At 46.3% G+C, this 57,671-nt stretch carries 47 protein-coding genes (2 of these 47 cut by a window edge); 29 read left to right on the top strand and 18 right to left on the bottom strand.

The window, feature by feature from the left end; translation table 11 throughout:
* The 3 genes from QUB39_RS16560 to QUB39_RS16570 all read left to right on the top strand — a co-directional run.
* On the top strand, nt 1-280 hold the 3' portion of the coding sequence (locus tag QUB39_RS16560) for a NirD/YgiW/YdeI family stress tolerance protein (protein ID WP_333209654.1). It extends 107 nt beyond the left edge of the window; only the last 280 of its 387 coding nucleotides appear in the window; the start codon falls outside the window, past its left edge; it ends in the stop codon at nt 278-280.
* Between the two features lie 109 nt (nt 281-389).
* Nucleotides 390-1,712: a CO2 hydration protein gene (locus QUB39_RS16565; RefSeq protein WP_333209656.1), complete on the top strand. Its 1,323-nt coding sequence runs from the start codon at nt 390-392 to the stop codon at nt 1,710-1,712.
* 252 nt (nt 1,713-1,964) lie between these two features.
* Nucleotides 1,965-2,171: a hypothetical protein gene (locus QUB39_RS16570; RefSeq protein WP_333055353.1), complete on the top strand. Its 207-nt coding sequence runs from the start codon at nt 1,965-1,967 to the stop codon at nt 2,169-2,171.
* Nucleotides 2,172-2,212: 41 nt separating this feature from the next.
* Here QUB39_RS16570 and QUB39_RS16575 read toward each other — a convergent pair whose 3' ends face one another.
* Nucleotides 2,213-2,683, bottom strand: a complete 471-nt coding sequence (locus QUB39_RS16575) for a hypothetical protein (RefSeq protein WP_333055354.1) — start codon at nt 2,681-2,683, stop codon at nt 2,213-2,215.
* Between the two features lie 181 nt (nt 2,684-2,864).
* Between QUB39_RS16575 and QUB39_RS16580 the strand changes: the two genes are divergently transcribed.
* From QUB39_RS16580 to QUB39_RS16600, 5 genes are all read left to right on the top strand, one after another.
* On the top strand, nt 2,865-3,077 hold the full coding sequence (locus tag QUB39_RS16580) for a helix-turn-helix domain-containing protein (protein ID WP_006631307.1): 213 nt from the start codon (nt 2,865-2,867) through the stop codon (nt 3,075-3,077).
* Between the two features lie 87 nt (nt 3,078-3,164).
* A complete protein-coding gene (locus QUB39_RS16585; protein ID WP_333209659.1) occupies nt 3,165-3,377 on the top strand; it encodes a helix-turn-helix transcriptional regulator in 213 nt (70 codons plus the stop codon).
* 75 nt (nt 3,378-3,452) lie between these two features.
* Complete coding sequence (locus QUB39_RS16590; RefSeq protein WP_242717445.1) at nt 3,453-3,665, top strand: helix-turn-helix domain-containing protein; 213 nt, start codon at nt 3,453-3,455, stop codon at nt 3,663-3,665.
* An 87-nt stretch (nt 3,666-3,752) separates the two neighbouring features.
* On the top strand, nt 3,753-3,965 hold the full coding sequence (locus tag QUB39_RS16595; protein WP_006631308.1) for a helix-turn-helix domain-containing protein: 213 nt from the start codon (nt 3,753-3,755) through the stop codon (nt 3,963-3,965).
* 158 nt (nt 3,966-4,123) lie between these two features.
* Nucleotides 4,124-4,318: a hypothetical protein gene (locus QUB39_RS16600; RefSeq protein WP_333055357.1), complete on the top strand. Its 195-nt coding sequence runs from the start codon at nt 4,124-4,126 to the stop codon at nt 4,316-4,318.
* Between the two features lie 38 nt (nt 4,319-4,356).
* On the opposite strand, the gene QUB39_RS30640 is transcribed toward QUB39_RS16600, so the two are convergent.
* From QUB39_RS30640 to psaA, 5 genes are all read right to left on the bottom strand, one after another.
* On the bottom strand, nt 4,357-4,482 hold the full coding sequence (locus QUB39_RS30640; RefSeq protein ID WP_445243099.1) for a DUF6939 family protein: 126 nt from the start codon (nt 4,480-4,482) through the stop codon (nt 4,357-4,359).
* A gap of 111 nt (nt 4,483-4,593) precedes the next feature.
* Nucleotides 4,594-5,133, bottom strand: a complete 540-nt coding sequence (locus tag QUB39_RS16605) for a cold shock domain-containing protein (protein WP_333259958.1) — start codon at nt 5,131-5,133, stop codon at nt 4,594-4,596.
* A gap of 137 nt (nt 5,134-5,270) precedes the next feature.
* A complete protein-coding gene (locus QUB39_RS16610; RefSeq protein WP_333211114.1) occupies nt 5,271-6,356 on the bottom strand; it encodes a DMT family transporter in 1,086 nt (361 codons plus the stop codon).
* 86 nt (nt 6,357-6,442) lie between these two features.
* Nucleotides 6,443-8,671: a photosystem I core protein PsaB gene (gene psaB / locus QUB39_RS16615; RefSeq protein WP_333057331.1), complete on the bottom strand. Its 2,229-nt coding sequence runs from the start codon at nt 8,669-8,671 to the stop codon at nt 6,443-6,445.
* 110 nt (nt 8,672-8,781) lie between these two features.
* A complete protein-coding gene (gene psaA / locus QUB39_RS16620; protein WP_333057330.1) occupies nt 8,782-11,076 on the bottom strand; it encodes a photosystem I core protein PsaA in 2,295 nt (764 codons plus the stop codon).
* Nucleotides 11,077-11,721: 645 nt separating this feature from the next.
* Here psaA and QUB39_RS16625 point away from each other — a divergent pair.
* The 10 genes from QUB39_RS16625 to QUB39_RS16670 all read left to right on the top strand — a co-directional run bounded on the left by QUB39_RS16625 (nt 11,722) and on the right by QUB39_RS16670 (nt 25,596).
* Nucleotides 11,722-13,350 carry a hypothetical protein gene (locus tag QUB39_RS16625; protein WP_333057328.1) on the top strand — a complete coding sequence of 543 codons (1,629 nt, stop codon included), beginning with the start codon at nt 11,722-11,724 and terminating at the stop codon, nt 13,348-13,350.
* Between the two features lie 148 nt (nt 13,351-13,498).
* Nucleotides 13,499-14,467, top strand: coding sequence for an arsenosugar biosynthesis arsenite methyltransferase ArsM (gene arsM / locus QUB39_RS16630; RefSeq protein ID WP_333057327.1), 969 nt, complete (start codon nt 13,499-13,501; stop codon nt 14,465-14,467).
* 391 nt (nt 14,468-14,858) lie between these two features.
* The gene (locus QUB39_RS16635; protein WP_333485105.1) at nt 14,859-15,518 is read left to right on the top strand and encodes a hypothetical protein; all 660 of its coding nucleotides are present in this window, start codon (nt 14,859-14,861) and stop codon (nt 15,516-15,518) included.
* A 106-nt stretch (nt 15,519-15,624) separates the two neighbouring features.
* Entirely contained in the window at nt 15,625-18,762 is a 3,138-nt protein-coding gene (locus QUB39_RS16640; RefSeq protein ID WP_333485106.1) for an efflux RND transporter permease subunit, read from the top strand.
* 241 nt (nt 18,763-19,003) lie between these two features.
* Entirely contained in the window at nt 19,004-19,717 is a 714-nt protein-coding gene (gene rppA, locus QUB39_RS16645; protein WP_333211107.1) for a two-component system response regulator RppA, read from the top strand.
* A 1-nt stretch (nt 19,718) separates the two neighbouring features.
* A complete protein-coding gene (gene rppB, locus QUB39_RS16650; RefSeq protein ID WP_333211105.1) occupies nt 19,719-21,050 on the top strand; it encodes a two-component system sensor histidine kinase RppB in 1,332 nt (443 codons plus the stop codon).
* A gap of 28 nt (nt 21,051-21,078) precedes the next feature.
* On the top strand, nt 21,079-21,240 hold the full coding sequence (locus QUB39_RS16655) for a hypothetical protein (protein WP_333211103.1): 162 nt from the start codon (nt 21,079-21,081) through the stop codon (nt 21,238-21,240).
* 119 nt (nt 21,241-21,359) lie between these two features.
* Complete coding sequence (locus QUB39_RS16660) at nt 21,360-22,796, top strand: site-specific DNA-methyltransferase (protein ID WP_333211101.1); 1,437 nt, start codon at nt 21,360-21,362, stop codon at nt 22,794-22,796.
* Entirely contained in the window at nt 22,777-23,775 is a 999-nt protein-coding gene (locus QUB39_RS16665; RefSeq protein WP_333057319.1) for a type II restriction endonuclease, read from the top strand. Before QUB39_RS16660 ends, QUB39_RS16665 begins: the two co-directional genes overlap by 20 nt.
* A 180-nt stretch (nt 23,776-23,955) precedes the next feature.
* Nucleotides 23,956-25,596 (top strand): thioredoxin-like domain-containing protein, encoded by a 1,641-nt coding sequence (locus tag QUB39_RS16670; protein ID WP_333485107.1) that lies wholly within the window; start codon nt 23,956-23,958, stop codon nt 25,594-25,596.
* A gap of 289 nt (nt 25,597-25,885) precedes the next feature.
* On the opposite strand, the gene QUB39_RS16675 is transcribed toward QUB39_RS16670, so the two are convergent.
* Nucleotides 25,886-26,686, bottom strand: a complete 801-nt coding sequence (locus QUB39_RS16675) for a circadian clock KaiB family protein (RefSeq protein ID WP_333057317.1) — start codon at nt 26,684-26,686, stop codon at nt 25,886-25,888.
* Nucleotides 26,687-26,761: 75 nt separating this feature from the next.
* A complete protein-coding gene (locus QUB39_RS16680; protein WP_333057316.1) occupies nt 26,762-27,796 on the bottom strand; it encodes a type IV pilus twitching motility protein PilT in 1,035 nt (344 codons plus the stop codon).
* Between QUB39_RS16680 and QUB39_RS16685 the strand changes: the two genes are divergently transcribed.
* Both QUB39_RS16685 and QUB39_RS16690 read left to right on the top strand, forming a co-directional pair.
* Nucleotides 27,795-28,058, top strand: coding sequence for a hypothetical protein (locus QUB39_RS16685; protein ID WP_333057315.1), 264 nt, complete (start codon nt 27,795-27,797; stop codon nt 28,056-28,058). The two genes, QUB39_RS16680 and QUB39_RS16685, sit on opposite strands and share 2 nt — an antisense overlap.
* Before the next feature lie 283 nt (nt 28,059-28,341).
* Nucleotides 28,342-29,739 carry an amidase gene (locus QUB39_RS16690; protein ID WP_333391561.1) on the top strand — a complete coding sequence of 466 codons (1,398 nt, stop codon included), beginning with the start codon at nt 28,342-28,344 and terminating at the stop codon, nt 29,737-29,739.
* Nucleotides 29,740-29,794: 55 nt separating this feature from the next.
* Here QUB39_RS16690 and QUB39_RS16695 read toward each other — a convergent pair whose 3' ends face one another.
* Complete coding sequence (locus tag QUB39_RS16695; protein ID WP_333211099.1) at nt 29,795-29,995, bottom strand: hypothetical protein; 201 nt, start codon at nt 29,993-29,995, stop codon at nt 29,795-29,797.
* Nucleotides 29,996-30,054: 59 nt separating this feature from the next.
* On the opposite strand from QUB39_RS16695, the gene QUB39_RS16700 reads away from it, so the two are divergent.
* The 4 genes from QUB39_RS16700 to QUB39_RS16715 all read left to right on the top strand — a co-directional run bounded on the left by QUB39_RS16700 (nt 30,055) and on the right by QUB39_RS16715 (nt 39,515).
* A complete protein-coding gene (locus tag QUB39_RS16700; RefSeq protein ID WP_333057313.1) occupies nt 30,055-31,554 on the top strand; it encodes a hypothetical protein in 1,500 nt (499 codons plus the stop codon).
* Between the two features lie 460 nt (nt 31,555-32,014).
* Nucleotides 32,015-34,771 carry an NHL repeat-containing protein gene (locus QUB39_RS16705; protein WP_333057312.1) on the top strand — a complete coding sequence of 919 codons (2,757 nt, stop codon included), beginning with the start codon at nt 32,015-32,017 and terminating at the stop codon, nt 34,769-34,771.
* Nucleotides 34,772-35,340: 569 nt separating this feature from the next.
* Entirely contained in the window at nt 35,341-37,341 is a 2,001-nt protein-coding gene (locus QUB39_RS16710) for a cation:proton antiporter domain-containing protein (RefSeq protein ID WP_333057311.1), read from the top strand.
* 515 nt (nt 37,342-37,856) lie between these two features.
* The gene (locus QUB39_RS16715; RefSeq protein ID WP_333057310.1) at nt 37,857-39,515 is read left to right on the top strand and encodes an alpha/beta hydrolase; all 1,659 of its coding nucleotides are present in this window, start codon (nt 37,857-37,859) and stop codon (nt 39,513-39,515) included.
* Between the two features lie 994 nt (nt 39,516-40,509).
* Here QUB39_RS16715 and ilvC read toward each other — a convergent pair.
* Nucleotides 40,510-41,559, bottom strand: coding sequence for a ketol-acid reductoisomerase (ilvC, locus tag QUB39_RS16720; protein WP_333057309.1), 1,050 nt, complete (start codon nt 41,557-41,559; stop codon nt 40,510-40,512).
* A 299-nt stretch (nt 41,560-41,858) separates the two neighbouring features.
* On the opposite strand from ilvC, the gene gloA2 reads away from it, so the two are divergent.
* Both gloA2 and QUB39_RS16730 read left to right on the top strand, forming a co-directional pair.
* Nucleotides 41,859-42,245 (top strand): SMU1112c/YaeR family gloxylase I-like metalloprotein, encoded by a 387-nt coding sequence (gene gloA2, locus QUB39_RS16725; protein ID WP_333057308.1) that lies wholly within the window; start codon nt 41,859-41,861, stop codon nt 42,243-42,245.
* Between the two features lie 339 nt (nt 42,246-42,584).
* Nucleotides 42,585-42,779: a hypothetical protein gene (locus QUB39_RS16730; RefSeq protein ID WP_333211094.1), complete on the top strand. Its 195-nt coding sequence runs from the start codon at nt 42,585-42,587 to the stop codon at nt 42,777-42,779.
* Nucleotides 42,780-42,785: 6 nt separating this feature from the next.
* Here the strand turns inward: QUB39_RS16730 and QUB39_RS16735 are convergent, their stop codons facing one another.
* The 5 genes from QUB39_RS16735 to QUB39_RS16755 form a co-directional block, all read right to left on the bottom strand.
* Nucleotides 42,786-43,076, bottom strand: a complete 291-nt coding sequence (locus QUB39_RS16735; protein ID WP_333259943.1) for a hypothetical protein — start codon at nt 43,074-43,076, stop codon at nt 42,786-42,788.
* Nucleotides 43,077-43,130: 54 nt separating this feature from the next.
* Complete coding sequence (locus QUB39_RS16740) at nt 43,131-44,801, bottom strand: dynamin family protein (RefSeq protein ID WP_333057303.1); 1,671 nt, start codon at nt 44,799-44,801, stop codon at nt 43,131-43,133.
* Nucleotides 44,802-44,815: 14 nt separating this feature from the next.
* Nucleotides 44,816-46,891 (bottom strand): dynamin family protein, encoded by a 2,076-nt coding sequence (locus QUB39_RS16745; RefSeq protein ID WP_333259939.1) that lies wholly within the window; start codon nt 46,889-46,891, stop codon nt 44,816-44,818.
* Nucleotides 46,892-46,924: 33 nt separating this feature from the next.
* The gene (locus QUB39_RS16750; RefSeq protein ID WP_333057300.1) at nt 46,925-47,257 is read right to left on the bottom strand and encodes a hypothetical protein; all 333 of its coding nucleotides are present in this window, start codon (nt 47,255-47,257) and stop codon (nt 46,925-46,927) included.
* A gap of 314 nt (nt 47,258-47,571) precedes the next feature.
* The gene (locus tag QUB39_RS16755; RefSeq protein WP_333057299.1) at nt 47,572-48,093 is read right to left on the bottom strand and encodes a pentapeptide repeat-containing protein; all 522 of its coding nucleotides are present in this window, start codon (nt 48,091-48,093) and stop codon (nt 47,572-47,574) included.
* A 227-nt stretch (nt 48,094-48,320) separates the two neighbouring features.
* Here QUB39_RS16755 and QUB39_RS16760 point away from each other — a divergent pair, with 227 nt between their 5' ends.
* Nucleotides 48,321-49,859 (top strand): SagB/ThcOx family dehydrogenase, encoded by a 1,539-nt coding sequence (locus QUB39_RS16760; protein ID WP_333057298.1) that lies wholly within the window; start codon nt 48,321-48,323, stop codon nt 49,857-49,859.
* 198 nt (nt 49,860-50,057) lie between these two features.
* Here QUB39_RS16760 and mnmE read toward each other — a convergent pair whose 3' ends face one another.
* Both mnmE and QUB39_RS16770 read right to left on the bottom strand, forming a co-directional pair.
* Nucleotides 50,058-51,443 carry a tRNA uridine-5-carboxymethylaminomethyl(34) synthesis GTPase MnmE gene (mnmE, locus tag QUB39_RS16765; RefSeq protein WP_333375086.1) on the bottom strand — a complete coding sequence of 462 codons (1,386 nt, stop codon included), beginning with the start codon at nt 51,441-51,443 and terminating at the stop codon, nt 50,058-50,060.
* 50 nt (nt 51,444-51,493) lie between these two features.
* Nucleotides 51,494-51,703, bottom strand: a complete 210-nt coding sequence (locus tag QUB39_RS16770; protein ID WP_333057296.1) for a hypothetical protein — start codon at nt 51,701-51,703, stop codon at nt 51,494-51,496.
* Nucleotides 51,704-52,205: 502 nt separating this feature from the next.
* Here QUB39_RS16770 and QUB39_RS16775 point away from each other — a divergent pair.
* The gene (locus QUB39_RS16775) at nt 52,206-54,404 is read left to right on the top strand and encodes a tetratricopeptide repeat protein (protein ID WP_333485108.1); all 2,199 of its coding nucleotides are present in this window, start codon (nt 52,206-52,208) and stop codon (nt 54,402-54,404) included.
* Between the two features lie 153 nt (nt 54,405-54,557).
* Nucleotides 54,558-56,747, top strand: a complete 2,190-nt coding sequence (locus QUB39_RS16780; RefSeq protein ID WP_333057293.1) for a tetratricopeptide repeat protein — start codon at nt 54,558-54,560, stop codon at nt 56,745-56,747.
* 499 nt (nt 56,748-57,246) lie between these two features.
* On the opposite strand, the gene QUB39_RS16785 is transcribed toward QUB39_RS16780, so the two are convergent.
* Nucleotides 57,247-57,671: the 3' end of a protein adenylyltransferase SelO family protein gene (locus QUB39_RS16785; protein WP_333211079.1), read on the bottom strand. It continues 1,009 nt past the right edge of the window; only the last 425 of its 1,434 coding nucleotides appear in the window; its start codon lies off the right edge, out of view — the gene reads right to left on this strand; its stop codon occupies nt 57,247-57,249.

The raw sequence follows: 57,671 nt of genomic DNA on the forward strand, positions 1-57,671 counted from the left end.
ATCGAAAACAGGAATTACCATCTCTGGCCGAGTAGTCGGTTTTGGAGAAGCTGATGAAAATGAGTGGATTTTAAATGACGGCAGCGGTCAAGTTAAAGTCGATGCCGGCCCGCGCAGGTGGCGCAATATTAATCTATCAGAAGGGGAAACAATTACCGTTGTTGGCGAAATGGATGACGGCGAATTTGATGCTTTTTCGATAACTCTGTCGAACGGATCAATTATCAACATCCGCTCTCCACAAGGCCCGCCTCCTTGGGCTGGAAAAGAGGAAAAATAACTGTAAAAAGCAGCGCTATCTTTCCGAAAAGCATGAGATTTGGGAGAACCTAATTCCCGAATAGAGCAATTTATAAATAGTAAAATTCAGTCAAACAAAGGAAGAAACAATGGTACAAACCCCTAATAAACCAGCAACTAAACTACCCCCTTCAAAACACGAATTTGCCGAAATAATTCACAGACTGGAAGCGGGCGGCGCTATGATTCCAGATACGCCGGAAAATCTGATGCAAATCATCGCTATCTGGAAAGCTTACGCGGTGCCGATGGACTTCTACTGGCGGGATTTGCTTTACATCGCCGAACGAGTATTTTTACACCCGCTTCCTTTCTTTAAATACTTTTTACCGCAAGAGTATTTAGATTTACAAAATCACTATGCAGGCGACGGTGCAGATTTGCGGATTTGGCGCGGTACTGGAAGTGTCCACCCAGAACTTTTGGAGTTCATGGAGAAGGGTGAAACTGGTAAACTCCCGCGACTGTTCCATCATTTGTGGCACGATCGCATTAACATGGAATTTGCCGAAGAGTGCATGAGGTCAATGCTTTGGCACCGGGGCTTGTACGTCCCAACCAATCAATTCGATCCTTATTTGGACAGTGACGAATATAAAGCTAATGCCGATCGCGCAATTAAAGCTTACTTCAAAAAAGACCCGTTCATGCTGGCAATTCACAAAGCATTTCCCGAAATGTTTTTAGAACAGTGCCGCCAAATGTCTTATTACAGCAATCTCGGTTTATTCTGGGAAGTAATGGCACCGGTGTTTTTTGAAGTTTCCGACTTGTACGACGAAGGGAAAATTACCACAGTCCCGCAAGCGATGGATTTCCTAGTAAATGGGATATTTGCGATCGCCGGAAGACCCATTTACCACCATGTCCAAATCGACGGTGAAACCTACGAAATCATCCCCAAATCTAAAGGTTTCACTTGGCTTTACGAAGCAGCGTTACCTTACGTGGAAGCTGTATTTTATCGCACTTCGCCATTCCGAGGCACCAAATCTTACAACGCTCAAGCTAGAGAAGTTCCTGACGACCAAAAAGACTTCCACTACGGAGTTTTGTATGCAGACAAATTCCCGGTAGGTACGGCGGGGATTCCGCCGACTTTGCTAGCACAAGATATGCTGCATTTCCTGCCACCTTATTTGATGGATTTCTACAAACAGCGCTGTCGCGGTGAAGATGATATCCTAAATCAAATTGGGGTGACATTCCAGCGATCGATGTACTGCGTAACTTCGGCGGTGATTCAAGCGTTACGGACTGCTCTTTTGTATCCTTTAGATGACCCGAATCCAAAGCATTTGAAGGCAAATCGGGCTTTCTTTGAGTCTCAGATCGATCGCTTCTGTCGCCCGGAATACGGCATGAAATATGCTGCGAAGCTCAAGAATATTCAGACTTCGGATTATAGGTAAAAGATGTTTGCGGGAGGCATATTAGCTTCCAAGTCCGCCAATCCGTTAGTCCGCCAGGGGTTTCAACCCCTGGCTCAAAGCTCAAGTCGGTTGAAACCGACTGGGAAAAATCAGAGCTTTTTAAGCCGTTTCAAAAGTCCTATAATATTAGATTAGTTGGTCTCAGAATTATTCATCTCTCTCTTCTCTTCCTCTGCGTTCTCTGCGTTCTCTGCGGTTTAATCATTCCGATATAAAAAATAATCAATAACTATGGACAGCAAACAGCTAGCCAAATATATCGAAGCAACCGATGGGATTTCCAAACCTTGGCTGTTGGTGCAACTGCGGCTGAAAAAATTGCAAGAAAGGCGATCGGAGATTTCTGCTGAAGAGTATATGACAGAACTTACCGATATCCACAAAGATTTAATGAATCTGGGGGAATGGTGGCTGGGAATCGAAGATGAAGTGTTTTAAAATTTAATTGAAAGTTCAAGTAGGATTAAGTCGAGCGCACTTTAAAATTTATCCATCAAATCTTTTTCTTGGGCATAGACATCTCGTAGCTGTTGCAGCGCGGGCCCAGAAATGACCGATTTAACAGTAGCTACCAATTGGCCCCACTCTAGCAAGCTGTCAACGGAAACAGCTTTTTTGAACTTGTACGTGTAGAATTTAGTCCAAAATGCTGGTGCTTGCTTGCTTTTCCAGCGTTTGTACCATCTGCCAAAATCTTGAAGTGCGATCGGCTGTACTTGTAAAATAGGAGGAAAATCGGCGTAGCTAACAAAGCGGCTGATGCCTTTGGCGTGAACGTACACCATGTAACGACAGCATTCGATGCGGTAAATCTCGTCTGCTGTGATATTGAACAGGAGTGCAACTGTTTCTTCGGTAACGAATCTCGCCAGCGGATGCAGGATTGGCGATTTGTGAATTATTCTGGATTCTGCGATCGTCCGCGATTTTGCCGGAGTTTCTGATATCATGGCTAGTACACCTCTGGATATGGTTAGTAGACTTCTGGATATGGCAAATGCACTTTTTGATAGAAAGAAATAATCTGTCCAGATTAGGTTTTACAGACGATCGCCCTTTAGTTTTCCAGGCCGGGGGGCGATCGCTCTTTACATATAAAATTGTACGACGCAATTGCATCAACTGTCAAGCATGGGTTTAGTCAGGCTAAAAATTCGGGAACTAGCGGCGGAGAAGGGCTGGACGCTTAAGGAAGTATCCGATCGTTCCGGGGTAATTTATAGCACTGTCAGAAGCTATGCTCGTCGTCCTGAAATGGCAATGGTTGACTTTACTTGCCTGCGGAAGTTAGCTCGGACTTTTGATGTGATGATTGAGGATCTGGTTGAGGTTTTGGAGGAATAGGTCGATCGACCTTAAGTTGTCTAGACCGGGGGCGATCGCTTTTTTAGATGCAATTATCTTAAAACGCAACTGCATTATTTGTCAAGCATGGGTTTAGTCAGAGTTAAAGTGCGAGAGCTAGCGGCCGAGAGAGGCTGGACATTCAAGGAGGTGGCTGAGCGATCGGGCGTTGGTTACAGCACCATCAGAAACTACGCCCAATGTCAAGGCATGACAACCGTTAATTTTGCCTACTTGCACAGGTTGGCTCGCACGTTTGACGTAATGATTGAGGATTTGGTGGAGATTTTGGAGGAATAGGTCGATCGCCCACGATATTGACGGATTTTCTGATATCATGGTGAGCCAACCTAAGAATTGCATCCACTCTCAAGCATGGGTTTAGTAAGAATTAAAGTCAGAGAACTAGCTGCTGAGAAAGGTTGGACATTCAAGGAAGTTTCAGAACGTTCTGGGGTAATGTACAACACTGTCAAGCATTATGCTCGTTGTCCAGGGCTGACAACGGTTGACTTTACTTTGCTGCGGAAGTTAGCTCGGACTTTTGATGTGATGATTGAGGATTTGGTTGAGGTTTTGGAGGAATAGGTTGATCGGCCTTAAGTTGTCTAGACCGGGGGCGATCGCTTTTTCAGATGCAATTATCTTAAAACGCAACTGCATTATTTGTCAAGCATGGGTTTAGTCAGAGTTAAAGTGCGAGAGCTAGCGGCCGAGAGAGGCTGGACATTCAAGGAGGTGGCTGAGCGATCGGGCGTGATCTATAGCACCATAACCAGCTATGCTCGTCGTTCAGAAATATCAATGGTTGACTTTACCGCCCTGTACAAGTTAGCGCGGGCCTTTGATGTGATGATTGAGGACTTGGTGGAGATTATTGAGGAATAGGTCGATCGCCCTTAAGTTGTCTACACCGGGGGCGATCGCTTTTTTTTATTTTTTCCACTATAGCAGGATTAACTGTACTTACTCAAACATTATTGTACTTAATCGGATTGAGGATGGTAACATCAAGGAAAGTTGTTATTAATAGTTGATTATTCTTCGTGGCTAAAACTAATACTGCGATCGCGGTCAGTTCCGTGATCAAGGAAGTCATTCAAAAACAAGCGCTAGCGACCAGACTAACTCAGAAAGAAGTAGTGTATTTGGGAATGCTGGCAATTGATGCACTCGATAAGGAAAGCCGCCAAGAGTTGGCCGATAAGGTGCATCAAATGCAGGTGAATGGAGAGATTTGAAGCGGAGGAAAACCAGGTCAACAGTTTAATCTTTACGGCTAAAATGGACTCAACTTTATCCAAGGTCGATCAGCTTTCGATGTAATATCAACAATCTCGGCTTGAGAATATGGGCCGCGTATCACGTCAATTTTCTTTCTTTTGCTTTCGACGTAGAGTTGCATAGTCAAGTGGGGGCTCAAGTAAATCCACCATAGCAAAAACGGCGATATCAACTTCTGGCTTCTTCCTTGAGCAATCCGTTCCGGTGCAGCACGGCTGTTGGGATGCTGGGGCTACCTCGGTGCTTTACGCCAACCATTGGCGATCGCCTCTGACTCTGTGCAAAACCATCTCTCACCGCTAGCTGGATCGATAACTGTTGATTCGTAATCTTCCATGCCTGGAAGGTGATAAATCTTATTGCCTGTATCGATCGAGATGTTGCCTTTGATAGTACATCCTGGTTTTGCGATCGATGTAATTGGAGAAGGTGAACGACTAGGACTAAACTCGATTGTAATAACCACAATGACAGCCAGAATCCCAATACCAAAAACTGTTTTGAGTACACCGCGTTTCTGTGGTTTCTGCTTTGTTGGCTGATGTCGAGGTGCAACACCTTGAATTGATGCTCTAGTTGCACGTACTTTCCCGTCTGTTTCAGCAACTTCCTGGTACAAAATCGTATCTCCAACTTTTGGGCGACGACTTGCTTCCTTCAGCGCACTGATATGCAAGAAAACTTCTTTACTGCCATCATCCGGTTTAAGGAAGCCAAACCCCCGATCGTCTTTCCAGGTTGTCAGTTGCCCTTTATTCAGAACAGGTTTCATAAAATTGAACTTTTATTCGTGCTTAACAGACTCAGCCAACCGCTTCGCCTTCTGGCGCCGACGAACATTAATCGGACTATTGCGAATATCAACTTCTAGGGTTACTTATTGTAACTAAGAATCTGTAGTATTAACCATTAAATCCCTTTGAATCCCACCTCCATATCCATCTCTTTTGCCGGACTTACAGGAGGTTGAGGCGCGGGTTGGGTTTGCTTGCGAAAAACGCCAATTTGATTGAGAACGATCCCGATTAAAATGATGCTGCCCCCGATGTATTGAGCTCTTGTTGGCGTTTCCGATAAAATCAAATAGGCGGCTAAAATCCCCGCGATCGGACTAAACGAACTGGCGAGGGATACATCTGCAGCGCCCGTCGTTTTTAGTCCGGTAAACCAGCACAGTTGTCCGCCCACAACAATAATCCCACCGTAGAGGAGCATCCACTGCCAGAGGAAGGGCGAAAAAATATCGATACAGTGGGTGGGAGTATATAAGATTAAAACAGCCATAAAGAAAACAACTGTTCCCAGTGTTGTTCTGATAATAGAGAACAATCCTAACGGAATTTGTTTGAGCGTGACTTTACTAATAATCGTCGAAATGGCTAACGCGATCGCCCCGGATGCTGCCATGAATTCGCCTCTGCCGATCGTCAATCCGCCCATGTCCATCATATCGGTAGTCGGTGCTTGCAATACAATAGTCAGTGCAACACCCACAAACGAAACCATCGCCCCCGCAATCACCCAAAGATTGACGCGATCGCCCAAAATTAGAATGGACAGCGCTAAAATCAGAGGCGGCTCAATGCGTCCAATCAGTACCACATTATTGACAGCGGTTAAATCCAACGCCATAAAAGTTAAGGCTGGAGCCAATGCCCCAGATAGCAAAGAAATTCCCATCAACCCCCACCATGTTTTACTGGGAATCGATCGGAAATTTTGCACTGTACATTGCTGGCGATAAACCAGGAATAAAACTGCTAACGCGCAGAGATTCCCTACAAATAAAACATTACAAAGTGAAATCAAATTTCTGCCGTTTATCGGGTTCTGCGCTCCTAAATCGGTCAGTTTGCGAATGACAGAGTTAGAGGCAGCAAAAATGAGGATTGCTAGTAATAAATAGGTTCGTCCAGGGATGCGGTTGAATAATTGAGACACGATAATATCAACATGAATATATAATGCCATATCTTCTTTATACCACTGTTGCATAGGCGGTAATTGACACATATACAAAAAAATCCCCCGCCAGAAGGCAGGGGATTTGATTTAATTACCTACAAAACCAGACTTCGGAATTATCCGAATTTCCCGGCTGTCGAGGCAATTACAAAGGCCGCGTAAGTGAGGACGTTGCCCACAGTAAAGTGAACTAAGCCAACCAAACGACCTTGGACGATCGACAAAGCAACAGGCTTGTCTTTCCAGCGAACCAAGTTAGCCAAAGGAGTGCGCTCGTGAGCCCAAACCAAAGTCTCGATCAACTCTTGCCAGTAACCTCTCCAAGAGATCAGGAACATGAAACCAGTTGCCCAAACAAGGTGTCCGAATAAGAACATCCAAGCCCAGACTGACAAGTTGTTAGTACCATACGGGTTGTAACCGTTGATCAACTGAGAAGAATACAGCCAGAGGTAATCGCGGAACCAGCCCATCAGGTAGGTAGAAGACTCATTGAACTGAGCCACGTTACCTTGCCAGATGCCCAAGTGCTTCCAGTGCCAGTAGAACGTTACCCAAGCTAGGGTGTTCAACATCCAGAATACAGACAGGTACATCGCGTCCCAAGCAGAGATGTCGCAAGTACCGCCACGGCCGGGGCCGTCGCAAGGGAAAGCGTAACCGAAGTCTTTTTTGTCCGGCATCAGCTTAGAACCGCGTGCATCCAGAGCGCCCTTGACCAAGATCAAGGTGGTGGTGTGCAAGCCTAGTGCGATCGCGTGGTGAACCAAGAAATCGCCAGGTCCGATCGCCAAGAACAGAGAATTAGTACCGCTGTTAATCGCATCCAACCAGCCTGGGAGCCATACGTTGCCGTAGTTGGGCCAAGCGGTAGAAGCAATGCTGTCAGGGTTAGACAACAGCACGTCCATGCCGTAGAGAGCTTTTCCGTGAGCAGCTTGGATGAACTGTGCGAACACTGGTTCAATCAAGATTTGCTTTTCAGGAGTTCCGAAAGCAACTACAACGTCATTGTGAACGTACAAGCCGAGAGTGTGGAAGCCCAAGAACAGCGACACCCAGCTCAAGTGAGAGATAATCGCTTCTTTGTGCTGCAACACGCGATCGAGCACGTTGCCTTTGTTTGCTTCAGGATCGTAGTCCCGCACCAAGAAGATAGCTCCGTGGGCGAAAGCGCCGACCATGATAAATCCAGCAATGTACTGGTGGTGAGTGTAAAGCGCAGCCTGAGTCGTGAAGTCCTTACCTATAAAAGCGTAGGGAGGCATCGCGTACATATGCTGTGCTACCAAGGAGGTAATTACACCCAAAGCAGCGAGGTGAAATGCCAGTTGGAAGTGCAGCGAGTTGTTGTAGGTTTCATACAAGCCTTGGTGAGGCAAGTTGAACTGTCCTTCACTCTTGCCGCCGACCAAACCAGCCTTAGAATCCAACATCTCTTTGATGCTGTGACCGATACCGAAGTTAGTCCGGTACATATGACCGGCAACGATAAACAGAACTGCGATCGCCAAGTGGTGGTGAGCGATGTCTGTCAGCCACAGGGATTCTGTTTGAGGGTGGAAGCCACCCAAGAAAGTCAGAATTGCGGTTCCAGCGCCTTCGGAAGTACCGAAGACATGGTTCGCTGCATCTGGATTCTCGGCGTATACGCCCCAGTTACCACTGAAGAACGGAGCCAAACCGGCCGGGTGAGGTGGGGTAGACAAGAAGTTGTCCCAACCTACGTGCTGTCCGCGAGATTCGGGGATAGCAACGTGAACCATGTGACCAGTCCAAGCCAAAGAGCTGACACCGAACAAACCAGCCAAGTGGTGGTTGAGGCGAGATTCAGCATTTTTGAACCAAGACAAGCTGGGGCGGTACTTGGGCTGGAGGTGCAACCAACCTGCGAACAGGAAGACAGCCGCCAGTAGTAGCAAGAAGATAGCTCCTTGATACAGGTCGGCGTTTGTCCGAATCCCTTGGGTGAACCACCAATGGTAGACACCAGAGTAAGAGATATCCACCGGGTTAGAAGCGCCCCCTTGAGTGAAAGCTTCTACTGCAGGAGCGCCGAATTGCGGGTCCCAAATCGCGTGAGCGATCGGGCGGACGTTTAGAGGGTCTTTAATCCACTGTTCAAAGTTACCTTGCCATGCTACGTGGAACAGGCTGCCCGATGTCCACAAGAAAATGATTGCTAGGTGGCCGAAGTGAGAAGCAAAAATCTTTTGGTAAAGATTTTCTTCGGTCATGCCATCGTGGCTTTCAAAGTCGTGTGCTGTGGCAATCCCGTACCAGATCCGCCGTGTGGTCGGGTCTTGGGCAAGGTCTTGGCTAAATTTTGGAAATTTCGTTGCCATAAGCCTTGATTAATCCTGAATCCTGAACAAAATTGAAGGGATTCGGTTCGGAGTTTGGATTCTCGATTTGAGATTCCTCCCAAATCGAGAATCCAAAACCTAGGGGTAGTTTACCCTACCGAAATGATTCGCGCTAGGAAAAATGCCCACGTAGTGACAATTCCTCCTAGGAGGTAGTGAGCTACACCCACAGCCCGACCCTGAATAATGCTCAGAGCGCGAGGCTGAATCGACGGAGCTACCTTGAGCTTGTTGTGAGCCCAAACAATCGACTCAATCAGTTCTTGCCAGTAGCCGCGGCCGCTGAACAGGAACATCAAGCTGAAGGCGAAGACGAAGTGTCCAGCTAGGAACATCAGACCGTAGGCCGACAGTGCCGAACCGTAGGACTGAATCACCTGAGAAGCTTGCGCCCAAAGGAAGTCCCGCAGCCAGCCGTTAATCGTGATTGCACTTTGTGCGAAGTTGCCACCGGTAATGTGAGAAATTGTGCCGTCTGGCGATACTGTTCCCCACACGTCCGACTGCATTTTCCAGCTAAAGTGGAAAATCACGATCGAGATGCAGTTGTACATCCAGAACAAGCCTAGGAACACGTGATCCCAACCAGAAACTTGGCAGGTGCCGCCACGGCCGGGGCCGTCGCAAGGGAACCGGAAGCCCAAGTTGCCTTTGTCAGGAACCAAGCGAGAACTGCGTGCAAACAACACGCCTTTCAAAAGAATCAGGACTGTAACGTGAATGGTGAAAGCGTGGATGTGGTGGATCATGAAATCCGCCGTACCCAACTCGATCGGCATCATCGCTACTTTGCCGGCGACTACTACTGCACCGCCGCCAAAAGCATGGCTAACGATTTCCGTAGCATTAGGCGCTGTTGTGCCCGGAGCCAAAGCGTGGATGTTTTGCACCCACTGGGCAAATATCGGACGCAACTGAATCCCGGTATCCGAGAACAAATCTTGAGGACGACCGAAAGCGCGCATCGTGTCGTTGTGAACGTACAAACCGAAGCTGTGGAAGCCCAAGAATATACAAACCCAGTTCAGGTGGGAAATGATCGCATCTCTATGACGGATCACGCGATCCAACAAGTTGTTGACATTTCCAGCGGGATCGTAATCCCGAACCATGAAGATTGCTCCGTGAGCGGCTGCTCCAACAATCAGGAATCCGCCAATCCACATGTGGTGGGTGAACAGGGATAGCTGAGTCGGGTAGTCGGTCGCGATGTACGGATACGGAGGCATCGCGTACATATGTTGGGCGACGATGATGCTCAAAGAGCCCATCAGTGCCAAGTTAATCGACAGTTGCGCGTGCCAAGAATTAGTCAGGATTTCGTAGAGACCTTTGTGACCTTCACCAGTGAAGGGGCCTTTGTGGTTCTCTAGGATTTCTTTCATGCTGTGGCCGATGCCCCAGTTCGTCCGGTACATATGACCAGCGACGATGAATAGCACTGCCAAAGCTAAGTGGTGGTGTGCTGTATCAGTCAGCCACAAACCGCCTGTGGTGGGGTTCAGACCGCCTTTGAAGGTCAGGAAGTCTGTATATGCGCCCCAGTTGAGGGTGAAGAAGGGGGTTAAACCTTTAGCGAAACTCGGGTAGATGTCAGCCATCAAGCCCGGTGTCAAAATCCACTCGTGCGGCAGGGGGATGTCGGCAACTGTTTTGATCAGCTTACCGCCGACTGTCAGCGGTGCACCTGCATCGATCGCGTCCATGCAAGCATTGATCGGCAGAGCCACGTGAATTTGTTGTCCTGCGAAGCCCAAGCACCCGCAGCCTAACAAAACTGCCAAGTGGTGGTTCATCATCGATTCCACGTTCTGGAACCATTCCAGTTTCGGAGCGCGGACGTGATAGTGGAACCAACCGGCAAACAGCATCAAAGCTGCCATTACCAGGGCGCCGATCGCAGTGCAATATAGCTGGTATGAGTTAGTGATGCCGTTGGCGCGCCACAGTTGGAATAGACCAGAGGTGATCTGAATCCCGTGAAAGCCGCCGCCTACATCTGCATTTAAAATTTCTTGACCAAAAATCGGCCAGACCACTTGAGCGCTGGGCTTGATGGCTGTAGGATTTGTCAGCCAAGCTTCGTAATTGGAAAATTTAGCGCCGTGGAAATATGCGCCGCTCAACCATACGAAGATTACTGCCAAGTGGCCGAAGTGAGCGCTAAAGATTTTGCGCGAAACGTCTTCTAAGTCACTTGTATGACTGTCAAAGTCGTGAGCGTTAGCGTGGAGGTTCCAAATCCAAGTGGTGGTTTTTGGCCCCTTAGCTAGAGTGCGATCAAAATGACCGGGTTTTGACCACTTCTCGAAAGAAGTTGGAACCGGATTTTTATCGACTACTACCCTAGCTTTTACCTCTCGCTCTGGAGGACTAATGGTCATGAAGACTCTCCTCTCGGTAAGACAAGGAACGAGAACTGAACACTGTACCGGACACTCCCCACGCTTGATTAGGCGGGGGATTCTCGAAAAAGCCGACACTTCACTGCACTTTACTCTTTGCAGAGCTAGACGCAGGTGCATCGTCTCCCCAAGCATTTTGCTTCTGTGAAGAAGCCAGTTTCCCAGTGTCGCTAACAATGTGACTGGGTACTGCCAACTCTTCTCGCTATCTGGAGCCGCCGATCGCCTCCTTGATTCAGACTTGATACGGCTGCTCCTTTTGAGGGAGTTTTATGAATTATAAGCTTGCTAGAGGAGTATTAATCGCTTGTTAACAATACTTAAAAAAGCCTCTATTCTTGATGTAATAACGCCTTTAAATCCCACAGTCGCTCTAAAAAGTCAAGGGGTACTGCCATTAACTTTACAAAACTCAAAGATAAGGTAATTTAGGAATACTCATTTGTAGATATATGTTTGGGAAAAAGGCTACAGCAATTAAAAGTAGGAGACGATGGGTTGCCCGCTGCTGCCTCAATCCGGGTTCCTACGCGGCTTGGGAATTCCAAAGCCGGCAATTCCCCAATACTAAATTCATTTTTGGGCTATAGTTCCCTATGAGAAGGCTTCTAGGAGTATGGTTGCGTGATTGGGATCAATTGGCACAGAACGGTTGCGGGCAGGCTGCTGGCATTGTTCGCAGTAGCAGTATTAATTTTGGGTTTAGCAAGTTGTGGCGCGGGCCATCCCGAATTGCCCAAACCAGGGAACAAGAGCGGCTCAGCTACCGCCCCAGTAAACAGAATCTCAGAGGTTTCTCCCCCAGAAGCCATTCAACAACTGCGTCAGGCTCTAGAAATCTACCAGCCTCAAATTAGTATTTTGAATCCAAAACCTGACGAAGTGCTTCAGGATATAAATGTATCTGTTGAGTTCCAAGTGAAGGACTTGCCCATTTTCAAAGATGCAAACTTGGGTTTGGGCCCCCATCTGCAAGTTTTATTAGACAACCAACCTTATGCAGCAGTTTACGACATCAACCAACCTTTAACGCTTTCCGACTTAGATCCGGGAACCCATACCCTGCAGGTGTTCGCCGCCCGCCCTTGGGAAGAAAGCTTTAAAAACGAAGGTGCGGTGGCTCAAACCACCTTTCACGTTTTTACCAAAACAGACGACAATAATCCCGATCGAAAATTGCCCCTATTAACGTACAACAGCCCCCAAGGCAGCTACGGGGCAGAACCCATCCTGCTCGACTTTTACTTGACAAATGCCCCCCCGCACGAAGTGGCGCAAGAAAATTTCCAAGATGAAATACTCGATTGGAAAATTCGAGCCACAGTCAACGGCCAAAGCTTTGCGATCGACCAGTGGCAACCTATATATCTTAAAGGATTCAAACCAGGGAAAAACTGGGTACAGCTAGAATTAATTGACGAACGGGGAAATATCGTCAAAAACGCCTTTAATAATACAGTCAGACTGATAAATTTCCAACCGCTCGGCCAAGAGCCTCTTTCAAAATTAGTGCGGGGCGAACTAACAGCAGCAGAAACTCGCGGTATAGTCGATCGTACCTACCAAGCCCCCGCTCCCACACCAACCCCAACCCCCGAACCGACACCGACACCTGCATTAGAAAAAACACCAGTTGTCCAACCCTCACCCACGCTTCCAGAAACCCCTGTTACCCAACCGAACTTAGAGCCCACAGTCGCTCCCGAAGTTGCTCCCATTCAAGCAATAGAACCGACACCAACAGCAACTCCACAGTTAGAAGCGCCGAAAATTGTAGAACCAATTCCAGTAATAGAACCGACACCAACAGCAACTCCACAGTTAGAAGCGCCGAAAATTGTAGAACCAATTCCAGTAATAGAACCGACACCGACAGCAACTCCACAGTTAGAAACCCCTAAAATTTTAGAACCAGTTCAAATAATAGAACCGACCCCAACAGAATCTCCCCAAACAAAAAAACAGGAATATAAAGGATACTACAATCGGTTCCGCAACTTCCTGCATCAAGAACCCCAACCTGCTAATCATTCAGAGCCACCAGCCCTGCCAGAAATAACAGAAAAAGCTCCAGTACCAAAAGTAGTCGCTCCCGCGATACCAGAACAGTCTCCCAATCTTGTACCGCCAACGCCACCAGTTGCCGCTGAAACTGCTAGCCAGCCAACCAGCGAATTAGCCCCTCCCGAACCAACAGTTTCCGAACCCAAAAATCAGCCAAAATCCGAACAAAAAGTCGAATTTGCCACCTAACAAAAACTTTCTGGGCTTCGTGGCATGGGCGTCCCGCCCGCGATCCAGTCGAATTTGCCACCTAACAAAAACTTTCTGGGCTTCGTGGCATGGGCGTCCCGCCCGCGATCAATCTGCGGTCAAAAATCAAAAATTAGGACACTAAAAAATGACCTACCTCGAAACAGCAGCCAAATTCTACAGCGATGTTGCCGAAACCCCCCAAATCGGACTTTGCTGCGTCCAAAGCAGCCCCTTGCAATTGCCAGGATTAAAAATTCCCGAACAAATGCAAGAAATGAATTACGGCTGCGGCACAACCGTTCACGCCGCCGAACTTGTAGGCAATCCCTTCGTGCTTTATGTAGGCGTCGGCGGCGGCTTAGAAGCACTACAATTTGCGTATTTTTCTAGACACAAAGGAGCGGTTATTGCCGTCGATCCAGTTCCAGCAATGCGAGATGCGGCTGCACGAAACTTGCAAATAGCCGCCCACGAAAATGATTGGTTCGATCCGAGTTTTGTGGAAATTTGTGAAGGCGATGCTTTTGCCTTGCCGGTGCCGGATGCTTCTGTAGATGTTGTCGCCCAAAACTGCTTGTTTAATATCTTTGAACCAGCGGATTTAGCTAAAGCATTAAAAGAGACTTATCGGGTATTAAAACCCGGTGGCAGATTGTTGATGAGCGATCCGATCGCAACTCGCCCCATTCCGCAGCATTTGAAGGAAGACCAACGCTTGCGAGCCCTGTGTTTGTCCGGCGCTTTGACATACGCAGAATACGTTCAACACCTTGTAGACGTTGGTTTTGGGCAAGTCGAAGTGCGGGCGCGCCGTCCTTACCGATTGCTGGACAAACACAATTATCAATTGGATGCGGATTTGCTGTTAGAAAGCCTGGATTCGGTGTCTTTCAAAGTGGATGTACCGGATGACGGAGCTTGCATTTTTACTGGCAAGACGGCGATTTATACGGGGTCTGAAGAGCTGTTTGATGACGGGGCAGGTCACGTTTTGCAGCGGGGAGTTCCGGCGGCTGTCTGCGATAAAACTGCTGGGAAGTTGGGGGGATTGATGCCGGATAAGGTGTTAATTACTGATTCGACTTGGCATTATAACGGTGGCGGTTGCTGTTAGATTTATTTCGGAATAATGTGGCTGTAATCTTTGGGGAATAGAGCATTTCTCAAAGAAGTGAGGTGTGGGCGCTTCCTATGCCCTCTTTTCACCTCATGTTAGTGAGCAATGGTATAAGCTGTCGCGCATTTGAATTGTATATTCAGGGCGGGCGGGACGCCCAACCCTACTCCCCACAAGACTTTGATTTTTTTTGACATACAATTTAAAGGCCGCAACAGCTTAGAGGTCTCTAATTTTAGACTTCGCCTCAAATTTTCATCAAATTTTTATTTCCCCCTGACATCCTAGCGGGAGAAGGTTCACAACTCTGAAGTAAGGAATAGATTGCTCTTGAGAGGAGTGGCTGTCTTCATCACCCCCGTTCGCTAAATGTGAGGAGGAAATTTCCATGCTATCGAAATATTTAAATTCAAGTTCATTATCGATCGCCCGTTACGGATCTAGTTTTGTTTTGGGATTAGTGTTGTGCACGGCTTCGGCCCCGGTGCTGGCGCACGTTGGGCATGACAACGAGTTTGCAGGTGGCGATGCGGCGAAGATTATGCAGCCGATCGAAGTTGATGCCAGTAAAGCAACCGCATTGGGAATTAAGACAGAGGCAATTGCCCCTACAACCGATGGAGGTATTGTCAAAGTTCCCAGCACCAGCTTAGTTGATGCCAATGGGCAAAAGCTCGTCTACATCCAGGAAGGAACAACCTACAAACCAATCTCAGTTCAGATTGGTAGCGACTCTGGAGATGTGGTGGAAATTAAAGAAGGCAATTTAGTTCCGGGAAATCAGATTGTGATGCAGGGGGCAACGTTTTTGTACTCGGAGGCATTGCGAGGTAAACCGCAGGCCCAAACCCCGGCATCACCCGCTACATCGCAGCCAGAAACGCAGGCATCACCCGCTACATCGCCAGCAGAAACGCAAGCATCGGCCGCTACATTGCCAGCAGAAACGCAGCCTGCTCAAGGATCGTCACCCTTGATGTGGGTAGCAGGCGCAGGAGTTTTACTGGTGGGTGGATTCGCCGTCTTTGGGTTAAAAGGCAAGGACTAATAGACATTCAAAAACCAAGATTTTTGGTAACAGTCGATCGCGACGGAGTAAATCTCTTTACTCCGTCTCCTAAAAGCTTGCCTAATGCTATCCAAATTTCATTTTTATGTTAAACGTCATCCCCAAATGGTCTATTGCTCAACGATGGTTAGTGGTGATCGGGGCGGTCGCCCTAACCATCTGGAGTACACATACTGTAAGTCGAATGCCCCTCGATGTCTTGCCCAACTTTGCGCCCCCTCAAGTAGAAGTACAGACCGAAGCCCCCGGTCTTGCGCCAGAAGCGGTGGAATCGTTGGTGACGTTACCGCTAGAAAGTGCAGTCAACGGGACACCTGGAGTTGAAGTCGTCCGCACCTCCTCAGCCGTAGGAATTTCGGTATTGCGCGTGGTGTTTAAGTGGGGAACTGACCCCTATCAAGCTCGTCAACTCGTCGCAGAGCGATTGCAGGACGCACAAGACAGACTACCGGAAGGGGTTGGTACCCCGCAGATATCGCCCTTAGCTCCCCCCATCGGGACGGTGATTCAATATGCGTTCACGTCTGACACTACATCGATCATGGAAGTGCGACGTTTGGTGGATGGCAAAGTCAACAATCGCTTGTTGGCAGTTCCAGGCGTATCGCAAGTGCTGGTTTACGGCGGAGATTTGCAGCAGTTTCAGGTGATTGCGAATCCTGAAAAACTCCAAGCGTTGAAGGTTTCCCTTCAGGAAGTCGTCAAGGCGGCAAACGAGGCAAATGCCAAAACCGCCGGTGGATTGTTGATTGACCCCGATCGCGAATTGGTGATTCGGGGACAGGGACAAATCCAGACGATCGAAGATTTGCAAAAAGCTGTGGTCAAGGTGCAGGAAGGAAAACCCATTCTACTGCGGGATGTGGCAGAGGTGAAGATTGGGGCTGCACGACCGCGAGGCGATGCCAGTTGGAATACTAAACGGGCTGTGGTGGTGATGGTCAACAAGCAACCTTTGGTGGATAGTCCCACCGTCACGCAAGCGATCATCGAGGCGATGGAGGAAATTAAACCGGGCTTACCCAAAGATGTGAAGGCGAATGTCACTTTCCGGCAAGATGCCTACATTGATGCCTCAGTTGGTAATGTGCGATCGGCTTTGATCGAAGGCAGTTTGATTGTCGCAGCCATTCTGATTCCCTTTCTGATGAACTGGCGCACCCTTACCATATGTTTGCTGGATTTCTTTCTCACGCTACTGTTCTCGCTGTTAGTGTGTTCCTGGATCGGGCTGGAACTCAACACCATGACTCTCGGCGGATTGGTAGTGGCGATCGGGACAGCAGTGGATGATGCGATCGTCTACTGCGAAAATACCGATCGCCGCTTACGGGAAAATCGCCTCTCGCCCAATCCCCAGCCACCACTGGAGATTATTTTTGAGGGTTCTCAGGAAGTGCGCGAGTCGCTGATTGGGGCGACGTTAATTGGCATTATTGTCTTTTCACCGATTTTCACACTCTCTGGGGTAGAGGGGCGGATCTTCACCCCAATGGGCATTGCCTATCTGGTGGTGGTAATCATCTCCAGCCTGGAATCCCTAGTAATCTCCCCTGCATTGTGTGCCATTCTGCTGCCCCACAGCCGGATGCAGACGACAGAACCCTTCCTAGCCCGGTGGTCTAAACAACTATACGATCCGTTGCTGCGAATGGCGATGCGTCGCTCTAGCTTAATTTTAGGAATGGCAACAGCCTCAATGGTAGCGGCCATGCTGATTGTGCCGACGTTAGGACGGGATTTTCTGCCAACATTCCAGGAACGATCGCTGATGAATGCGATCGCCCTTTATCCGGGTTCCTCACTCGAAGCAACCAATCGCGTTGGCTTAGCGATTCAAAATGCCCTTAAGGATGACCCCCGATTTGAATCAGTACAACTGCGATCGGGGCGTGCTCCGGGCGACCCGGATGCGGCATCGGTGAACTTGGCACACTTAGACGTGGAACTGAGTGAAGCTGCGATGCAAAACCGTCCTGCCTCGATTGAAGCCTTGCGGGAGGCATTGGGTCAGTTTCCGGGAGTTGCTACCAATATCGGTGGATTTATCAGTCACAGGATGGATGAAGTGTTGTCGGGGGTCAGGAGTGCGATCGCGATCAAAGTATTCGGCAACGATTTACAAGAACTACGCCGCATTGGAGAACAAATCGAAACGACAATGAAAGGCGTGAAGGGATTGGTAGACCTTCAGCTTGAGCCCCAAATACCGATCCGTCAAGTACAAATTCAATTTAACCGAGATGCAGCCGCTCGCTACGGATTGACGATCGCCCAATTGTCCGATTTCACGGAAACAGCCCTGAATGGTCGCGTGGTTGCTCAAGTGCCCGATGGTCAACAGTTGGTCGATGTGTTGGTTTGGGTCAACGAATCAGCCCGTCGCAATCTCAACACGATTCGCAACCTTCAAATTAATGCCCCAACAGGTCAAATCATCCCGCTTTCGCAAGTGGCAAAGGTTGAGTTTGGCAATGGGCCCAATACGATTAACCGGGAAAACGTCTCGCGTTTAATTGTAGTGTCAGCCAACGTACAGGGACGCGATGTTGCTTCGGTCGTCGATGACATTCGCTCCAAGGTTAAGCAATCAGTGCAACTGCCCCAAGGCTACTATATTCAGTACGGCGGACAGTATGAGTCGGAACAACGGGCTGCTCAAAACTTCCTAATTTTCGGAATATTAGCAGTGCTAGCGATCGCCGTATTGATGTACTTCACGGTGAAATCCGTTCCTGCCATGCTGATGGTGATGATCAACTTACCATTGGCACTGGTAGGGGGTGTTATATCAGTCCTGCTGACGGGCGGCGTTATCTCAGTTCCGTCAATGGTGGGCTTTGTGACGCTGTTTGGCGTAGCGACGCGCAATGGATTGCTGCTCGTAGACAACTACAACACCAAACTGGCACAAGGAATGCCGCTTCCCAAAGTCATTGTCGAAGGCTCGATGGAACGGTTGCTGGCGATTCTGATGACAGCACTCACCTCGGCATTGGGGATGATTCCCCTGGTTTTAAGCGGTGGCGCTGGTAAGGAATTGTTGCAGCCTTTGGCGATCGTTGTCCTCGGCGGACTCTTTACCTCAACTGCTCTCACCCTAGTGGTTCTACCTGCATTGTATGCTCGATTTGGGAAGTATCTGATGCCTAAACGGGTGATGAAAGTGCCCGATCTGAGAAACTATGGCATTGAGCAGACACCAACCAAAGAAGTAGGCTAATAACAATTAACAATTAACAGTTAACAGTTAACAGTTAACTGTTAACTGTTTAAACAATACCGATGCAACCGGAAACAATATGATATCAAATCCGGTAACATCGTCCTGTATTCATCTCTCTATTCTCTCTGTGTTCTCTGCGCTCTCTGCGGTTAAATCATTCCGATCCAAAATGTTGGATAAATTTCGAGAATTCGTATATGTTTGTTAGCAAAAAAGTATCGGACTAGGTAGCGATAAAATGAGAATTCTGCTGGCGGAAGACGAACCCGATTTGGGTGCGATCGTGCAACGCACCTTGAGCCGAGAAAAGTACCTGGTGGATTGGGTGCAAGATGGCACAACTGCTTGGAACTATCTGGAAGACCAATGGATCGAGTACACGGTTGCCATTTTTGACTGGTTGCTACCGGAAATCTCTGGCGTCGAACTATGCCAACGCTTGCGCCAGCAGAATAATCCTTTACCCGTTTTGATGTTGACGGCAAAAGATCGCACGGAAGATATGGTGGCAGGGCTAGATGCGGGTGCTGATGACTATCTGATGAAACCGTTTATTAAAGCAGAATTGTTAGCCCGGTTGCGGGCTCTTCAGCGACGGGGACGGAGTTTGTCGCCAGAAAACTCACCCCATTTCAATCCTGCCCAACTTGAGGTGGGGCGATTGCTGCTTGACTATACTAAATCCATCATCTGCACTACGGATGACGAAGGACAGCTAAGGGTGATTCCTCTGACGGCTAATGAGTTTCGGTTACTGGAATATTTCATGCAGCATCCGAATCAAATCCTCACGCGCGATCGACTTTTGACTCGGCTGTGGGATGTTGATACTGACCCGATGAGCAATGTAGTTGCTGCTAGAATTCGTCTGTTGCGCCGCAAGCTGGCAGATTATGGCTGCGACGGGATGATTGAAACGGTTCATGGATTCGGGTATCGCTTGAGCAAGTAATATGCACTCCAACAAGCTATTTAACCGCACGCGCTGGCAACTTGCGGGTTGGTATGCGATCGTCCTGGGGTTGTTGTTAGGTATATGCGGTGTTGCAGTCTATCAGGTTGTGTTTCACACGCAGCGATACATTCTCCAGCAAAAACTACAGTCCTTAGCCGGAACGCTGCATGACACTATCGAACCACAATTACAACAACCGGGACAGCTTTCATCCAGCTTGAAAACTATTTTGCCCGGTTTGTGTCTGTGGAATGAAAACTGTTACTCTTCAGGCAATGACGGGGCGCGACATACTGCTAGGGTGTTTCAGCAGGAGGGATATTATCTCCGCTTTTTAGACCAATCTGGGCGAATATTAGGGAAGGTTGGAGAGCAGGCGGATGTATTAGAAAACTTTGCACCAAAAGAGTTTTGGCAAATTCTGCATCTTTCTAATGGCGATCGCTTTTATCAAATTTCTCTATTACTCAGAACAAACAGCGGTTTGCCTTGGGGTTATATGCAAATTGGACGATCGCTCAAAGAATGGGATGCCTATCTTAACACCTTGCGATTGTTGCTCTTTTTAGGCTTACCCTTGGTCATGCTGCTAGTGGGAGGAGCTAGTTGGTGGTTATCTGGATTAGCGATGCGACCAATTTATCAGTCCTATCGCCAGATGCAACAATTCACCTCCGATGCCGCTCATGAATTGCGAACGCCTCTGGCTGTCATTCAGGCTACTGTTGAGGATACTCGTCTGGCTGAAGATTTACCGGAGGTTAGTCAAAACCTCGATATTATCGAACGACAAAACATCCGCCTTTCTAGGTTAGTGAAAGATTTATTGTTTATTTGTAGACTTGAGCAACAACAGATTCCGACTCAATTGCAGCATTGCTGTTTCAACTATCTGATCGGCGATTTAGTAGAAGAACTTGCAGGTTTAGCCATGGTGGCTTCGGTGGAATTGAAGTTAGAAATTCGTGCTTCGCGAGCCGTTGTAATTCTTGGGGATGAAGCCCAACTTTACGGGATGGTGACGAACTTAATTACCAACGCTATTAACTACACTCCCCCAGGAGGGCTAATCCTTGCCATCCTCGATTGCACCGACAAGGAAGCCATAATTCAAGTTCAAGATACAGGTGTTGGTATCAACCCAGCCGAGCAAACGCGAATTTTCGATCGTTTCTACCGAGTGCAGAGCGATCGTTCTAGAGCCACGGGTGGTGCTGGATTAGGGCTATCGATTGCAAGTGCGATCGCAGTGGCTCATCAAGGCACCATTCAAGTCCAGAGTGAGTTAGGAAAAGGCAGTACATTTACAATCCGTCTACCACTCAAATGAGAACAATATTACTGCGATCGCGTCAAGATTGCCTTTGCAAGGGGAACTGCCGAATATCAAGCTGTGGGTTAACTCGATCGCAAGTGCGATCGAGCAGAATAAAATTAACGGTGTATTGGTGATGCTGGAAAATAACAGCCGGGAAAACCAAGGAGAAAATTGGGGTTCAGCCAGAGGGGATAATTTCTGAAGCGGTTAATTCTCTGGTTCGTCAGAGAGAATTTACAAGGGTAGCGACCTCTGCCCGTTCTTTGATTGGAGATACTGGTATACTACGATCGACAGTTAGTTATTTAATAATTTGTAGTCATGGTAAATATGTCAAGCATCTCCAACATCGCCTCTGAAGTGGAAAGTGACTTTCTGGGAGAGATTGATAACCTTGACAGGCAATTACACGATCGCTTTCAAGACAAGTTTGTAGTCCAGCCCTCGCTTACCCGACTTTTGGTTAGTTTTCAGGCTAACAAAACTAGACCCATTTATAGGTGGTACAAGTATAAGGAAGCTTTCTCCGCTTCTCTGGTAGAGTTCTTATTCCAACAATATCAAGTCATTCAAGGCAAGATTTTAGATCCTTTTACAGGTAGTGGAACTGCTTTATTTGCTGCTAGCGACTTGGGAATAGATGGTGAGGGCATTGAATTATTACCTATTGGTCAACATATAATTAATACCAAAATTATTTTAGACACTGCCTTCACTATTGATGATTTTCAGCGGCTAAAGACATGGTTTAATTTGCAAACATGGAAAAAATTTGAAACCCCTGTCACTCTGCCAGAATTGAGAATTACTAAAGGGGCTTACTCCGAAGAAACTAAAATAGAAATTGAGCAATATCTTGGAGCTTGTTATCAAGAAAATACCAAGGTTCAATCAGTTTTAGTCTTGACTTTACTGTGTGTTTTAGAATCCGTAAGCTATACACGCAAAGATGGACAGTATCTTCGTTGGGATTACCGTTCGGGTCATGGCACGTCAAAGAAGTCCTTCAATAAAGGTGAGGTTCTGGAGTTCAGTCAAGCTATTACCAAAAAATTTAATGAACTTGTTAACGACTTAGAACCTCCTACACAACAACTTGAACTTTTTCAAACTCAGAATAATCAACAAGGCAAAATTAATTTGCATCAAGGTTCTTGTCTGAAGATAATGCCCGATTTGCCGGACTCTACCTACGATGCAATCATCACATCTCCACCCTACTGCAATCGATATGACTATACTCGCACCTATGCACTAGAGCTGGCTTTACTAGGAATTTCTGAAAAGGAATTAATTAATCTGCGTCAGGAAATGCTAAGTTGTACGGTTGAGAATCACCCCAAAGATTTATTGGCTATCAATCCGGCTTGGGAAGTAGCTTTAAGTATTGCTAATTCGCAAACTCTCTTGCAGGCTATCTTAAGATATTTGGACAGCCAAAAGTCACAGGGTATATTGAACAACAATGGTATACCAAGAATGGTAAGAGGATATTTCTATGAAATGGCTTGCGTAATACAAGAAAGCTTTCGTATCCTTAAACCAGGGGCATTTTTGTTTATGGTTAATGACAATGTGCGCTACGCAGGTATAAGTATTTCAGTGGACCTGATTCTTTCTGATTTCGCTGAAAAACTCGGCTTTATTACGGAAAATATTCTCGTTTTACCAGGTGATAAGGGGAATAGTAGTCAACAGATGGGAAACTATGGACGCGCTCCTTTGAGGAAGTGCGTTTATGTATGGAAAAAACAATAACTGGATACCTATGTGTGCTTATCGTAACCACCTTCAATCCAGTGACGATCTTGTCACAACCTATGAAGACACTCGTGCTGGTTTTGTGGCACTGGCCCTTGAAAAAAATCGACGCGCTACCCCTTATGTCGCCCAAGCAAGAGCACTTCAAGAAGCTGCGGGTCAAGCTGAGAGTCCTGCTGATTTGTTAAATGTTAAGGGCATTGAAATGGGATTGTTGACTGCCGCAGGATTATCTGACAAGTCTCTTGCTCATTTGATGCCAAAGGATAAAAGTGAAGCTATCAATGGTCTAATCAGGAATTTTCTTGAGCCAGCAGGCACAAATTTTGTGGAGGAATTGGTGTTTAGATTTCTACTGACTCGTGGTGACACGCTTGGTGGCTCAATGCGTAATGTTGGCGGAGTATTGGCACAAAGAAAACTAACTCGTGCTATCCTCTCGACTCTCACAATTGCTAGTAAGAGATATTATTGGCAAGACTCAAAGACAAAAAAGTGGATAGCCATGACAAATGATGACACAGAAATTGAGTTGTCTTTACGTGGGATAAGTTGGGAGAGCGAGTTAGGTAATCGCACATTGATTTATAACCTAACTGTTCCACTCGTCAAGAGCAATGTGGATTTGTGTTTATTTAATCTTGCCCCGACGGAGTTGGTAGCTAATAAATCCAGCGCAATTGAGCCATCTATCGTGGCACCCTATGTTATTGCATTGGGCGAACTTAAAGGTGGAATCGATCCTGCCGGTGCAGATGAGCATTGGAAAACGGCACAAGCGGCCCTAAATCGCATACGCGAAGCATTTTCCACAGTTGGACACTCACCTCTGACTTTCTTTGTGGGCTCGGCAGTTGCAAGAAGGATGGCGGGTGAAATCTGGCATCAACTGGAAAACGGGACTCTCAGTAATGCTGCAAATCTGAATCAGGAGAATCAACTTGCATCTATTTCTCGTTGGTTATGTAATTTATAAAAGCAACAACCGTTTTGACTGCGTGTCGGTTTTACCATCCTCCCTCGCCCCCCTCTGGTGGCACAGCCATCTTGGCTGTCTCCAAAAGCCCTCGTTTAATCAGCTTTCTTCCCATCCTGCCAAACTTCCCGCTAAATTAAAGAAGTAAAAAAATCATTCACATCCTACCCAGGAGATGCCATGCCCCGCGTCAGAGCACCAGAATTCCCCGGAAACTACCCCTGGCTGAACACCGAAAAACCTTTATCCATTGAATCCTTAAAAGGGCGCGTCGTCCTCCTTGACTTCTGGACGTACTGCTGCATCAACTGCTTGCACGTCCTCCCCGACTTAAAATACCTCGAACAAAAATATAAAGATTCCCTCACGGTTATCGGCGTTCACTCGGCTAAATTTGAAAACGAAAAAGAAGTAGAAAACATCCGCCAAGCTATCCTCCGCTACGATATCGAACATCCCGTAATCGTTGACAGCGGCATGAAAGTTTGGCAAAGCTACGCGGTTCGCGCTTGGCCGACTTTAATGGTGATCGATCCTGAAAGTTATGTCGTTGGCTTTGTTTCCGGCGAAGGCAATAGAGAAGCACTTGACGAGTTAGTTGGCAAGTTAATTGCTGAATACAAAGATAAAAATGCGCTTAATTTTAAAGAACTGCGTTTTACCTTAGAAAAACAGCGCAAACCTGTATCAACACCGCTGGCTTTTCCCGGTAAAGTGCTGGCATTTGCGATCGGTGCAACGGAGGCAAAACATCTTCACCAACAGGTTGCGCTTTTGGGCGAAATGAGTCAGGAAAATGAATCTGTAGATGAAACTGTATTGCCAGGGCCGGCTAATTCAGTCATACAAAACTTAGTGGGTTCTTGCTTATTTATTGCCGATTCCGGCCACAATAGGATTGTTGTCAGCACCCTCGAAGGTGAGGTGCTGCACGTTATCGGTAGCGGTAAACCGGGTTTAACTGATGGGGAGTTTGAAGAGGCTGAGTTTTTTGCACCTCAAGGTATGGCTTTTGATGCAGAAAGTCAGATTCTATATGTTGCTGATACGGAAAATCATGCTGTCAGAAAGATTGATTTTACGACTCAACGGGTGGAAACTGTTGCTGGTACGGGCGAACAAAGTCACGAAATTTCACCCCGCAGCGGCAAGGGTTTAGAAACGCAATTGAATTCGCCTTGGGATTTAGAAAGAGTTGGAAATAGACTTTTTATTGCAATGGCGGGTTCCCACCAAATTTGGGAAATGCAGTTAGATACTGGCACGATCGCCACTTATGCGGGTATTGGCCGAGAATCCTGTGTAGACGGGAATCTTGCAGAATCTGCTTTTTCTCAGCCCAGTGGCCTGTCTACGGATCGATCGGAGTTGTTTGTTGCTGACAGCGAAATTAGTTCGATTCGCGCTGTGGGTATTGATGAAGACCCGAAGGTGCGTACAGTCTGCGGTAGCGGTGAATTGTTTGGTTTTGGGGATAAAGATGGTCGCGCTGAGGAGGTAAGGTTGCAGCACTGTTTGGGTGTTGAATACGCTCAAAATTACCTCTGGGTGGCTGATACTTACAATCACAAAATTAAGCGGATCGACCACCGGGGCGGTACGTGCAGAACAATGATTGGAGATGGTAAAGCAGGTTTGGTTGATGCTAAAGGTCTCAAGGCTCGATTTTTTGAACCTTCAGGGTTGAGTGCGATCGGGCCTCATTTGTTTGTTGCTGATACGAACAATCATGTAATTCGGAGAGTTGAGTTGGATACGCTGGAAGTCACAACTTTGGATTTCCCCAGTTTGTGCGCCCCGGATGTTTGTCTTCCTGATTAAGTCGATCGACCTTTTTTACTTCAGGCAGGGTTCTCAATTCTCGTGATTGCCAGATTGATTGTGTTAAAGTAGGGTGCTATTCGGCGCACCTTACCACAATTTTCAAGCCAAGTAAGTTAACCTAGCACGCAGAAACCGGTTTTTTTACCGAATCTGCGGCCTACAACAGGTCTTTTCGTAAAAAAACCCGGTTTCTAAACAATCGTGCATAAGTCTTATGTGGTTAATTCAATGGTGAGTTAACCCGCGATCGCCCGTATTAAATAATCGCAAAAATCCTCGCCCCAATCTAAAATTCCGAATAGCTCAGCAGCCGCACTATTTTTTCATTATCGTTCAATTCGCCGACAATCCGTCGCACGGGTTTCGGCCAGATTTTAATCAAAGTAGGAGTTGCTGAAATCTGATCTGCCTCAGCTTGGTCTGGATGTTTCAAAACATCAATTACTTTTAAAGTGTAGGGACGATCGAGGCATTTCTCTAAGAACTGGTGTAAAGTTTCGAGAGTGCGTTCGGTGCTGGGGTTGCTGCCGGAAACAAACAGACGCAAAACGTACCCTTGAGTTTGTGGCGGTGGGGTGAGTGCTGTTGGTTTGGGAAGCCGAGTCTGCTGCGATTGCGGAAAGCCCAAGGGAGTTACTATGGAATTGCTCCAGTCCGATCGAGCTTCGGGGCTGGCATACTGTACAACTAAGTCGTGATTTTCCCAAAGTTCGGGGAATTGTTCGTGATAAGTAGCGATTGCCATCGGTTCGCACATTTCTTCGCTGCGGGGATGCCACACTAAGTCGCCAGTCCCAAAAATGGCGTTCAGCAGCGTTTGATGTCGCAGCACGGGGGGGTAAGCCTCGGCAGCAACCCGCACCTGCCGATCGCCTGGATCGAGCCAGCAGTCAATGGTTGCCGTGTAGCAAGGTATCAGAAAATGCGGCGGTTCCGACAAACCGAGGATCTCCTGTAGAGCTACGCACAACTGCAAATGCCACCGAGTTTGCTTGTGGGGGTCTATGCAATAGATTAAGTCTCCCCCTGGTGTAAACAGCGCAATGCCTTTGAAAAATTCTGGCAAAATAGGGCGATCGACTTTCAATTCAGTACACCAATAAAAGTTAACAGTTAACAGTTAACTGTTAACTGTTAACTGTTAACTGTTAACACTCGACCTTTAGACTCGACCTCGCAGCATCTGAGCCATTTCGTTCGGGAACGGCGAGTTCTCTACACAAAGTTCTTCAGTAATCCGACCTTCTTGATAAAGACCGTAGAGCGACTTATTCATCGTCGTCATGCCTTCATAAGTATCTTTGATCATGATTTGATTGATTTCCTCATTCTGCCCCTTCATAATGTATTCCTTAACCACGTCGGTATTGATCATCACGTCGTGGAAAGCAGCCCGCTTGCCGTCTGTGGTTTTGCACAGCAGTTGAGCAATAATCGCCACTAGGGATTCGGAAATTGAAACCCGTATGGCATCCTGTTCTTCCGCCCCGAACATATCAAGAATCCGGTTCAGGGTTTTAACCGCACTGTTGGTGTGCAGGGTTCCTGCAACTAAGTGACCGGTTTGAGAGGCTTTGAGGGCGATTTCCACCGTCTCTCTGTCCCGAATTTCTCCTACTAGCAGCATATCGGGGTCTTGTCGCAGAGCGCCTTTGAGAGCGCTCATAAACTTGAGGGTGTGCCTGCCGACTTCCCGGTGCTTAATCAATGATTTTTTGCTTTCGTGTACGAATTCTACCGGGTCTTCGATCGTGATGATGTTGTAGGCTTTATTCTTATTGATGTAGTCGATCATCGCGGCCAAGGTGGTAGACTTACCCGAACCTGTCGGCCCTGTCACCAAAATCAGCCCTTTGTGGTAGCCACATATTTTCCTAAATACCTCCGGCAGTTTCAATTCCTCCATTGTCAAGATTTTGGCAGGAATTAGCCGCAGCACCATTGCCGGGCCGGCCAAGGAGTCCATGCAACTGATCCGAATGCGGACGAACCCGAAGTCGAAAGCGCCGTCAAAGTCTAGGGTTTTTTGGAAAATTTCAATTTCTTCATCGCTCATGCACTCCCGCAACCAGCCAAAAAACGTATCTAAATCCGTCGGTGGATAGCCGATGTCGGCAATCTCGCCCCGCGTGCGGAAGCGGGGAACTTCGTTTACTCCGAGGTGAAGGTCGGATACTCCTTCTTCTTTGGCTCGCATGACTAGCTCTTTCAAAGTCGGAGATCCGCCGCTGCTAGAACTCTGGCTTTTAGGTGTGGCGAAGGATTGCGAGGCTGGTGCTGGTGCCGGTGGCGCTGCTGGTGCTGGTGCCGGTGGCGGTGCTGGTGGCATTCCTGCTGCTCTGGGGGGCATTCCGGGAGCAGGAGGGCGGGGCATTCCGGGTGGTGGGGGGGCTCCGGGTACGGGCGGGCGAGGAGCGGGCGGATGCTGTTGTGTCATATGCGCTACCTTAAGTTGGTGAGAAGGCTGACTCGAACAGATGATTTGTGGGAGTTGAACAATGCCGATCGCCATTGTGCGCGTCTTGCACAAAAGCTTAACTGTTGTTCTCAGTCTATCCCAAGAGGGGGTCGTAGTGCTGCACTACTAAGGAACTATTGTGCCAATTGGAGGATGTCATCACTCTCGATATATGATCAAATATGGATTTTTGACTTTTTTGGATAAATTTCTTAATCAAAAGACTTTGCCACAATTTAAAAGTATTAAATTATACTTTGCCCAACTATTAAGGACTTAAACGGATGAATTCTGTCGATCGGGCTTTTACTCCAGCTTTGGAGTTGGCGGAGTCGATCCGCACGCTGGAAGTGTCGCCTTTAGAAATTGTCAATCTGTACTTGGAACGCATTGAGCGATTAAACCCTGAGCTGGGCAGTTATTTTACTGTAACGGCCGATCGGGCGATCGCCCTAGCTAAATCTCAAACCGAACAACTAGCTGGGTTAAACAAGCCACAGGAATTGCCACCTTTTTTCGGAGTGCCGATCGCCATTAAAGACTTGACACCCGTTACCGGCGTTCCGTGTACCTACGGCACTCAGGCTTTGCAGGGTAACATCTCTGCCTACGACGAGTCAGTAGTATGGCGGATCAAAGCAGCGGGATTTAACATTCTGGGCAAAACAGCCACCTCTCAAATTGGCTCATTACCTTACACCGAACCAGAAGGTTTCCCGCCCGCGCGCAATCCCTGGAATTTAGACTATACGCCCGGAGGTTCCAGCGGAGGCTCAGCGGCGGCTGTAGCAGCGGGTTTGTGCGCGATCGCCCAAGGTTCAGACGGCGGCGGTTCGATTCGAGGTCCAGCTTCCTGCTGCGGTTTAGTAGGCATTAAACCGTCGCGGGGGCGAGTTTCCTGGGCACCTGTCGGAGATTACCTCAGCGGCATTTCTGCCAACGGCCCACTGGCGCGCACTGTAGCTGACGCCGCCGCACTTTTGGATGTGATGTCAGGCTACACAACAGGCGATCCGTACTGGCTACCCGATTCAAATCCGACGTTTTTAGAGGCTTCCACTCAAGAGTTAGGCAAGCTACGAATTGCTTTTTCTACCAGTATTTCCCCTGTGGGCGAGGCTGCGCCTATCTGTCAGCAAGCGGTACTCGAAACAGTAAAATTATTGACAGATTTGGGTCATGATGTCGAACCTGGATGCCCGGATTTTACGGGTTTAATCGAACCGTTTATCGCAATTTGGCAGTCTGGGGCGGCGGCAAGTGGCATTCCCGGCCCTGCTTTGGAACCGATGAATCGCTGGCTGTTAGAAAGAACTATTTCCGCTGGGGAATATTTGCGGGCGGTGAATCAAATGCAGGTGATTTCACGGCGGATTGTGGGATTCTTTGAAAAATTTGATGTGTTAGTTTTGCCGACTTATATGCACTCGCCAATCCGGGTTGGGGAGTGGGCGGATTTGAGTTTTGAAGAAACTTTGCAGCACATTATTAATTGGGTAGCTCCTTGTCCGCCGTTTAATGCTAGCGGTTTGCCTGCGATCGCACTTCCTGCTATTTTAGATAACAACGGTTTGCCCGTGGGAATTCAAATTATCGGGCGGCCGGCGGCGGAAGCAACTTTAATTGCTTTAGCGGCGCAGATGGAAGCGGCGAAACCTTTCCCCGTTTTAGATTTTAAATAGGGAATAGTAAGGGATAAAATCACATTTCCCTTTTTTAGGGGTTAGAAGCTGTTCGCTAATTTCTGGACAGAACTACCCATTGCTTTCCGTTTGTCCATCTATTAACCGATCGACATATTCTCGCTTGCCGTTCCTGCCAGTTGGGGACTGCTTTCAATTTGTCTTTGATTCCTGGTTTCACCTTGAAACACACAGGATCTTTATCTAGTGGCTCATCACTGGTAAAACCAAATTTATTGTCTTTATGGAATGGCATTGTTGTTTTTTGCCGTAGTTGATATACTGACACGTAACATACATTGAGAGGTCGAATCAATGCCTTCCCTAACTTACATCAAAGGTCTTCCAACGCCAGCAAACGAACTAAATGCTTTAGGATTCACGGATTTTGAGATGTTCCTAGAGGCATTTGCGCCCATCTTTCGAGATGCCGCAATTGAAACAGTCAACCACCTAAAGAACGGCACTGAATTCAACAAATCAATGTGGAACACCCATTTGCAGAAGACCTATCAAATTAGCAAGCGTCATGCAAATGGTGTCATTGCCTATGCAAAAGGTAAAGTAGACGGCTCAAAAGAACATCAAGCTTTGCATATTAAAACATTGTTCGGGAAGGCGAAATCAATCAAAGCTTGGATTAAGAAGGCAGAGCGCAAGCTGAAACTTGCTCGAAAGTTCTACGCAAAAAAGAATTGGGAGAATTCAAAAACAGGTTGCAATTTCCCTCTGTCCTGTTCGTTGAACCATAAAGATACGAATTGGCAAAATTTGAAGTTTCAACTTCATGGAAAAAAACGCAAACTGTACCTGATTCAAGCCAAGATCGAATTCTTGAAACATAAACCCATTAAGGTGTCCGTCCCGCACGGTCAAGTTTTTATTGTTGGGGCCGCAGACGAAAGTTTTGGGAATCAGGTCGCACAGTGGGACGGTAAAACTATTAAATTCCGTGTCCCTGCCTGTCTAGAAACTCGGTTTGGGAAGTCCGTAGTTTCTGAAGTTGGCAACTTCGATCGCAACATTAACCGTTTACCTGAAACAGGCTCTAAGACCTGGCATCTCTTCAAAAAAGATGGCAAGTGGAATATTGCGGTACAGTTTACAGCTTCTGAGGTGAAGCGCCAATCCAAAGATCGTGCCTATGGCTGTATTGGAATTGACATGAATCCCGGTTCGATTGGTTGGAGCTATGTTGACACTGAAGGCAACCTGAAAGCTCATGGTAAAATTCCCCTAGAAATCGGACTCCCATCCGGTAAGCAGCAGGCTCAAATCGTTGATGCCTGTCTGTCTCTGGCTAACCTTGCAATTTGCTTTTCTTGCCCGGTCGTGTGCGAAGAACTTGATTTTGCGCACAAGAAAGAGTGCTTAGGTGAGCAAAGCAAGAAATACGCCAGAATGATGTCTTCATGGGCTTACAGCGAGTTTTTCAAACAACTGAACGCAATCTTATCAAACCGTGGCATTGAGCTAATTACGGTCAATCCTGCATACAGTTCAATTATTGGTTTAGTGAAGTACATGAAAATGTACGGACTAGCCAGTGATGAAGCGGCTGCATTGGTTATTGCCAGACGCGGAATGCGGCTGAGTGAAAGACTGCCATCAACCATAACCGCCTATGTTGAGGTGAACTCAGCAAAGCACGTATGGTCGATGTGGAACCAACTGAATAAACAGATCGAGCGTTCCGGTAAGGTTAATCGCAGACACGATTACTTTACCGTTTCTAACTGGAGTTTCCTAGCCAACCTCGAAAATGAGGAAGATTTATCACTAGGAAAGAACGCTTTCACTTACACCGTGGAGTGAGGTGCGGACAAATTATCTAGCATTGGGTAGTTTTGTCCACACATTTAGAAGCGGTATGCCAAATCAGGATTTGTGTGCGGGGAACTAGAAATCCGGTTTTTCGCATAAATTTCTATTGACTGTTGACCCCCTCGCATCCAGGATACCCGCCACGTGATTCATCCGTCCAGAAATAAAAAACCTCTATCCGATAAAGGAGCCCCCGAATTGATCCGTGGGGTCAATTCTAAAATCTAAAATCTAAAATCTAAAATCTAAAATCTAAAATCGATTGACTGTTTGACATTTGAACAATACCGATGCCACGGGAAACGAGAGGATTGAGAAAGGGGACAAATTTCAGGTTTAATTATGGCAAGGAAATATAAAATACTTCTTAAGATACTTGACATATTTGGAAAAAAGGCTATAATCTCTTCAAATTAATTCCCGATGGCGGGTGTATCTAAAAAAATAGCTTATGTTTAACACAGCAGGACGGTTTCCAGAAAATCCGATTCGGGGAAATGTTGCGGGTGTTTCAGCGGAAATACTAGACTTATTCAGTAAGTTCGATCGCTTAAATCAGATCGGGACAATTGCCGTAGGCGATACCAATATTTTATTTGATACCAGCTACGATTTGACTGAAAAACGCGATGGGGCGGCGGCTGCGACTGGTAGTGCGATCCTCTACGAGGGCTTCGCTAACGGCCTTTTTGGGCCATCCACCGACTTCGGTCTCCCATCGTCAGGAAGCGACAATCTTAAATTTGATAGTAGTCTAAAATCCCCGACCGCTACCTCCACTCAAGGTGAGATAGACGAACTGACAGGGATGGCTTTACCTGTTGGTGAACTCTCCCTATCCCAAACTTCTTCCCTATTTCCTGATGAAAACTGGGCTTTCAATTTTAAAAATTACACCATCGATCACCAAGGTTTAAACACCCTCAACCTTAAAGTTGGTTACGGGTTAAAACCGGGAATTACCCCAAACGAATATCCAGATTTTGTGCCCATTTACCAAAGCATTGATAATTTCCTAGTTAACTACCCGAACGAAACAGATTTCTGGGAAATTCTCAACAAAAATTTGACGGAAAAGGTGCTTACTGAAAATCCGGTACTGACAGATGTTACGATTCAACTGGAAGTTTTGCCAACGGAGGTATTGCCCTACGATCGCGCCAGTACAGTTTTCCGCAGTCAATCGGGCAAAATCACAGAAGATTGGAATTTTTCACTCAAAGACTACGCAATCAATCACCAAGGATTGAACAAGCTCAATCTCGATATAGATTACCAGTACAAACCGGAAATCGCTCCCAATGAATATCCCGATTTTGTGCCAATCTACAATAGCATTGATAACTTTTTAACCACATATCCGAACGAAACAGATTTTTGGGAAGTTGTCAATAAAAACTTGACTCAAAATATCCTCAACGAAAATCCTGCATTGGCGGCAATTAAGATAGACTTCAACGTTCTGCCAAGCCAAAGCTTGCCCTACAACCGCACCAGCAAAGTTACTCGCACTCAACCCAGCAATCCTCAAGGAACTTTCCTAGTTGGCAATAGCCGGGGAAATAATGTACTTCGGTTTGACGGCAATACCGGCAATTTTCTAGGCGAATTTATTCCACCGGGAAGCGGCGGTTTGTCCAATCCAGATACGATCGTTTTTGGGCCCGATGGCAATGGCGATGATCAGTCGGACATTTACGTTACTAGCGGCGACAAGCCCGGAAATTCGGGAGAACCGACAGCATCGGCGGTATTGCGGTATGACGGAATTACTGGCGCATTTATTGACAAGTTTGTCGCCGATAATCCGAACACGGCGGCCGATGAAACTGGCGGATTGTTTCGCCCTTACGGTTTAGCTTTTGGCCCTGACGGTAATTTTTATGTCAGCAGTTTTTTGAGTGACCAAATTCTGCGATATAACGGCCAAACAGGACAGTTTATTGATGTATTTGCTTCGGGAAATCAGCAAGCGGGAGGATTGAATGGCCCGAACGGTTTACTGTTTGCTCCTGACGGCAATTTGTACGTGACAACGCAGGGGAGTGTGGCGACCAACGGTCAACCAGATTTTAGCGCAGGTTTCCCCAGTCAGGTGCTGCGTTACAACCCGCAAACCGGGCAGTCAAGTATCTTTGCTTCGCCCGATCCTTCGCCTCGGAGTCAGGGATTTGCAAGTCTTTTGGGACTGGCAATCGGGCCCGCTGACGGCGACCTTTATGTCAGCGATTTTGCTAACGATATCAGGCGCTACAATTTAAGAAGTGGGGAATTGGTCAAGGTTTTATCTACGAATTATACTGATACTTCGCCCAGTAGCAATTATGTAGGTAGTTTGGCTTTTTCGCCGATCGGCAATTTGTTTGCAGTTGGCTTTGACAACCGCGCTAATGCTAACGGTGCCGGCGCTGTTTTGCGGTATAATGGCAAGACTGACGAACCGCTGCCAATATCGGGAAATCCTGGATCGAGTAACAGTTCTATTTTTGTCCCTCCCGACAGCAAGCTACAGCGTCCAATAGGAATTTCTTTCTTTCCGTCCGATGCTCAACTGACGGAGAAATGGAATTTTACATTGGCAAATTACCCCATTAATCATCAAGGGTTAAACAACCTGAATATTGATGTAAATTATAAGTACAAAGACGGGATTCAAAATTCTGAGTATCCTGATTTTGTGCCGATTTACAAGAGCATTGACAACCTTTTAGTTAACTACCCGAACGAAACAGATTTTTGGGAAATTGTCAACAAGAATCTGACCGAAAAAGTGCTTGCTGACAATCCGGCACTTTCGTCGGTGACGGTTAATTTGGATGTTTTACCGACGAACCGATTGCCTTACGAGCGCAGCAGTACCGTTACTCGCACTCAAGATGGTAAATTAGGCGAAGCATGGGATTTCAAAATTCCTAATTACTCGATCGATCACCAGGGTTTGAATAACCTCAATATGGATGTCAAATATCAGTACAAACCAGGAATTACGCAGGATGAGTATCCAGACTTTGTGCCGATTTACCAAAGCATCGACACTTTCTTGACTAATTATCCCAATGAAACGGATTTCTGGGAAATTCTTAATAAGAGTTTGACGCAAAAGCTGCTAGCCGAAAATCCGGCTTTGGATGCGTTGCAAATTAATCTGGAGGTTTTGCCGACTAACAGATTGCCTTACGAGCGAGCTAGCATTGTGTCGATCGCTTAGCCTATCATTGGAAATTAGATGGAAAAATCTTGACAAGAAATACATACTTAGCTACCGTAAGGGTAAGGTTAAGTACGTTGCGTAGAAACCAGGTTGTTTCGCGTCCAAGACAAACCCATTTAAATTGTCTGTTGTGCTGTGGTGAAAAACCCGGTTTTTAAAAGAAACCGGGTTTCTGAATTAGACCGAGTTTACCAAATTCCATTTTGGGATATATGTCTGTGTCCCGCTGCATTTGATACCTAAATAGTGGTGGACGCAAATAGGATAAAAAACCAGGTTTTGGCGTTAAAGTCGATCGCTGACAACCTGTTATTTTGACTCTTAACCTGGTTCTTGTGCTTCCAGGACTGAAAAATATAGTTTTTTTTATCGGAGTTCGTGCTGCGCCCAATTTCTAGTCATCCAACCCATATTTTACCAATAAACCCAGTTGCTCCCGCCCAGTCCTACTTATTACCAATTACGCTGTAAAATATTGAGAATACCTCTTTAGATTGATAGACATTTTGATTATTTCCTTTTAAATATGGTAGCAGTTCGCTGCCAATATGTAGGGTAAAAAATTTATGTTAACTTCCGGGCCAATTACCGCCCCCGTTCCCGTTTTCCTGGTTCTTTTAGCAATCATGCTACTCGCGCCGCTGGTATTTGAGCGCTTGCGACTACCGGGAATAGTGGGTTTAATTATTGCTGGCGTAATTGTCGGGCCCAACGGTCTCAATTTGCTGCAACGAGACGCTACTATTGTTTTGCTAGGTACTGTAGGATTGCTGTTTTTGATGTTCCTAGCGGGACTGGAAACTAGCCTTGACGATCTCAAACTGAATGCGGACAAAGCTGTCATATTTGGGCTAGCTACTTTTGCGCTACCGATGATATTGGGGACAGGGGCGATGCTGCTGTTGGGATATAGCTGGCTGGCTGCAATTTTAGTCGCTTCTTGTTTTGCTACGCACACACTTTTAGCGCTGCCAATTCTCACCAAATTGGGATTGATGCGAACTCAGACTATTACTACGACTTTGGGCGGGACTTTAATTACCAATGTGTTGGGACTGTTGGTGCTGGCTATTGTTGTTAAAGCTTACAAAGGAAATCTCACTCTCGAATTTTGGCTGTTTCTCATTCCATCTCTTGCTATCTACACTTTTGCTACTTTGTGGGGCGTTCCCAAAATCGGTCGCTGGTTTTTCAAGAAATTCGGACACGACGAAAATGCCGAATTTATATTTGTATTAGCAACCCTATTTCTAGTTTCTTACGCAGCAGAACTAATTGAAATTGAGGCAATTATTGGTGCATTTTTATCGGGGATTGCCATTACTCAAATTATTCCCAAAATGAGTCCCCTGATGAATCGGATTGAGTTTATTGGCAATACGCTGTTTGTGCCGTTTTTTCTGATTTCTGTGGGGATGTTAATTGACCCGCTAATTTTGGTAAAGCAGCCGCAGTCTTTGTTGGTGGCGGCGGTGATGATTTTAGCAGAGGTGGTGAGCAAGTTTTTGGCAGCTTGGCTACCGGGGAAATTATTTGGCTTTGAGTTTCCGAACATTATGGTAATGTTCGGCCTTTCTGTTGCTCAAGCTGCTTCTACTTTGGCGGCGATTACGGTTGCTTTTGAGATTAAATTGGTCGATCGCGTAACGGTGAACGGCATCATTGCCATGATTTTAGTAACTTGTGTCGCTTCTCCTTGGATTGTATCTCGGTGGGGTCAAGAAATGCAGCCGCCGGGGTCGAGTTTGCCGGTTCCTACTGCGGGAAAGCATTCATGGGGAGAGCGAGTTTTAGTGCCTGTTGCTAATCCGAATACGGAAGATAATTTGCTGCGTTTGGCTTTGATTTTAGCAAAAACATCTCAGGGAACTTTGTTGCCGCTGCATATTTTGTCCGATCGCGGGGAAGCAATTTCGCCCGCAGAGAAAATGCAGCAAACTCAACTTTTGACTGCTGCGGAAACTGTCGCCCATGCGGCTGCTTGTGCGGTTGAACCGATCGCGAGGATAGATGATGCGATCGATCGCGGAATTCTGCGGAGTGCAACCGAACGCGAGGCTAGTTTAATAGTTTGCGGTTGGAAGGGATTTTCCACGACTCGCGACAATTTTTTTGGCAGCATCATTGATACTGTGATCGGGCGATCGCCCGTACCCGTACTGATTGCTCGATTTCCCGATCCTCTCCAGAATACAGCCAGAGTTCTTTTGGCGGTAACTGACAGCGAGTTGACTCGGTTTGGATTTCAGGAAACCGTGGATATTGCTAAGAGTTTGGCCGAGGAACTCAAGGCGAGTTTGCAAGTGTTGTTGGTGGCGACAAAACGGGAACAAAGCAACAAAAGTGGGGCGGAGGTGGAAATTCTTTCTGAGATACCAGTAAATCGGGTGCGGGGAAATTTTATCAGGCTAGTTTCGCAGAATTTGTTAGAACACGATTTGCTGATTTTAACCACAATTTCTCACCAGAATTTGTGGGAAAAACCGGGCACTCTCAAAGAACCGGAAGCGATCGCCCGGGTTCACGCAGATATCTCGATGCTTGTTGTTTATTTTCCTGTATCTTGAGGAATATTTTGGGAGCATCTCAATGAAAGCAGGCAAGCTAGAAATTGGAGTTAGGAGTCAGGAGTAAGGAGTCAGGAGAAAAGAGTCAGAAGGAAGAAGTCAGGAGCCAGAAGAAGTGTTTTTACAAATATGAGATGCTCCCAATATTTTAACCGCAGATGATGTTATGAATCTGCATTGATCTGCTGTTAAGATTTAATCCTACTCCATCCGATGCAACCGTCCATGAGATAACTAACTTCCGAAGTTTGTACTTTTCGGGCTGCAGGTTAATATCAAATCCGTGGGTACCGACACTATTCCTATCTCTCTTCTCTTCCTCTGCGCCCTCTGCGCCCTCTGCGGTTTAATCATTCAAAAAGAACCCGCCTAAAGCCCGGACGATCGCACTTTTCCAAACTAATTTCGATCGCACTCCGATGGAGACAATTTCTCGGCATCTAGGACAATTTCTCGGTATCTGGGAGAATTTTGAGAATATGGTGATATATCTCCTCTAGTTCAATAACGTAAAAATGAGCATCAGACCAAATTTCAGATGGTTTTCTTCAGTGGCGAGTGTTTTGGGTTCGATTTCGATCGGCACTTTCAGCGACGCGACATCCTCTGTAAAAGCGGCAGAAACGGTTGTTATCCGCAAAGGTATTTTAGAAACGTCAATATCGGTTGCGGATTTGCGCGAACTCGCAGAAACAGGAAAAGTCCCCGCCAAACTGCAAGCTTATGCCAATCTCTTGTCTGACGAACAGCGGAGTAAAATTTTTCGGGCGCTGCAAGCGAAAATTCCCCTCAATGTAGTCGGCCTGAGCAACTTGCTAAATACGGGCATTGGCACTGGCATCCTGACGGATTTGACTACTGTCATACCCAGGCGCGACGGTGGGGGTGTGGAAGCGCTGCGAGCCGCTCTGGTGCAGGGAGCAAAAGCGCCGGAAGGCTTATCTATATTGAGTTTCATTGAATCTTATCCGAGCTCGCGGGTCGTGGTGGATCTAGATCGAGCTTTCGCTGTTTTGGGAAATATGAACGTAAGTTTTTGGCAAACTCAGCGCTTTATGGCGGCGATCGCACCTCAGTTAGCACCAGTTAAACCCGCGTTTAAGCTGCCTTTCGATCCAACCCAGCCGGGCCCTAATGTCGTGCAGGTACGGGCGCTAGATTTGAACGATAGCGCCCGCAATCGGCGTATTCCAGTTGATGTGTACTGGTCAAGAGCTGCGACAGCCGACAAACCGACGATCGTCTTTTCTCACGGTTTGGGTTCCGTCCGCACGGATTTGCGCTACTTAGCCGAGCATTTGGCGTCTCACGGCTATGTGGTAGCAGCTTTAGAACATCCCGGCAGTAACGAGACGAATACCAATGCTGCGATGGCGGGGAAGTGTCCGTTGCTAGCTCCTCAAGAGTTTTTAGACCGTCCCAAAGACATCAGTTTTGTACTCGACGAACTGACAAAATTGAACCAAACTGATGATAACTTGCAGGGGAAAATTGCGATCGACCCAGCGGTGATCGTTGGCTATTCCTTCGGCGGCGCTACAGCCTTGTCCGTGGCCGGCGCCGAACTGCAATTGAGCGGACTCAAACAAAGGTGTCAGGGGGATTTGATTGGGTTCAGCTTAGGCGAAGGCATTCAGTGCGCGGCGGCCGGATTGCCCGAAGAACGGTATCAATTGCGGGATGGGAGGATTAAAAGGGCGATCGCCATGAATCCGATCGCATCATTATTATTTGGAGAAACGGGCTTAAGTAAAATTAAGATTCCCACATTAATAGTAGCATCTTCTGCCGACAAAACCACTCCTGCCTTAGCCGAACAAATTGCTGGCTTTCCGAAAATTCCATCTCCTAAATGGCTAGTTGGTTTTGTAGGAGGAACGCACTTAAGCGTCAAAGATCCGAGTACAACTTTAAACCAAGTTCGCAGGCCGAGCACAGTAATTACTGGGGATGAAGTTGTCGGCGACCAAGCTGTTAGCATACGCAATTATATTAAAGCTGTAAGTTTGGCTACCGCCGCGCAACTAACTGCTGAAGCTGATAAATATGCAGTCTTTCTAACACCAGAATACGCGCAATTTGCCTCCACATCGGCAATCCCGGTGCGGCTAGTAACAGAAATTTCCCCGGAAATTAATACCGTCGTGCAAACTTTTATTCAAAGGAATAAGTAGTTATTAGTCATTAGTCATTAGTCATATCATGTCCGGTCAATTAACCATGATTCCTGTAGGGGCGGGTTCGCCAAGATATTGAATAGAAACGGGAAAATCTGTAAACCCGACCCGACCTTTAATCGCCGTAAATCGATGGGACATAATATCATTAGTCATTAATCATTAGTCATTAGTCATCAGCTAATAACTAATGATAAAAACTTGTAGTAATATCAAATAAGGTGACATCGAAATTATACTTGAGTGCGAGCGGGACGATCGCTCCTGAGAGCGCGGAGCCACACGGGAAACTCCCACTGCACTGGGAAAATTATGATTCCGATGTCAGCGGAAACGAGATTACGACTAGCAGCCTTTCCTTTTGTATGCGCGGTAGCTTAGCCCCCAGGGTGGATTTTCTTCTTAAGCTGTTTCTGATATTTTTTGTCCGTGCAAGGGCAAAATATAAGCAACCGCTTTCACAAACTCTACTCCCCAACTGCGATGCCTAAAAAAAATCTTATCCCGCTATTGCTTCTGTTGGCAGCCCTGTTTACCCTTTACGGTGACACTTTAACTTTTCTCCCCAAACCTGTAAGAGATACTAGCGTGGCCAGTCGAAAGTTCTTCGTCGGGTTGTGGCCAGATTGGTTGAGGCCGAGAGATTTCAACGAGAAAAGGCAACAGGATATTGAGAAATTGCAAAAAACTCCTAGCCCGAGTCGATAGTTTTGAGCTACCAGCGAGAAACCCTGTTTCTTTAACAATACCTAGCCATTTTCTTGTAGGTTGGGTTAAGCGAAGCACAACCAAACAGTACGATTTTAGATTTTGGATTTTAGATTTTAGATTTTTTATCCCATCTCTAATCTGTAATCGATTAAACTTGAGATTTGAGATTTTCCCAGCAGTAAGGTGTGCAATGCACACCCTACAGATAGAGGTTATGCGTCCAGGACTATTTTAGATCGATCCTCCCATCTAAAATCTAAAATCTAAAATCTAAAATTGATTAAGCGTGCTTTTTCAACCAGCTAAACATAGCTCGCAAATCTTTACCAACTTCTTCAATAGGATGTTCTGCTTCCTGACGGCGCATGGAGGTAAAACCTGGCTTGCCGGCTTGGTTTTCCAGAACGAATTCGCGGGCAAATTGGCCGGATTGAATTTCGCTGAGAATCTTACGCATTTCGGCGCGGGTTTGATCCGTGACGATGCGGGGGCCGCGAGTTAAATCGCCGTATTCTGCGGTATTGGAGATGCTGTCGCGCATTTTGGCGAGGCCTCCTTCTACTACTAAGTCAACGATAAGTTTAACTTCGTGCAAACATTCAAAATAAGCTAATTCCGGTTGGTATCCGGCGTCAACTAAAGTTTCAAATCCAGCTTTAATTAAGGCGCTCAAACCGCCGCACAAAACTACTTGTTCGCCAAAAAGATCCGTTTCTGTTTCTTCGCGGAAAGTGGTTTCCAGGATGCCGGCTCTGGTGCCGCCGATACCTTTAGCATAGGCCATTGCCCGATCGCGCGCTTGACCGGAAGCATCTTGATATACTGCAAACAAACTCGGAACACCTTCCCCTTGTTCGTAAGTCCGTCGCACCAAGTGTCCGGGGCCTTTGGGGGCAACCATTACTACGTCTACATTGGCAGGGGGAACAACTTGGCCGAAGTGAATGTTAAAACCGTGAGCAAATGCTAAAACATTTCCTTCAGAAAGGTTGGGTTCGATTTGTTCTTTGTAAATAGTTTTTTGAACTTCATCGGGCAATAAAATCATGATGAAGTCAGCAGCGGCTGCTGCTTTGTCTACCGGGTGAACTGTTAAACCCGCGTCGGTTGCTTTGGCGGCAGATTTGCTACCGGGATACAAACCGACAACGACATTCATGCCACTGTCTTTGAGGTTAAGCGCGTGGGCGTGTCCTTGGGAACCGTAGCCGATGATAGCAATCGTTTTGTTGGCTAAGAGGTCTAGGTTCGCGTCGGTGTCGTAATACATACGGGCCATAATCCTTGTCTCCTGAGATGCAAATTGGGTGATTGACTGCAAAACTCTCATTTTATCAAAGTAGGGTACTTTTTTTACATAATTTTTTTAATTAAGATTTGAGCGGGGGAAATTTTAGCGAGATCGCGCTGAATTTAGCAGGGTTTGTCGCCGAGTCAAATATAATTGTCAATAGCGTGCTGTGCATTTGAAAAAACCTCACATCTTGCACCATTCTCAAGAACAGGCTTTCCGGCCTGTTCCACAAAGAGTGAATTTTGTTGTGGAACAGGCCGGAAAGCCTGTTCATAAAAAGCTTATTTAACATGGTGCAATATCTCAGAAAAACGCAACTAACTAACTTTTTTAAGATGAAAATAAAAGCAATACATCATGTGGCGATTATTTGCTCGGATTACGAAGCATCGAAAAAATTTTATGTAGAAGTATTGGGATGTTCCATTATCAAAGAAACTTTCCGAACCGAGAGGAATTCTTACAAACTAGATTTGCGAGTCGGAAACGGGGACACCATCGAGCTTTTCTCATTTACCAATCCTCCTGAAAGAGTTAACAATCCTGAAGCTTGCGGTTTGAGACATTTAGCTTTTGCCGTAGAGGACATAGAAGCATCCGTTGCTTACTTAAAATCCCAAGAAGTAGAAGTAGAAAACATTCGCCTTGACGAAATTACCGAAAAACGGTTTACATTTTTCCGAGATCCCGACAACTTACCCTTAGAAATTTATGAAATTTAAGGAGGTTCCCGAGTTTGTAAAGTCGCTCTTAAGTCAATAAGCTGTCACGCATTTAAATTGCATATTCAGGGCGGGATCTTAGGCCCAACCCCTACTCCCCACAAGACGGCGAATTGTTTGTTGACATTCTATTTAAATGCACAACAGCTTAGGTGGGGTGTGCATTGCCCTAAAAACTGCATGATTCATTCTAAATCTAAAATCTAAAATTTAAAATCTAAAATTGTATAATGGACTATCTCATCAGAAACACCACGCTCGGATTGCCTGCTTTCATGCTATTTATAGCCATAGTAGCTACAGGTAAAACAGGTAATGTGGTCGCCATTCTACAAAAATATGGTAAAAACCGCAAAACTGCGAAATGCGCGATCGGGCTTTGGCATTTTACCGACTTGGCCGACTTTTATGCCGCTGGCTTATATTCCGATCGATCACTTTCTAGTGAGCAAAGAAATTGGTGTTTCAAAGATTCGTACTGGCCGAAATGTCGGTTCGGATCATTTGCCGTTAATTACAGATTTGGTCATTTGAAGGAAGTTAAAGCAGTGACTGATTAGAAATTGGATCTTTCATTATTTTTAGGAACGGGCAAGATGCCCGTTCCACAATAAAACTGAATTTTTGTGGAACAGGCATCTTGCCTGTTCTTCCCACAATAAAACTGAATTTGTGTGGCACAGGCATCTTGCCTGTTCTTCCGACAATAAAACTGAATTGTTGTGGAACAGGCATCTTGCCTGTTCTTCCCACAATAAAACTGAATTGTTGTGGAACAGGCATCTTGCCTGTTCTTCCCACAATAAAACTGAATTGTTGTGGAACAGGCATCTTGCCTGTTCTTGAGGATTTGACAGAGCCATCAAAGTAATATAAAATCTCAAATCATATAACTTTTATTCTCTCCAATTGTGCTTCTAAGTTCTCGATTAAATTATTTACTAACTGTAACTGGTACTGTTGAACATTCATATTTAATGGCTCTTTGCTGTCTTGAAAACAGATAACTTTTCCGGCGATTTCCTTGTAGTGTTGCAGCATGGAAAAAGTATCGGTACTGAAGCGAGCGAGATAGTTTTTAGCAGCCTCGCTGCAAATTTCCGTTACTTGATTTAGATAAGCTTCTGGCGATTCAGGCGGCTTTTCATACCCAGTTCTTTTATTCAAAATATAGCTAGCACCGCCGACTACTGCGGCTCCCACGGGCCCGCCCAATAGCCAACCTAAGCCTGTGGCGATCGCCACAGGAGTCACTTCACTGTCGATCGACTTTTGAGCTGGAGGTGGTGGCGGTTCCGGTAAGCTAACTTGCGGGGATGGAGGAAAGGAAATCAAAAGTGCGATCGGCTGTTCTTTATCAAAGAACTCGCAAGCTTTATTTACCCATTCTGCGATGGTTTGCTGCTGCTTCAACACCTCTCGCTCAAATTTTAGCTTCCAGGCATCAAAACTCCCTTCCTGGAGCGACAGCGCCATTTCCGATTGATACCGCTGCAAAAGTGTGGGCTGGTAAAGCCAAATCTCGAAATCGGAAACGCTGGCTTGAAAGCCTTTTGATATCAGTTTTTCAGCTTTTTGTTTAATTTCAATTTTGTCTTTGTGCTTCTTTTGAGCAGCGGCTATTTCTGCGGTGACAGTTTCAGCTTTGGCTCGAAGAGATTGGCAAATTTTAGTAGCTATAGCTTCAATTCTGGGCAACTTAACTGCTAGTTGTTCCTGTCGATCTGCCACAATACTCTGCAAAGCCGATTCAAAGCTGGCAATTCCTGTAGTTTGGGCGGCCGCCACATCTCCTTTCAGCCTCGCCCTCAAAGCCGGCAAAGCATCGACGCGGTAGATATTGCTGATATTGTTCGGCAAGTTCGAGCGAAAACTTTCGGCAACAAACAACAAGCGATTGTAAACTTGTTTTTGGTCGTCTGGTTCGAGTAGATTGAGAAAATTGGCAACAAAGACGACTGTGTTGATGTTGCGATCGCTCAACCAATCTCTCAAGTTCTCCCGTTCGCCTAAAGTCATCAATTTGCGAGCATCTAAAACCTGCACAACCAAATCAGCCGTTAGCAATTTATCCCGAACCAAATTATCCTGTTCTTCGCGATCGTTGGTTCCCGGCAAATCCAGCAATTCCACACCGGTTTGCAGGAATGGATGGGGACAGTAAACATTCACGGCTGCCACATCATCCCGCATTTGTCTCGCGTCGTCAAGGATGGCGTAGCGTTTCAAAACATCAGTCCCCGGTTCGCTAATTTCCGTGCCGTCTTTGAGGGTAATTTTTGCGCGCAATTCCTCGCCGTAGTTGACATAAATGGCAGCACCTGTAGTGGGCACAAGGTCGATCGGCAAAGCACGATTTCCAAGCATTGCATTGAGCAAAGTTGACTTGCCGTAGTTAAACGGGCCAAAGACAGCTATTTGAAAAGTTGGTTTGGCGAGATACTCGCAGATTGAGGTTGTATCTAGATAAAGTTGGGAGTTTTTGTCGAGTTCGAGAATACCGAGTGCTGATTTGAGATTGTCGGTGAGGTATTGATAAATTTCGGGTTGTTGCATATTGTTGTTTTATTTCAAGCGGATGCTAGGAAAGCTTGATATAGCGATTCGATACTCTGCGACTGGGCAGAAACATCAGCCTCCAATTTTTTCAACCGCTGTGATTCAGCCTGACAATTAATCTCGCGAGATTCCTTTTGTTCCAGCAAATTATCTAACTCTGATTTCCGAGAATTGATATCACCATTCATGCGATCGCCCACTTCCCGCCCGTAAACATCAAAACACTCTTTTACAGCATCGTGAATCGGCTGCCACTGCTCTTGAGCCACCTGCGGCAGATATTTCACTAGCTCTTTTTTCGCCGCTTTCACCAACTGTTTATGAGCTCCGTCTGCTTGCAAAACCCCAACACCCATCCCCAATAAAGCCAAGTACAGCGGCCCCAAAACAATCCCCGTCAAACTAGCAAGAATCGTACTGACGCTCAACACAGTAATTAAGTTGAGCAGGATATTTTTCCAATCAAAACCTGCTCCTGCCATTGCTACGCCTGCCAGATTCCCGGTCGTTAACGAGAACAATCCCATCGCCCATTTTGCCCAACTGGGCGAGTTATCTTCGTTCGAGTTGCTGACTGCTGCTGGTATTTTTTGTCCCGTTAGTTTTTCGGTGATTTTTTCAGTCACTTTCGTGTAAGATGCTCCGTAATTTGCGGCACTTTTCGAGAGTTGCGAAAATGCTGAATTCATCTCTTGTTCAGCAGTTAGAGTCCAAGCTGCTAGTTTGTCATTGATGTACTGCTCGAATGCTCGTTTGAGCGATGCTTCAAAGGCTTCTCGCTTGCCTTGGCTGAAGAAATCCAGAAATCTCAGTTCAGGTTGATACCGTAAGAAATCTGTTTCAAAGGTATTTTCTAAGTTGAGAACGTAGGTGCGGAAAGAATCTGCGATCGCCCGCGATTTACTATCTCTAACTTCGATAATTTCTTGTTGAAACTCATCGCGAATGTGAGTCAGCTTTTTAAACTCCGGCTCAACTGAATTAATCTTTTCCTTCAATTCATTGACATCGCGATCGAGTAATGGTAATCTGCGCCCAACAGTTTCGCGGACACGAGCAGAAATTTGACGCGCCAAAGTCCTCGCCGGACGCAATTCCGAAATCGCTCTTTCCTGGGTCAAAAACGTATTTAGTGCCGCCATGAACTCGGGAAAACCAGTACCTGCCAAATCCGCATCCGGGTTTTTCATCCGCAATCTGAGCGCCTTAATTGAGGTAATTGCAAACACTCGCTCGTCGTAAATGTCGTGGCCTTCTGTTAAACAATATTCAGCCAAATTAGCTTGAAAAACCCGCCGCAGTTTCCCTTCTGCTTCTGCCAATTCTTCAGGATCATCCGGGTCAATCAAACTTTCCCGCACCTGATCCCAAGCATTTATCAGGAAGAAAATGCTCAATCCGCGATTTTTGATGTAATTTTCTAGATAGCGTCTTTCGCCCATTGTGCAAGGCTGAGTGGCTCTAAGTACAAATAAAATAGCGTGGCAGTTGTTGATGTAACCGAGAGATAATTCATTCCGGGCTTCTGTATCGTTCAGTCCGGGACTGTCTACTATTTCTATGCCTTTTTCCAGCAAAGGTAAGGGATATTCTACTACGGCGCAATCGATATCTGGAAATGCTGGTTTCTTTTCTTCTTCTAAGCGTTTTGCCTCAGCGGGGTCAATTGTGTAGTTCTGTTTAAAACTTTTAAAATCTAGCTGTTTTGGGCTTTTGCCGTCATTGAAATAAACGGTGACTTTTTTTTCTGAACCGTAGCGCAAAATCGTCAGCAAAGCTGTACAGGGGTTTACGTCGCTGGGCAGTAAGTTTTCGCCGATTAACGCATTGAGAAAAGTGCTTTTACCGCGTTTCATGTCGCCTAGCACTAGCAGCCGAAAGACTCCTTGGCGCAAGTTTTTACTGGCGATATCAATGTCGGCGTTGTCTGTTTCTAAACCGAGTTTTCCCGATGCTTCTCCTCCTGCTAATTCTGATTGGTTGATGGCTGTGGCGATGTTGCTGAGGCGAGTGGCAATTTCTCGGCGGACGGCGGCTACTCGCTCTAAATCGTTGAGAAAGTTGCTAGTTTCTACTTTAAGGTTCATGGGTATTTCCTGATAGTTTCCTGCTTGACATTCTCAAATTTTGTCTTCTTCAATAAACATTTTGTAAGCTATGAAAGCAATGCCTCCCACTATCAGCGCGGCTGCCAGCCAAGATGCTATGCGAACTGCAACGATAACAGCAATGACAATGCCTGTAAATTGAGCGGCTGCTATAATTTTTCTGCGCCACTGTTTGAGTTTGCCGTTAACTTGGCTGTCGGGTTCTTGGTACTTGCTTGTTAGATGTTCGGGCACTGAACGGTCAATTTCGGCTTCTAGTTCGCGGAGCCTAATTTCTTGTTCGCGCTTCCGCAGTTCTTGTTCTTTGCGCCGGAGTTCTCTGGATTTGTTGTCTGGAGAATTCATAAATTTTAGCCTGTTTTTCGCTGAAAAAATGTGTTATTTATTGTCAATGTTGCGGAGCGATAAGTTCTCTACGACTGTAACTCACCTTTTCCGGCGTGTCGAGAAATGTTAAGAAATTTTAAAAAGGGCGATTCCCTACGGGATAGCTACGCTGTCGCGCATTTAAATTGTATATTCAGGGCGGGCTTTTAGGCCCACCCCACCCCACAAGACGGGGAATTGTTTTTTAACAGACAATTTAAATGTAGAACAGCTTACGCTTCACGACTAATTAAGCCGATCGCCCTACGCCCCAGACTAGCCGATGCAAATCATCAATAGCCTTCGGGGCCGATAGTCGTGCGATCGCACTCAGCTTCCGACAAATCAACCAAACGCGATCGAAATAAGTTGCATCCCGCTAATTGAGCTTTGGTTAACTTTGCTTTCTCCAAATTAGCACGGCTCAAATCCGCATATCTCAAATCGGCATTCGTCAAATCTGCATTGTACAAATCCGCACCTTGCAAATTGGCTTTCTGCAAATTAGCACCTTGCAAATTGGCGTGACGCAAATTTGCTCTTGATAAGTTTGCTCTTGATAAAGTTGCTTCCGACAAGTTAGCTTGATAAAGTTGAATATCGCCCAATTCAGCATCTTGCAAATCAGTTTTATAAAGATTGGCTTGAGTCAAATTTCCGTAGGGCAAATAAGCTCGCCTCAGAACGCTACCAGAAAGATTTATTTCTGTCAAATCTGCTTGAAACAAGTTATCTTCACTTAAGTCAACTGCGTTAAAGTTTCGCTGGCCCTCAGCATACTGAGCGAGCAATTCCTCAGCGCTTAGCTTTTGCATTTTCACCCCTCATGACGACAGCTACTGCAGCCAATCCATAACAGTAATTAATGGTTATTATTCTGCGTATTTATACTTAGGCATATTCTTATGTTAAGCTTGTGTAACAACAGTCGCATTTTTTCTAAGATTTTTTTTATATTTGTAAATTTCTGCCTTGCTTAACCAGTAAGCGGTTAGTAATGTCAAGATCGATCGAGAAACCAAAGCCAATCCTCTACTGAAATATGCCAGAACTTCCTCTCTCCATTGCTCAGCACTACCACGAACGGACAAAATACGACCCTGAAACCATTGCCGCTAAAAGCAAACAGCTAGATTGGACAGAGCAACCTGTGCCTTTCAAAGAATATAAAATTGGAGCGTATTTTGACCTCAAGCCTTATCTCAAAGACCCCTCGGAGGATGCCGATGCCGATCCCGATGCCGCTTGGTGGCATCGGTTATCTAGCTTGTTGCTGTGCAGCTACGGGTTGACGGCGAAAGTGCAGACGGTAGACGACAGCTACCTGTATTTGCGATCCGCACCGTCGGCGGGTGGACTCTACCCAGCAGAGGTTTATTTAATTTCCCGTGGCACTGCCCAGTTGCCGGCCGGACTCTACAACTATCAGTGCAGAACTCATTCACTTGTTCATTTTTGGGACAGTCAAGTTTGGCCGACATTGCAAGCAGCTTGTTTCCAGTCGCCCGCGCTAGAAAATACCCAATTGGCGATCGCCATTACCACTGTTTTTTTCCGTTCTTCTTGGCGTTACGAAGACCGAGCTTATCGGCGAATTTTTCTAGACACCGGTCATTTATTGAGCAATATCGAGTTAGCTTGCGCCGTCAACGATTACCGACCTCACCTGATTGGAGGATTCGCCGACGAAGCTGTCAATGAATTACTGTACATCGACTCGGATCAAGAAGGAGCAATTTGTGTAGTTGCTTTAGCCGACTTGCTAGATATTGACCAAAACTTGCCTAAATTTAAAACAGCTTTGCCCGGAAACACCACGACAGATTACCCGAAAATTTCCGAAGGTCAACTGTTAAAATACCTCCACAAAGCGACGCATTTAGAATCAGACCCTACCGGATCTGACGGCTGGAAAGTTGATGAAAATGAAGGGGAATTAGAAGATAAATACAACTTTCCCTTTTGTACTAAAGTTTCGACTGTCACTCCTTCGATTCCTTGGGGAGTGAACCTGGAAACTTTAGAAAACACTATGCTCAAAAGGCGTTCGACCCGTGCTTATACAGGTGCTTCTTTGAGCTTGGGCGAACTGCTAGCTATGCTGGATTTTACTTACCAGCCGCAGCACTATATCGACCAAGGATTAGACGGTAATCCAGACTATTTCGATCTAAGTTTGATCGAGACTTTTATTGCTGTTTCGGGAGTGCATGGGTTAGAAGAAGGCTGTTACTATTACGCTCCGAAAGCTCAAGAATTGCGGCAAATTCGGTTTAAAAATTTCCGCAGGGAATTGCATTTTTTGTGTTTGGGGCAAGACTTGGGCAGAGATGCGGGGGCGCTGTTGTTTCACACGGCGGATTTGAACAGGGCTGTAGCAAAATATGGCGATCGAGTTTACCGCTATTTGCACATGGACGCGGGTCATTTGGGCCAGCGGTTGAATTTAGCAGCTATGCAACTGCGTTTGGGTGTCAGCGGTATCGCGGGCTTTTTTGACGATCGTGTCAATGACGTTCTCGGTATTCCTGCGGGTGAGGCTGTGCTTTATATTACCAGTCTGGGAAGACCTCGATCGTAAGAATGAGCGAATCGATTTTAGATTTTAGATTTTAGATTTTAGATTGAAGGATTGGCCGGGCTGATTTACGGTAGGAACCACTCAATCTGCCAAAAATCAACCAAGCGAGTCAGTCAATCTTCTGAATTTTCAAGTGATAGCAGTAAAGTGAGGATTGCAAACCTGTAATAGAGAGGTTTTACGTAAGTCCTGCTATTGCTATTTGCCAATGCAAAACCTGCTAAATATTCTGTCGAGCACTGATTCTGTCACTTCTTCGCCCGTAACTTCTCCCAATGCTTGAATTGCACCGCGCAAATCTATTGTCCAGAAATCTAAAGGCAATTTATTGCTCATAGTCTCTGTGCATTGTTCCAGAGAAATTTTAGCTTTAGTTAAGGCCGCTGCTTGTCGCTGGTTGATTGCTAAGTCGGAGTTGGCTGCTTGCAAATTTCCCCCGCTGACAGCATCTAAAATTGCTGTTTCTAAGTCTTCTATGCCTCGGTCGATGGCGGCGGCTGTGGTAACTATTGGGTGAATTTCTGAGGAAAAAGGTAGTTCGGGGAGGGTTTTTACTAAGTCGATTTTGTTGATAATTATAATTAGCTGGCGGTGCTTTACTTGTTCGTAAATTTCCGAATCGCCCTCTGTCCAACCAGATGTCGCGTCAATTGTCAACAACACTAAATCGGCTTGTTTTGCTGCTGCGCGCGATCGCTCAACGCCAATTTTTTCTACCTTGTCTTCGGTTTCTCGAATGCCCGCAGTATCGAGCACCTGCACCGGAATGCCGCCCACAACTAGCTGCGATTCTACCACATCCCGCGTCGTACCGGGCAAATCCGTGACGATCGCCCGATCGCTCTTACTCCACGCATTCAACAAACTCGATTTTCCCACATTCGGCCGCCCAACAATCGCTACTTTCAAACCGGTTCTCAACAATTCTCCGCGATCTGCCGTCGCCAAAATTGTTGACAATTCCTCCAAAACATGATTTATTTCCAAAGATGTTTTAGCTTCATCTAAAGGCGGCAAATCTTCCTCAAAATCAATTCTCGCCTCAATTTCTGCCAACACGTCCAAACAAGTTGTTCTCAATTTGCGAATGGGCTGCGCTAATTTTCCCTGCAAACTGGCCAAAGCACTTTGTGCAGCAGCGGGCGATTTTGCTCCCACCAAATCTGAGATACTTTCAGCTTGAGTTAAATCCAGCCTCCCGTTCAAAAAAGCCCGCAGCGAAAACTCTCCTGGCGCGGCTAATCTCGCCCCATGTTCCAAACACAACTGCAAGACTTGCTGCACGGCCATAATGCCACCGTGACAGTGAAATTCCACCACATCTTCGCGAGTAAAAGAACGCGGCGCTTTCATGATTAGCAGCAAAGCTTCATCGACTAATTCTTGAGTTTTGGGGCGGCGGATGTGACCGTAAAGAATGCGGTGAGACTCCCAAATTTGCCGTCCTGGGGCGCGAAACAGAGTTTCGGCAATTTTTAAGGCTGCGGAACCGGAAACTCGCACAATGCCGACGCTGCCTTGTTGGGGAACTATGGCGGTGGCGATCGCTGCGATCGTTCCTCCTTTTGTTAGTGATTCAGACATTTTTATTGTTCACACATTTAAAAGTTCTCTCAATCTCCTGTTTTTGAGTATCAGGCAATTGCTTCTCGGTATTTGAGAGTATAAATCTCTAGTTCGTCATTCAAAAAATTAAAATAGTCGCCCTTTAGGGCAAAATGCACCAGTTTCCGGGTCGAAGCGTAGGAGATATTTGGTAATCTTTTCCCTAGAATCGCTAATTGCTCGTCGGCTGCGAGAGACCAGATAACTTGAATTAGGGATTCAACCACTTGTACGTTCATTTGACTGACCTCCGGCTTGGTTGTTAAATTATACATATCTCATTGACAGGATAAACAATTTCAGCATTTTTTTTCTAAAATATTAGAAGAGCGTGGCAACAGCGATGGACTTGGCTAGCCAATCCGATCGCCCGTTTGTCCAGTCAGTCGATTTTAGATTTTAGATTGACTCCACAAATGAATCGGGTAGCTTGAACAGGGGTCTAAAATTTTGGGAGGCTAACGACTCCTGTCGGAAAGCAACTATCGGTTTTTGGGTAGGAGTCACGGATCGATCGAACTTAAATTACTCAGCCAAATATTTTGGCTATTCTGATTTCATGCGATAATGGAAAATTGACAATCAAGCATCCAGGATACAAGCCCCCGGATTCATCCGTGGAGAAAGAAAAAACCTGTATCCGATGAAACTTGCCCCCCGAATTTATCTGTGGGGTCAATGCTTCAATCTAAAATCTAAAATCTAAAATCTAAAATCGATTGACAGGGTAGAGGGCAAAGTATGATTGGTCAACTTCTAGACAGACGTTACCGCATCATTAAAGTCACAGACTCAAGTGAGGTGGGAAAAACTTATCTAGCAGCAGATACTCACCGTCCCGGGTATCCGCAATGCACGGTTAGAGAAATGCGGCTACCCGGCACAAGTTCGCAAACTCCAGAATTAGTCAAAGTTTTATTTCAAAGAAACGCCGAAATAATTGAAAAATTGGGAAAACACGACAAAATCCCGGAATTATTGGCGTATTTTGAGGAAAATCAAAGTTTATACTTAATTGAAGAATTTATTGCCGGATTACCTTTAAGTCAAGAACTAATACCCGGTCAACCTTGGGATGAAGACCAAGTAATTAATCTGCTATCAGAAATATTAGAAATTTTGGTGTTCATCCACGAGAAGGGTTTTATTCACCGCAGAATTCAACCAGACAGAGCGATCCGGCGCGAGTCTGACGGCAAATTTGTATTGGTAGACTTTAGCTTAGACAAAGAAATTAACCCGGAACTTGCTAACTGTCATTTGTTGTCGCAAACTTCCCCGAACTCTGTTAAACGGCCTGTGGCAAAAAAACAGGATTTGGCGGCTCAGGAATTATACGTGCCGATCGAGCAATTGAGCGGCAACCCCCGTTACAATAGCGACATCTACGCTCTAGGTACGATCGCCCAGATTGCCGTCACGGGACTCTCACCCAACGAACTGAGTGCCTTAAAAAACAACAAAAACGAAATTCCCTGGCGAAACCGGGCAACTTGTTCGGTCGCCCTAGCAGATATTATCGATCGAATGGTGCGCCCCGACTGCGAGGAACGTTATCAGGAGGCCGCCGAAGTTTTAGCAGACCTCAAACAAATCGCCGTAAAATTGGAGGTTGAGCCGCCGCCAGCCACAATCATCACGGACGCTATGAGTCAACCGCGAAGACAAAGCCAAACCAAACTGCTGCTGTTGGCTGCAACAGGGGCAGCTTTAATCTTGACTGCACTGATGATTTACTTTTGGCAGAGTCAAAGTCCGGCGAGGTCAAAAGAATTGTTGGCCCGCGGCGTTACCAAGGCGCAGCAAGGGGACACAACAGGCGCGATCGCCGATTATACTCAAGCGATCGCCCTGAATGCCAGCGATGCGGAAACTTACTACAAGCGGGCAAACGCTCGCTACGACACGGGCGCCACCGAGGAAGCAATACAGGATTACACGCAAGCAATTAAAGTCAATCCCAGCCACACCAAAGCTCTCTACAATCGAGGTATGGCCCGCCTCGACATCGGGGACAAGCGGGGGGCCGTGGAAGATTTCACCCAAGTAGTGCGACTCAATCCCAGCGACGGTGAGGCCTACTCTCAGCGGGGTTTGGCCTACTACGATTTGGGCGACTACCGCACAGCAATTGAAGACTACACTCAGGCAATTCGGCTCAGTCCCAACGATGCTACAGCTTACAGCAATCGGGGTTTAGCTCGATCGGCAGCAGGCGACAAAACAGGAGCAATGGCAGATTTTACTCAAGCCCTTCAAATTAGCCCCAAACAAGCTGGCGTATACTACAGTCGTGGTCGAGCGAGATTTAATCTGGCAGATTATCAAGGAGCGATGGAAGATTATACTAAGGCGATCGAATTACAACCCGATCTCGCTGATGCTTATACCAATCGGTGCAGCGCTTACTTGAATTTGGCCACCTACGACAAAGCGATTGCAGATTGCACCGAAGGAATTCGCCTCGATCCAAAAGATGAAGCAGCTTACAACAACCGCTGCATTGCTTATCTGAATTTAAAGCAATTTCAAAAGGCTAGCGAAGATTGCAGTTTGACGATCGGACTCAACGGCAACAATCCCAAAGCATACAGCAATCGAGGATTAGCTCGATCGGCTTCGGGAGACAAGCAGGGAGCTGTGGAAGATTTTACTCAAGCAATTCGACTCAATCCCAGCGATGCCGTAGCTTACAGCAATCGCGGTACTATTTACTCAGAACTAAAAAATTACCCTTTAGCAGTTGAGGATTTCGCTCACTCGCTGCGGCTCAACCCCAACAATGCTAGCGCTTTTTATAGCCGGGGCCTCGTCCGCCGCCAACTCAAAGACCGTGCTGGGGCGATCGAGGATTTTCAGAAAGCTGCAACCCTCTTTCTAGAACAAGGAAGAGCCGATGGTTTCCAAAACGCACAATCACAAATCAACGACCCTAAATAAACTATTAGTCACCATTCAGATGTTAAAAAAAGCAGAAAAAAGTCAGAAGGGAGAAGAAAAAAGGAAGAAACAAGAAAGCAAAATTACCAATTACAAATTACCAATTACAAATTACCAATTCCCCGTTACCAATTCTAAATTATAGATATGAACATGGTTGGTCAACTTTTAGACAGGCGTTATCGCGTAGTGCAAATTCTCAGTTCAGGAGCTTTTGGACAGACTTATTTAGCTGTCGATACTCGCCGACCGGGCCATCCTCAATGTGTAGTCAAACAACTGCGCCCTCCCAGCAACACTTCCACAGTTCTCAAAACAGCTTATCGCTTATTTAAACAAGAAGCAGAAATATTAGAAAAGCTGGGAAAACACGATCAAATTCCATTTTTACTAGCTTATTTTGAAGAAGCGAATCAATTCTACCTCGTTGAAGAGTTTGTCCCCGGACACGCCCTAAATAGGGAAATTGTGGCCGGTCAACCTTGGCGAGAAGAACGAGTGCTGGATCTGTTGCAAGAAGTGTTACAAGTTCTCGCCTTCGTACACTCTCAGGGAGTGATTCACCGCGATGTTAATCCCTCCAACTTAATCCGCCGCAAACCAGACGGCAAATTAGTTTTAATTGACTTTGGTTCGGTTAAAGAAGTTGCAAGTCACGTCAGTGACTACGATACCGAATTTCCGCGCACCATTGCTACTGGTACTCCGGCTTATATGCCGATCGAACAATTTCAAGGCAACCCGCAATTTAGCAGTGACCTCTATGCAGTCGGGATGATGGCAGTCCAAGCTATCACTGGTTTACCCGGTACGGATTTGCCAAAATTGCAAGATCCGAGTCCTTCTCATACCGGGGAAATTGTTTGGCGAAACCGAGCTCAATGTTCTGTGGGATTAGCCAATATAATTGACAAAATGGTCTGTCACCAATTTGCCAAGCGCTATCAATCTGCGGATGAAGTTTTGCTAGCTCTGAGCAAGTTGAGACACCGCCAAGAACCGATGAATCCGGCTCACAAGAAAAGTATGGCTCCCACCTTAGTTTCTTCTGATAGTTTTTCGTCACGTTTGGGAAGTCGATTTTGGTTGCTGATTTTGGCAGGCGTCGGGGCGGCAATAGTTCTGATATTTCTGTTTAGTTACTGGCGCCGCCCGAATCCGATTAAAGCTCAGGAATATTACGAACAGGGAGTGGAAAAGTCTCGCAATAAAGATGCGGATGCAGCTTTGCAGGCTTTTAATAAGTCAATTCAATTGAATCCTAAAAATGCTGAGAGTTTTTACCAGCGCGGTAATGCTAATTATGATTTACAAAAATATCAAGAAGCAATTGCAGATTATTCTCAGGCGATCGCTCTCAATCCTAAATATGTTCAGGCTTATTTTAACCGCGGCCTAGCCCGTCACGATTTTAACGACACGCGCGGGGCGATAGAGGATTACACTCAAGCTCTGAATCTCCAGCCCAAGGATGCTGATACATATTATGAAAGAGGAGTTGCTTATTTAGAACTGCAAGATTACAAGATGGCTATTCAGGATTTTAATGAAGTAATTCGGTTGCAGCCGAACCTGGTTAAAGCTTATCATTCGCGGGGGTTGGCTCGTGCTGGGAGTGGCGATTTGCAGGGGGCGATTGGAGATTATACTGAAGCAATTAAACTTGATGCTAAGAATGTTGATGCTTTCTACAGTCGGGGGAGAGCTCGCTTTCACCTAGGAGATTATCAGGGAGCTTTGGCGGATTATTCTCAGGTAATTGCGATCGATCCCAAGAGTGGAGATGCTTACGCTAATCGTTGTAGCACCCAGTTGAATTTAGGAGCGCATCAAGCGGCAATTGACGATTGTACTCAGGCAATTTCGCTGAGCGAGGAGGATGGGGTTCCTTACAACAATCGCTGCATTGCTTATTTAAATTTGAAGGATTATCCCAAAGCAATTGCCGATTGCACTCAAGCGCTGACAGTGAATCCGAATGATTTTAATGCTTTTAACAATCGCGGTTTAGCTCGCAGCGCCGGGGGTGACGCCCAGGGGGCGATCGCAGATTTTACAGCAGCAATCGGGTTCAATCCCAACAATGCTGAAGCTTACGCCAATCGGGCTAAGATTTATCACGAGTTAAAGAATTACAATAGTGCGATCGCAGATTACGTGCAAGCTATTCGGATCAGCCCGAATTATGCGGCTGCTTACTACGGTAGAGGCATGGTTCGTAGCTCCTTGGGAGACAAAGCAGGAGCAATTAGCGATTTAGAAAAAGCTGGCAAAATGTTTCTCGATCAAGGACTTACTGGCGGTTACAAAGATGCACAATTTGAGATTGAAAAACTCAAGTAGTCAATCGATTTTAGATTTTAGATTTTAGATTTTAGATTAAAGAATTGAAGCATTGACCCCACGGATAAATACGTTCGGCAAGTTTCATCGGATACAGGTTTTTTACAGCATATTCCATGTATATTTAGTACACACAATCTTGTAGTAAGTAAGGTGCGTCGCCACCAGTCAATCTGCAAGTTCTATTTAAAAGGTCGCAGATCCGCACCCTACATATTAAAATCACACAACATAAATATAGCAGCTACTGTACTTCATCAACCACCGAATATGCTGTATTTCTCCGTCCTGATTCTGCTTTCGGAATGAATCCGGGGGCTTGTATCCTGGATGCTTTCGGTCATTAGTCATTAGTCATTATTTCTCGGTGTTATATTTCTTATGTGGCAGATTTTTATAATCTCAGATTGCTCCGGGGCTGGTTCACGCTAATCTTTAATACCAACAGAAAATGCAGGTGAACCAGCCATTACGCGCTATTAATTCAAGCTATTATCAATCAATTTTCTGGGTCTTGCAGTCTCTTCACCAACTCATAAAACGGTTCCCAATTATCATCAATAGCTATCGGTTCCCAAACAGCCTCAATCGTCGGTCTCAACAGCGATTGTTCGGGATTGTGCCGCAGCAACCTGTCCGCCATTTTGTCCATATCATCCGCCGACAAACTTTGCAAAACGTGATAATAAAACTGTCGCCAAGGTGCTATCAAGTCCGCCGGTTCCGCCTCAGTAAAAATTAGAGTAGCATCATCTCGCCAAGTGCCAGAAAACTGTCTTCGCAGTTCAAAAAAGAAATCGTGATAGCCTACTTGAGACTCCGCCAGCATTTTAATTGTCACCTTCAACAACTCATCTCCATCAGCTTCTGGCAAATCCTCAAATCCCAATCTATTTAGCATCAACCGCCGATAAGCTGCATTAT

Source organism: Microcoleus sp. AT8-B5 (assembly GCF_036705565.1).
GTDB lineage: Bacteria > Cyanobacteriota > Cyanobacteriia > Cyanobacteriales > Microcoleaceae > Microcoleus.

Excerpts from the sequence above, each read along its gene's own strand:
- QUB39_RS16635 (WP_333485105.1), top strand. The coding sequence starts at position 14,859 with ATGCTATCGAAATATTTAAATTCAAGTTCATTATCGATCGCCCGTTAC.
- QUB39_RS16770 (WP_333057296.1), bottom strand. The coding sequence starts at position 51,703 with ATGAACGTACAAGTGGTTGAATCCCTAATTCAAGTTATCTGGTCTCTC.
- QUB39_RS16575 (WP_333055354.1), bottom strand. The coding sequence starts at position 2,683 with ATGATATCAGAAACTCCGGCAAAATCGCGGACGATCGCAGAATCCAGA.
- QUB39_RS16660 (WP_333211101.1), top strand. The coding sequence starts at position 21,360 with ATGGTAAATATGTCAAGCATCTCCAACATCGCCTCTGAAGTGGAAAGT.
- QUB39_RS16665 (WP_333057319.1), top strand. The coding sequence starts at position 22,777 with ATGTATGGAAAAAACAATAACTGGATACCTATGTGTGCTTATCGTAAC.
- QUB39_RS16695 (WP_333211099.1), bottom strand. The coding sequence starts at position 29,995 with ATGCCATTCCATAAAGACAATAAATTTGGTTTTACCAGTGATGAGCCA.
- QUB39_RS16690 (WP_333391561.1), top strand. The coding sequence starts at position 28,342 with ATGAATTCTGTCGATCGGGCTTTTACTCCAGCTTTGGAGTTGGCGGAG.
- gloA2 (WP_333057308.1), top strand. The coding sequence starts at position 41,859 with ATGAAAATAAAAGCAATACATCATGTGGCGATTATTTGCTCGGATTAC.
- psaB (WP_333057331.1), bottom strand. The coding sequence starts at position 8,671 with ATGGCAACGAAATTTCCAAAATTTAGCCAAGACCTTGCCCAAGACCCG.
- QUB39_RS16670 (WP_333485107.1), top strand. The coding sequence starts at position 23,956 with ATGCCCCGCGTCAGAGCACCAGAATTCCCCGGAAACTACCCCTGGCTG.
- QUB39_RS30640 (WP_445243099.1), bottom strand. The coding sequence starts at position 4,482 with ATGCAACTCTACGTCGAAAGCAAAAGAAAGAAAATTGACGTGATACGC.
- QUB39_RS16685 (WP_333057315.1), top strand. The coding sequence starts at position 27,795 with ATGACTAGCTCTTTCAAAGTCGGAGATCCGCCGCTGCTAGAACTCTGG.
- QUB39_RS16775 (WP_333485108.1), top strand. The coding sequence starts at position 52,206 with ATGATTGGTCAACTTCTAGACAGACGTTACCGCATCATTAAAGTCACA.
- QUB39_RS16705 (WP_333057312.1), top strand. The coding sequence starts at position 32,015 with ATGTTTAACACAGCAGGACGGTTTCCAGAAAATCCGATTCGGGGAAAT.
- QUB39_RS16740 (WP_333057303.1), bottom strand. The coding sequence starts at position 44,801 with ATGCAACAACCCGAAATTTATCAATACCTCACCGACAATCTCAAATCA.
- QUB39_RS16640 (WP_333485106.1), top strand. The coding sequence starts at position 15,625 with ATGTTAAACGTCATCCCCAAATGGTCTATTGCTCAACGATGGTTAGTG.
- arsM (WP_333057327.1), top strand. The coding sequence starts at position 13,499 with ATGACCTACCTCGAAACAGCAGCCAAATTCTACAGCGATGTTGCCGAA.
- QUB39_RS16605 (WP_333259958.1), bottom strand. The coding sequence starts at position 5,133 with ATGAAACCTGTTCTGAATAAAGGGCAACTGACAACCTGGAAAGACGAT.
- QUB39_RS16715 (WP_333057310.1), top strand. The coding sequence starts at position 37,857 with ATGAGCATCAGACCAAATTTCAGATGGTTTTCTTCAGTGGCGAGTGTT.
- QUB39_RS16760 (WP_333057298.1), top strand. The coding sequence starts at position 48,321 with ATGCCAGAACTTCCTCTCTCCATTGCTCAGCACTACCACGAACGGACA.
- QUB39_RS16750 (WP_333057300.1), bottom strand. The coding sequence starts at position 47,257 with ATGAATTCTCCAGACAACAAATCCAGAGAACTCCGGCGCAAAGAACAA.
- QUB39_RS16610 (WP_333211114.1), bottom strand. The coding sequence starts at position 6,356 with ATGCAACAGTGGTATAAAGAAGATATGGCATTATATATTCATGTTGAT.
- QUB39_RS16595 (WP_006631308.1), top strand. The coding sequence starts at position 3,753 with ATGGGTTTAGTCAGAGTTAAAGTGCGAGAGCTAGCGGCCGAGAGAGGC.
- QUB39_RS16710 (WP_333057311.1), top strand. The coding sequence starts at position 35,341 with ATGTTAACTTCCGGGCCAATTACCGCCCCCGTTCCCGTTTTCCTGGTT.
- QUB39_RS16570 (WP_333055353.1), top strand. The coding sequence starts at position 1,965 with ATGGACAGCAAACAGCTAGCCAAATATATCGAAGCAACCGATGGGATT.
- QUB39_RS16780 (WP_333057293.1), top strand. The coding sequence starts at position 54,558 with ATGGTTGGTCAACTTTTAGACAGGCGTTATCGCGTAGTGCAAATTCTC.
- QUB39_RS16735 (WP_333259943.1), bottom strand. The coding sequence starts at position 43,076 with ATGCCTGTTCCACAACAATTCAGTTTTATTGTGGGAAGAACAGGCAAG.
- rppA (WP_333211107.1), top strand. The coding sequence starts at position 19,004 with ATGAGAATTCTGCTGGCGGAAGACGAACCCGATTTGGGTGCGATCGTG.
- QUB39_RS16745 (WP_333259939.1), bottom strand. The coding sequence starts at position 46,891 with ATGAACCTTAAAGTAGAAACTAGCAACTTTCTCAACGATTTAGAGCGA.
- QUB39_RS16700 (WP_333057313.1), top strand. The coding sequence starts at position 30,055 with ATGCCTTCCCTAACTTACATCAAAGGTCTTCCAACGCCAGCAAACGAA.
- QUB39_RS16755 (WP_333057299.1), bottom strand. The coding sequence starts at position 48,093 with ATGCAAAAGCTAAGCGCTGAGGAATTGCTCGCTCAGTATGCTGAGGGC.
- QUB39_RS16730 (WP_333211094.1), top strand. The coding sequence starts at position 42,585 with ATGGTAAAAACCGCAAAACTGCGAAATGCGCGATCGGGCTTTGGCATT.
- QUB39_RS16680 (WP_333057316.1), bottom strand. The coding sequence starts at position 27,796 with ATGCGAGCCAAAGAAGAAGGAGTATCCGACCTTCACCTCGGAGTAAAC.
- rppB (WP_333211105.1), top strand. The coding sequence starts at position 19,719 with ATGCACTCCAACAAGCTATTTAACCGCACGCGCTGGCAACTTGCGGGT.
- QUB39_RS16590 (WP_242717445.1), top strand. The coding sequence starts at position 3,453 with ATGGGTTTAGTAAGAATTAAAGTCAGAGAACTAGCTGCTGAGAAAGGT.
- QUB39_RS16580 (WP_006631307.1), top strand. The coding sequence starts at position 2,865 with ATGGGTTTAGTCAGGCTAAAAATTCGGGAACTAGCGGCGGAGAAGGGC.
- QUB39_RS16585 (WP_333209659.1), top strand. The coding sequence starts at position 3,165 with ATGGGTTTAGTCAGAGTTAAAGTGCGAGAGCTAGCGGCCGAGAGAGGC.
- psaA (WP_333057330.1), bottom strand. The coding sequence starts at position 11,076 with ATGACCATTAGTCCTCCAGAGCGAGAGGTAAAAGCTAGGGTAGTAGTC.
- ilvC (WP_333057309.1), bottom strand. The coding sequence starts at position 41,559 with ATGAGAGTTTTGCAGTCAATCACCCAATTTGCATCTCAGGAGACAAGG.
- mnmE (WP_333375086.1), bottom strand. The coding sequence starts at position 51,443 with ATGTCTGAATCACTAACAAAAGGAGGAACGATCGCAGCGATCGCCACC.
- QUB39_RS16565 (WP_333209656.1), top strand. The coding sequence starts at position 390 with ATGGTACAAACCCCTAATAAACCAGCAACTAAACTACCCCCTTCAAAA.